The organism is Nitratireductor aquibiodomus NL21 = JCM 21793, from assembly GCF_000615975.1.
GTDB classification, from domain to species: domain Bacteria; phylum Pseudomonadota; class Alphaproteobacteria; order Rhizobiales; family Rhizobiaceae; genus Nitratireductor; species Nitratireductor aquibiodomus.
Window position 1 is genome coordinate 1 of the sequence record NZ_BAMP01000028.1, and the last position, 46309, is coordinate 46309.

Sequence of the window (46309 nt, forward strand, 5' to 3'; positions counted from 1 at the left end):
TCCGCTCGCTGAGGATGGTGCCAAGCGCCTTTGCCACGGCCAAGGGGCCGGGCAGGATCGCGGGCAGGCTTTCGCGCGCGGCAAAGGCCCAGAGCGCGACCAGCCCCGCAAGACCCGCCAGAAAGGCGAGGCGCCGCATCATCGTCCGTAGAAGTCCGGGCCGGGGAGTGCGCCGCCAATGGCGGCGGGCTCGATGCTCATTATCTCGGCAAAAAAGGCCGCCAGCACGTCCTGCCGTTCAGGCATGGGCAGGTCCAGCGCCTGATCCTCGAAAAGCCCGCCCTCGCGCGGTCCATATGCGGAAAATGCAGGGAAAGCAGGTCTGCGGCGTTGCCGGGGTTCGCTGCAAGGGCGTGGAAAGCGGCAAGATAGGCTCCCCGGATCTGCGGATTGTTCTTAAATGCGTCGTTCACGACGACCACGCCTGCGGGCGGGCAATCGGTCAACTCAGTCGCAGCGCGCCAGAGCGTGCAAAGGTCGGCCTTGCGGCCAAGGGCGGCATCCTGCGTCAGAGCAAGGGTCGCCATCGGCTCCGCGAGCAGCGCCGTATCGACACGCCCGGCGATGAGAAGCTGCATCCCGGCGACAGGGTTGCCGGTGTAATGCGGCTGCCAGCTCTCGGAGCCGGGTTGCGCGATGCGTCGCATCATCAAGTCGGGCAGATATCCCTTGAAGGGCAGGGCGAGGGAAGCGCCTTCCAGATCGCCGAGGCGGGCGACTGGCGCACCACGCCCGACGATGGAGATGCTGCCTTCGGTGACGGTGGCCGACATGACACGCAGTCCGATTCCGCTGGCGGCGAAGATCGCCGCCGTCGGCGATGGCGCAACCGCCATTGCCGGCTGGTCCGACATTATCGTCTTGCGCAGTTCCTCCGGGCTGCCCCATGGGCGGAAGGTGAAGGTAACGCCATCGACCGGCTGGCCTTCCGCAAGTGCGATCAGCGGCGCGCTTTCCCAGATGGGTGGGCCGGTGAGGACAATCTCCGCGGCCTGAACTTGCAGGGGCAAGAGCGCAACGATCAGGGCGAGAACGCGCATGTCAGGCCTCCTTGCGGGCAGCGTCGAGCCGGAAATGCCCGAATGGCGTGGAAAGGGTCTGCGATGTGGGCCTTGTCAGCCCGGCATCGGCCATGGCTCCGGCAATCTCGCCGTCGCAGAAAGACACATCGCCGTGGCGCAGCGCAGGCAGCAGGCGGCCGATCACATGCTCGGACGGACCGGTGCGGTTTCCAGTCAACGCTTCATGAAAACTGACCAGAACCCCGCCGGGAGCCAGACGCTCCACAAGGCGCGCGATCAGCGCGTTCAGGCCGCTATCGTGGAAATAGAGCGTCATCGAACACCAGATGATGTCGAAGCGGTTTTCCGGCAGGCTGTCATTGTAGTTGCCCGGCACGATGGAAATCGGCAGATCCGATGCTTCCTGCGCGATCCGTTCTGCAACCGGCGGCAGCTCAAAGAGCGTGACGGCAAGGTCCGGGCGCAGCGAGAGGAGCCGGCGCGCGAGAACGGCCGATCCCGGTCCGATCTCCAGGAAAGACCGGGCGTCGGGCCACTCCGGCAGAGCGGTGAGGGCAGGCTCCACCACATCGGCGGCAATCGCGCGATGAAAGGCTGCAAGCGACCGGTGGCTGGCATCCCAGTGCGCGTCGTCAAAGAGGCGCGGTCCAGCCGGTTGCGCCGTGCCGGCAATCAAGGCGTCGAGGTTTTCAAGACCCGCATGGCGCGTCTGCGCCATGCTGCGGAAAGTCTCGGTCATGGCATGCGGCCCCCCGGCTGTCACAAATGGCAGGATCGCAGGGGCCGTGCGATATTGCTTTTCTTCATGTTCCATCCACCCGGAAGCAACCAGCGCCCGCAGCGCCAGTGCGAGAGATTTCGGCGGAAGGTCCATCTTCTGAGCAAGGGTTTCCACCGTTATGGGGCTCTGGCAGAGATTGAAGACCTCGCTTTCAAGCGCCCATTTCAGAAGGGCAAAGCGGATCGGCCCTTCAAGCGTTTCCAGAAGCCGCCGCGCACCGGCCTGTTGTTCCGTCGTTACCATGTCGTCCGCCAGTTCACCCCGAACGTGCGGGGACTGCCATCTTCCACCACAACGCCGCGCATCGTGTTTGCCGCCGCGCTGTAGTATTCCTGATCGAGAAGGTTCTTCGCCCAGAGCGTCAGGTCTCCGCTGCCGAATTTCCGGGATATCTCGGCATCGACGGTGACGAAACCATCCTGCTTCACGCTGTTTGCCGGGTCGAACCAGTAGCTGCCGGAACCATGCAGGCTGACGCGGCCGCTCCAGACGTCGCCGCGATGCGCCAGCGCCAGCCCCCAGGTGATGTCGGGCGCCATCGGCAGGGCGTTGCCCGACCAGTCTACGGGCACCAGTGTTCCGGCCGAAGGGTTCATCGAGGTGGTGCGGAAGGCTGTCGCCCGCGCCCTCTGCCAGCCGGCATTCGCGGCGATTTCCCACCCATGTCCCAGAGGTGCGACCAACTCGGCTTCAATGCCGTAGCTTTTCGCTTCGCCGGCATTCGAGATGAACTGGGCTGCACCGGGAATGGTCTCGGTGATCTGCTTGTCCTTCACACTGGTGTGGAAGGCGGCGAGGTTCAGAACCGCACCATTGGCAAACTCATGCTTCAGTCCCAGCTCCGCGTTCCAGCTGTATTCGGCATCGTAGCTCAGGCTGGCCGCACTGTTTGCGAAACCGTAATTGTAGCCGGCGGGCATATAGCCGCGCGCATAGCTTGCGTGGATCGTCGTCGCGTCGGAAAGGTCATAGGCTGCGGTGAATTTCGGCAGAAGGGCGGTCGATGTGTCGCTGCCCGCATAATGCAGGTTTGCCATTGGCGAGGTGAAACGCTGCCACGCATCCGAGGCTATGTGATCCACCCTGAGGCCCGCGCCGACGCGGAAGCGCTCGTTGAGGGCGTATTCGGAAAAACCATAGAGTGCCGCGCCCTTCTGGTCGATTTCCGTGTGGCGGTCGGTCGACATGGCGCCGAGGTTGAAATCGGCCTTCGTGCTCTGGCTGAACACGTTGACGCCCAGTGTCCATTTCAGCGGGCCTTCACCGGTCGAGGTCAGACGGATTTCCTGCGAAACGGTTCGGTCGCGAACATCCATCTCCGTCACGCCGAGCGGCAGGGGGGAGGCGTCGAAGTCCAGCTCGAACTCCCGGTCGAACGTGGTGAAGCCGGTGATTGCCTTCAGGTCGAAACCATCGAAGCTGTGGCCGTATTCGAGCGCATTGATGCTGCTGCGCCGGGTTTCCCAGGATGGATCGGAATAAACGCTTTCATAGCGCCCTGTCGCAAACGGTCCGGAAACATAGCGGAACTGCTCCTTGTTGAGCTTCTGGTCCTCGCCCACGGTGGTCAGCTTGAGATAGCCGCTGTCGCCCACATCCCACTGGACACCGAGGAAGCCGGTGGCGCGCTGGTTTCTGCCACCATCGTCCGCGCCCGTCACCGGGTTCCGGATCACGCCGGGGTCGCGGGCGAACTCCAGACCGAGTGAAATTGCCGGGCCGCGTTCTGCCTGCCCCGACCAGATGACCGAGCCGTTGCCACCAAAAGGCGATGCTCCCGCATCCGAGCCGAACAGACCGAGATTGACTTCTCCACCTTCGCGGCTGCCGGGGGCGATTGTGTCGAATGTCAGCAGGCCGGCTTCCGAGTTGCGCCCGAATGTGGTGCCCTGCGGCCCTTTGAGAAGCGTCACGTTCCCGGCACCGAAAAAGTGCGGTAGCTGGATTGTGCCCATGGGCAGGGGAACGCCGTTCACCATATAGCCGACCGGGTCGGACAGCGCGTTGTCGAAGGCCGACATGCCGCGAACGACCAGTCGCTTCTGGGAGTTGGCGCGCTGGAAAACCGTGTTGGCGGAGCGGGCGGCCATCGCATCGAGGTCGGGAGACACCGGCGCTGCAAGCACATCTTCGGGCAGCACCGTTGCCGTTGCGGGCGCTTTGCGCGCAAGTTCTTCCCAGTGGTTCGCGAAAATGGTGATCTCGCCCAGATGGGTCGTGCCGTCCTCGGCTCCTGCATGAACCGGCAGCAGAATGCCAGTCAGAGCCGTTGACAGGCTGAAAAGCACGGCGCGTGAAATGTGAATGCGGGACATTGATGGCCTCCTTTGCCGGAAGCCGTGCCACGAACCGCTTGGGAAAACTTGTAACCGCCGAAAACACGCTTGCGTTTTGTGAAGGGTCAGCCGTTTTTGTTGCCTCGGCGACGCCATTCGCTCGCTGTCGCGCCGAAGCGTTTGCGAAACGCGTTGGAGAGATGGCTGGCATCGGCAAATCCGCATGTCGCTGCGATATCCGTGAAGCTGCGATCGGTGTAGCGTATCATCTGCTCGGCGGTTTCGATCCGCAGCATTCGCAAGCGCTCGAAAACCGTCATGCCGGTCTCCGCCCGGAAAACATGGTTCAGCGTTACGTGGCTCATGCCGGCGGCCCGCTCCAGCTCCGGCATCGTTATCGTGTCCGCCATCCGTTCGGACAGGAGCGCGGTGATCCGGCTGACCAGAAGGGTGCGATGATCGGCCACGACACTTGAGCCGGGACAGGCTGAAAGCTCTTCGAGCGCGTGGCCGACAAGAGCGAGGCACTGACCCTCCTTGCGCAAAAGCGCGGCCGGGCCGCAGCGCTCGTCCAGCAGCATGTCCAGTTCGGCCCGTCCCGGCACGGGAAGGCGCAGACGCCGCAGCGGGCGCGTGGCGGGCAGCGCCTTTTCAAACTGATCGGAAAGGGCGGGGTCGAGGCGGGACATTGCGAGGGCTATGACGATGTTCGAGCAGCCTTCGCCTTTCTCCACGATCCGTTGCAGAGGCTTTCCGCCGGTCCGGATGATCCAGGCCTGACCACCGCCGATCTCATGCGCCGTGCCGTTGTGGCCGACAAGCTGCATCCGGCCCGAGAGATTGAAGGTCAAAAGCAGGTCGCCCGCCGGGCGGCGGACAATGTCGTCCTGCCGCATGTCCTTTGAGAAGTGGCTGCACGCCAGCACGAGCCCGGCCGTGATCCGCCGTACATCGACATGGGTTTTGCGGGGCAGGCTCGGCAGAGTGACGGTCGCCGTCGTTCCCGCCTCGACGGGTGTAAAGCGATGCGGCTCAATCAGGTTCATGCAAACATCCAGCGCAATCATCGGAACAGTCCGCGGGAACGGAAAGGTCCGAAAGCGGCGGGCCGGTGCTCCAACTGTCAAGGTGCTCTAACTGTTACAGAGCGGGCTGGCAAATCAGGCTGGCTTGCCAAGTCTGAGCAATTTCTTCCTGAGTTGCAAGGCTGTTGACTGGCAGCGGCCTGTCTGGACCGCCCCTTGATGCAATGCGGCTTGGCGGGAGGGGAAACCATCGGAGGCGGATGGCAACGAGCCCCGTCTGTCTTTCGGGGTGGGGGAGAACCGTTTCCGGTTCTCCTGAAACTCCTTTAGAAACTCACCTTCATGCCAATTCCAATCTCCCGCGGCGCGATTATCGATGCCGAAGGCTTGTTTGCCATTCTGTCGAAAGATTTCTGGATCGGCGCGCGATTGTCGAAGATGTTGTTCGCGAAGGCGAATATCTCGTAGTTCTCGGTGGGCTTGTACGACATGCGGACATTCGCGATGTAGTAAGAGCCGACGCGATAATCGATCTCGTTGATGTCGTTCGAGAAATAATCGTCCGTGAATCGCAGGTCGCCGCTCACGCGGAACGTATCGGTCACGTCCCAGTCGGCGCCCACATTGAACATGTATCCCGGAGCTTGGCGAACTCCTTGCCCTCGAACGCATTGCCACGGTAGTCGGCAAACCGTGTGATGTCGGTGCGCAGAAGACCAAGACCGCCGCGCAGTCGCAGATTATCGAGCACCTGATAATCGGCGCTCAGTTCCAGTCCGTAGGCGTCGGCGCGGTCGGCATTGATGATGATCGAGCCAAAGGGGCGCCCGTCAGGAAGATAATCCGTGACCGAGCGCTGCGAGCCCTTGTAGCGGGTGTAGAACAGATTGCCCGTGATCGACAGGCGGTTGTCGAGAAGATTGGCGCGCGCGAAAAGCTCGTAGTTCCAGGCGGTTTCCTCATCGAACGTGTAATATTCTCCGCCATGGAAGTTCACGCCCGTACCGCCGGGAAGATAGCCACGGCTTATCAGACCGCCGACGGTGAAATCGTCGGTCACGTCATAAGCCAGGGAGATGCTGGGCAGGATGGCGTCAAACGTCTTTTCGTAGTCATGCCGCACGCCGGGGACATAACTCGAAACCCCGTCATGCCCGATACGGTCGTTCTGGTAGCGAAGACCGCCGGTCAGCGCCCAGCGTTCCGCAAGACGCCAGTTCACCTCCGAGAAGATGCCGACGCTCTGATGCGTCAGGTCGGCATCGGCTGAGCCGAGAACATTGTTGAATTTGTTGTGCGCCCTGTCATTGGAATAGTAGATGCCGGCAACGCCACTCCAGACGGAATCCTCATTGCCGAAATTGACGCGAAACTCGTTCGAGAGATTTTCGTAGTCGCGGCTTGCCAGACCGGAGAACGGTTCGGCAAAGGTGAAATCATAGGTTCCGTCCGAATATTGAAGCTGGTTCCTCAGGACCACATCGTTGCCGAAATCATATTTCAGATCGAAGATGCCTGTGTCGGTTCGGGTTCTGACGCTGTCGACATAGACGGTCTCGTTTTCGAGATTGTCGTAGGGATAGGTCGCGGCCTCGTCGGATGGGCGTTTGATCTGCGTGCGCGAATAGGTGAGCTTTGCCTGCAATCCGGGTATTTCGCCTGGCTCCCACAGAAGCTTCATGCGCGCATTGATGTCCCGAAAGTCCTGGTCCATGTCGCGTGCGGTGAAGGCCGGATTTGTGTAATCGATGAAGGTCTCGCGACCGCTGTAATCGAACGCGAAGCGCGCTGCGAGATCCTGCATGATCGGCCCGTTGGCCATGAAGGAAACACGCTTCTTCTCATAACTGCCATAGAGAACCTGGCCGGCCAGTTCCTGCGTGAAGGTCGGATCTTTCGTGTTGACGATGACCGCGCCCGCCATGCTGTGTGCGCCCTGCGTTGTGGTCTGCGGCCCGCGGAAAACCTCAATGGAATCGACGTCCCACATGGACGCCGCTCCGTAGTCCAGTTCGGACGGGTTGAGATAGCGGCCATCGACACTGATCGTCGCGCGCGGGATCGGCTTGGCGAGATAGGCATTCCCCTTCACGATAGGGCCTTTGGTGTCGATGCCACGAATGATCGGCGCATCGACATTGTTCGTGAACAACACGTTGGGAATGCCCTGAAGCATGTCCGCAACGGTTCCCGCGTCGGGCTTCTGCTCAATATCGTCTGCCGTTACCACGGAAACCGAAACGGCAGTGTCCTGCAGAGAACGATCCATTTTCTGCCCGGTCACGGTTATGGCTGGCAGGGTCGTTGTCTCGGCATAGCCGTTTTGCTCCTGCGCAACTGCCACTCCCTGCAGGGCGCCCGTCGAACATGCGGTGAGTGCGGTGGTTAGCAACAAGCGGCGGCAATCAGCAATTCTTCCGGCCCGAATGCGGTCCCCAAGGCTCATTTCTGAGTTCCTTTCCAGCGTTTTTGGATTTTCTTGATTTTCCGGAACTGGCTGGGGTGTTTCGCTTGAAAAAACCGTTGCTTGTTCGGGATTGAAGCTTAGTCCCGTATGTGTTTCGCCTCTCCTCGAAGCCGCATGCCGGACGCTTGAACCTGGACCCGCAAACGGCTGCTGCATGCGCGAACGGATGTCTTCACGTACAAACTCTGAGGATGAGGGAGCATTGCCCCCGTGCGTGGAATCGATATTAGTTTATATATACTAAACTAAAATGTGATACCGGTCAATGTGAAGGCTGGAGATCCCGCCAATCGGCATAGCGAAGCGCAGCATTGCTTGAGGCGCGGATTGTGTCGCCCTATGGTCCCGCATTGTCAGTGGTCCGGGTCAGCAGTCCGGGTCAGTAATCTGGCGCGTACGGCTTGCCACCGAAGAAAGAAGCGCATGAACAGTGAAGAAACACCGCCTGCGCGGGGGCGCCCGCGGACCATTACCCGCGAACGCCTTGCAGATGCGGGTATCGAAATGGGTCTGCCCGATCTCACCATCGTAGGCGTTGCCAAACGCCTCGGTGTGAGCCAGATGGCGCTCTACAAGCGGATCGAGAATCTTGCTGCACTCAAGTGCCTGGTCGCAGAGGAAATCTTCGAGCGATGGCCGCTTCCGGAGACGCATGGCAAAGGCTGTGAGAATCTGGAGGGCTACCTTGCCGCGTTCAGCGAATCCATGTGGCGGCTCATCGGCGCCCATCCCGGACTCGCGCCCTTTCTGCTCCGCCGCGACACGATAACACCGCCCATGATGGCAAAGATCGATGCCCATCAGGTGCATGTGGCGAACGCTTATGGAATCTCCAGATCGCGGTCGCACTGGCTGCTTTTCACCATAGCCTATCACTGCGTCGCATTGGCCGATACCGTGCGCGAGGATGCGCAGAGCATCACCGCTCTTTCAGGCGACAAGCTCGCCGGGACAAAGGGACTGGATGCGATAGACGCCGAACATGCGCTCGGCGTCCGTGCCTCATCACGGGGGCACTGAAGCTCCTCGAACAGGCCGACATACCATTGATTGACGATATGCGGTGACGCCGGGTCTGCTTCAGACATCATGACCGGTCATTCACCATAGCCCCTGATGACATCGTCGATCATCAGTTCCAGGGAAGTCACACTGGCGGCCGTCACATACCAGGCCTCCGCATCCACGAAGATCACGCGCCCGTTCTTCCAGGCTTCGGTCTGACGCAGCAGCGGGTTGCCCATGGTTTCGGCATTCAGGGTTGGGCGCTGTTCCATCACCGCCGTCCGGTCGATGATAAACAGAATGTCCGGGTTGGTTTCCTGAATGAACTCGCTGGAGATCGGCTGTCCGTGAAGACCGGTTTCAGCTTTCTCGCTCGCCGGTTTCACGCCGAACGCATCGAACACGAAGCCATAGCGCGATTGCACGCCAAACGAGCTGAAGGCACCATTGTTGTGCATCACGATCAATGCCTTTTCGGGGCGATCCTTCGTGACCTGTTTTACGTCTTCCAGCTTTTTGTCGAGGGAAGCCGCTTTCTCATCCGCGATCTTCTCTTTGCCGAACACCTGCCCCAAAGTCGCGAGATGCTCTTTCACCACCTCCACATGACCGTTGGCGCTGTTGCGGTAGTCCACATCGAAATGAATGGTCGGAGCAATGCTGCTCAGTTCCTCATAATGCTGCGCCTGTAGCGGCGAAATCAGAATGAGGTCGGGCTTCAGTGCATGAACGCTTTCCAGATTGGGTTTGACGATGAAGCCCAGATCGGCCACCGCCTCATCGTCCTTGTACTTCTTGAGAAAGTGCGGAACGAAATCCTTCACCGTTCCGGCAACCGGCACGCCGAGCTGGTCGAGGAAATCGACCTCGTTCATGTCCAGTGCGGCGACACGTTCGGGCCGCTGCCCGATCACCGTCTCGCCCAGCCCGTGCGTGACCGTGATCGGCGCGAATGCACTCGCGGCCTGCTCGTCTGCGGCAGGTTGCGCCGGGGCTTCGGCCGCCTTGTTGTCGCAACCCTGAAGGCCCAGAACCGCAGCAAGCAGAAGGGCGGAAGCCCAGCGCCCGCGTTTAATGTCCAACATCATCGTATGTCTCCTGTCGGGGTGGGGTGTTTTGTGGTCGTCATGCCGTGCCTCTCCTGCGCATCACCAGCGCGAGGAAATAGGCTCCGCAGACGAAATTGATGAGGATGCCGACCGTGGTCTTGTGATCGAAGACATGCTCCACCAGAAGCTGCGCGAGGATAAAAACGGCCATTGCCGTCGCACAGCCCAACGACAGCGTGATGCGGTGCTTCATGGTTCCGGCCAGCGCATAGGCGATGTTGGCCACGAAAATGCCCATGAAAGCGGTGGGGCCGAGAAGGCTGGTGGAGACGGCCACGAGAATGGCGATCAGGGCGAGCAGGAATGTCACCCGCCGCTGATAATCCACGCCCAGCGAGATGGCGTGATCCCTGCCGAGCGCGAGAACGTCGAGCGTCGGCAGCGTCCTGTAGACGAGGATGCACACGAGCCCCACAAGCGGCACGGCATAGACCAGTTGCGCGGCGCGCACCCGGTCGAAGGACGCCTGGCTGAAACCCTGAAAGATGGCGAACTCGCCGGGGCTGATCTTGAGTTGCACGAATTGTGTGAAGGTGCTGATGACCATGGTCAGCACCAGCCCTAGAAGAAGCAGGAAATAGACATTGTTCCTGCCATCCCTGAAAAGCCAGCGGTGGATACTCCAGGAATAGGCGAGCATGAGCAGGATCGAGATGGCGATGTTGCCGTGTTGGCCGAGAAGCGCCAGGCTCTGTGTGCCCAGAAGCAGGATCAGGAGGGCCTGAAGAAAAAGATAGACCGCCTCATAGCCCATCACGGCCGGCGTCAATATGCGATTGCCGGCAATGGTCTGGAACAGGATCGAAGAGACAGCCACGCAGATGCCGCCAAGGCCGATGGCCGCCAGCCGAACCAGCCGCCTCGGGATCACATAGTTGAAATCGTAGCCGGACCGCAGAAGAACCAGCGTCAGCGCCAGAACGATCACGGCGGACCAGAGGGCAAAGGGACGCGCCAGCCTCTTCATCGGTTTTTCCTGATGATGAGCGCGAGGAACACGATGCCGCCTACGCTGCCCGCCGTAAGGCCGATGGGCACCTCATAGGGGTAGATGAGCAGCCGCCCGAGAATGTCGCAGGCAAGCAGAAGCGATGCGCCGCCCAGCGCCACGAGCGGCAGGGTTCGGCCAAGATTGTCACCCCGGTAAAGCGCCACCAGATTGGGAACCACGAGGCCGACGAACGGGATCGTTCCGACCGTGATGACCGTTGCCGAAACGGTGATGGCGACCAGAAGCAGGCCGAGCGTCACCGTTGCCGAATAGCTGAGGCCAAGGCTTGTGGCCATGCCTTCGCCCATGCCCAAAATCGTGAAGCGATGGGCAAAGAGATAGGTAACGGCGACAATCGGCAGAACAAGATAGACGATCTCGTAATTGCCCTGAACGATCTTTGAAAAGTCGCCGAGGAGCCACCCCTGCATGCTCTGCAATATGTTGTTCCGGTATGCGTAGAACTCGGCAATGGCGCTCAATACGCTGCCATACATGAGACCGACGACGGGAACGAGCACCGTGTTGCGGAACTGGATCCGGCGGATGATCGCGACATAAATCAGGCTCGCGCCGAAACAGAAGACCAGCGCAAGCAGCATCCGTGTCGTGGCACCGGAAGCGGGAAAAGTGATCAGCGCCACCAGAATGCCAAGCTTGGCGGCATCAAGCCCGCCGGAGGTTGCCGGCTCGACAAATCTGTTGCGCACGATCTGCTGAAGGATGACGCCGCAGATCGAAAGCCCGACGCCGGTCAGGACCAGCGCCGCAAGGCGCGGGAAACGGCTTGCCGTCAGCGTAAGCCAGGCATCGTCGTCGAGTGCGAGAACGTCGCTCCACGCAACCTGCTTCACGCCGACCAGAAGGGAGGCAAGGCAAAGGCTGAGGAACAGGAGAGGGAAGGCCGCGCGTGTCATGGTCCGCCTGGGGTCATACGAATGGGGCCTGATCCTAAGGTGTGGCGGCGATATGCCAGCCCTTCGCCGCCTGCCGCTGTTTCAGAAAGCGGGCATAAAGCCCGTCCTGAGCGCGCAGTCCATCGTGCGACCCTTCTTCACGGATTTGTCCGGCATCGAGCACCACGATCCGGTCGGCCATGGCGACGGTTGAAAGCTGGTGCGCGATCACGATCAGGGTGCGCTTGCCGCGCAGGCGCGACAGCGTTTCGGCGATTGCCGCCTGATTTTCCGCATCGAGTGCAGCCGTGGCTTCGTCGATCAGAAGGATCGGCGCATCCTTGATGAGCGCACGGGCAATCGAAATGCGCTGGCGCTCGCCGCCGGAGAGACGCGCGCCGCCTTCGCCCACGACCGTCTCCAGCCCATCCGGCATGCGCGCGACAATTCTCTCCACGCCGGCCTGCCTGATCGCCTCCGCCAATTCGGCATCGCTTGCATCCGGCCTGCCGATGCGGATGTTCTCGGCAATCGTTCCCTGAAAAAGATAGGTGTCCTGGAAAATCTGGCTGATCTGGCCGGCAAGCCGCTCGCCTGTCATGTGGCGCACATCCACCCCGCCCACCAGAACACTGCCGCTCTCCACATCGAAGAAACGTGCAACCAGCCGCATGAGCGTTGTTTTGCCCGAACCGGACGCGCCCACCAGCGCGACCATGCTGCCCGGCTCAACCTTCAGATCGATGCCCTGCAACAGAGGAGGCTGATCGGCGGCATAGCGGAAGGTGACGTTGCGCAGCTCGACGGAGGCGTTTTTCGGCTCGCGGGGCGCTTCCGGCTCGGCGAGGGGGCTGATTGCCAGTATCTCGCGCACCGCCTCAAGCTGGTTGCGCGCGCCGCGCAGCGCCTCGCCATAGCCCGCCACGTCCAGAAGCGGTTCCACAAAACGATTGGACAGAAGCAGGGCCACCACCAGCCCGATCACCGGGCCGGCTTCCAGCCCTGCGCCCAGGCGCGCCTGAATGTCCACCACAGCAACCATGAGCAAAGCCGCCAACACGGCCTGCACCACCCATGAATTGAGCACGACGGAAGCGGTCGACAGCAGGATCAGCTCTCTGCCGGACCGGCGTTGCCGGTCGATGGCCTGTTCGAGGAAACGGGTGCCGCCGCCTTCACCGTTGAAGGCTCGCAACACCGATTGCGCCTGTGCGAACTCGATCATGCGCTGGCTCGTCCGGGCGGCATTGCGATGATAGGTCTCGTCTGCACGTCTTCCGAAACGCGCCGCGATCACGAACACGGCGGAAAACACGGGAAGCGCCAGAAGTGCGATCAGCCCCATCTGCCATTGCAGCGCAAACAGCACCACCACGATGACGACCGGCGTCACCGCGCCGCTGAAAACAGGCGTGAAGACATGGGCGGGCAGTTGCGCGATCTCCATCATGCCGTTGGAAACCGCATGATTGAGGCGGGCGGTGTTTTCCGGGGTAAACCAGCCGATCGGGAGGCGCGCGACGTGATCGCCGATGCGATGCCGCGCGCCCTGCAATACGACGATGCCCACTCCGATGCCGGCCTTCTCCACCTGCCGCCGCCATGCCCAGCAGGCAACGACGCCGACAAGGAGCACGCACAGCCAGAGCGCCGATCCATGCGCGTCACCGGCCAGAAGCCGCGTCAGAACCGGCACCAGAGCCGCAATGGTGAGGCCGCTCAGAAGCCCGTAGAGCACCGCCATCCATACATAGCGGCGGAAAATGGGCGCATCTTCTCCAAGAAGCTGGATAAAGGTTCTCATCATGGCGCCACCGCCTCTTGCACGGCATCGGCATAGCCGCCCGATTGCCAGAGCCGGGCATAGGCTCCGCCGGCGGATAGCAGTTGCGCGTGGGTGCCTTGTTCGCGGATCGCGCCGTCTTCCATCACGACAATCCGGTCCGCGTGCCTGATGGTGTCGAGCCGATGCGCGACGACAAGCAGCGTGCGCCCGCGCGCCATGCGGGAAAGGGCCTTTTGTATTGCCGCCTCGTTTTCGGCATCGGCGGCGGATGTCGCCTCGTCGAGCACCATAACGGGCGGATCCAGCAAAACGGCGCGGGCGATGCAGATGCGTTGCTCCTCGCCGCCGGAGAGTTTTGCGTCCTCGCCAATGACCGAGTCGTAGCCGCGCGGCAAAGCCAGAATGCGCTCGTGAATGCTGGCCGCTTGTGCCGCCGCCTCCACCTGCTGCCGGCTGGCGGAAGGCCGGCCGAGCGCAATGTTGTCGTAAACGCTCGCGTTAACAAGCCGCACGTCCTGCAGAACGAAACCGATGGACCGGTAGAGCTGCGAGGTTTCGATCAGACGCAGATCCGCACCGCCGAGCAGAATGCGCCCTTCCGTTGGATCGAAAAACCGCAGAAGCAGACGCGCGAGCGTCGATTTGCCCGCCCCCGATGCACCCACAACCGCAGTGACGGTGCCGGGCGCAAGTGTGAGATCGATGCTGGAAAGCACCGCATTCTGCCCGTCATAGGCATAGCCGACATTCTCGAAACGAACCTCCGTTCCGGCGGGAACCTGTAGCGTTCCCGGAGCGGGTTGTTCCAGACGTTCGGTTTCAAGCAGCGCCTGCACGCGCTGCGCGGCAGCCGTGCCATCGGCAACGCCATGCGAAATGAAACCGAGCAGCATCAACGGCCCGGAAATGCCGGGTGCGATCAGCGCGAAGGGCAGCACATCGACCGGCGCTATCCAGCCGAGGCTCACGAAAAGAGTGCCGAATGCCAGCACGACACCAAGGACCGTCACCGGCGCGATGATCGCATTGGCGTTGGCCAGTGGCGCGACAAGAGGCTGGGTGAAGCTCAGAAACGCTTTCGTAAAGGCGTCCACCGCCTCGCGATATGCGCCATGCGCCTTGCCGCTGACGCCGAAAGCCTTGACGACCGGAATGCCGTTTACGAACTCGATCACCGCATTGTTGATCCGCGCCTGGCCGGTGACGAATTGTGTCATGCGCTCTTCGCTGATCGCCTTCTTCGCCGCGCCGAAGATCAGATAGTAGAAAGGGAAGGGAAGCAGCGAGGCGATCGCCATGCGCCAGTCCACGACAAGCATGTAGACGACGGAGAACAGGATCGCGCCCCCGGCGCGCCCGAGCGTGGTGTAGTAATGCGCGGTCAGTTCGTGCAGCGTGCCGATGTCGTCCTGCATCGCCTGTTTGACTTCGCCCGACGCTCGGCTGCTGAACCAGCCGAGAGGCACACGGGAAAGCCGCTCCACCAGCGCACGCCGCAGACCGTGGGTCAGGCGGTTGTCAGCCAAATGCGCGGCCAGTTCGCCAGCGGCGATCAGCGCCAGTCCAAGGAAGAGGCAGGCGAAACTTGCCAGCGCGATGAGCCAGATACCGCCTTGCGCACCCTCGGCTCCGGCCCCGTTAATGGCGATCTTTGCGATTTGCGCCATTCCCGCCAACGGTGCCAGCGTGAGCATCGAGCCCAAGCCCGTCAACGCGACAGCAACAATCAAACGACCACGAACTGGGCGCAGCAATTCGCGGATGGGACTTGAGCCTTGGAGTTTCACTGGGTTCGTACGTTCAGCATTGTTTTTGTGTGCAGCCCTGAACAAAACCACCGGACCGACCGGGTGCAGGCGGCGGAAAAGAACTCTCTGCTGTTGGCTGTGCGCAGGAAAAACTGCGGGTGGCTTGCCTCACGTCAAGCGCGAGCAGCGTAATTTGTTTATATAGAATAAACTAAAAAAATATCAGGGTCAACGGATCGTTCATCCGCCCCTCGCCAATTGAGCAAAGCCTTATCCAGTGGCTTTTGGTGATTTTTGATCGACGTTCATGGCTGCGAGACCGAGATGGGCGCAGTGTGGAACAATGAGGCAGGCCAGACCAAAGATGATGCCCGACACCGGGCGATCATGCTGACGGCGCTGACTGCATTGGCTGGCGGCGCGCTTCTGCAGCCGGATCGCTCTTCTGCGCAAGGGGCGTCTCGTTGCCAGGGGCCATGGCATCACATGCTAAATGGGTGCGTTTTCCAGAACTTCACCATGTATGTTTGCTCTGTCTTTGGGGCTGGCTGCCGTGTAATGCCTGATGCGAAACGCGATGCAATTTAGTCTGTTATCAACAAACGAGTGCTTGTCGCTGATCAATGGTTGTTGAAGGTGGGTGTCTGATTTTTATGGCGGCAAACATATTGCGTATGGGATGCGCCCTTCGGACTCCAATGGCGGAAAAATAAAGATGACAATAAAAGTCATATTAAATACAATGCACAATTTCAGGGTGGCATTTTCGAGGGCGGCACTTGCCGGAAGCTTTGCAGGGTTTGATCAGACGGGATATCGCGTCGGATAGCGCGAGTGGATATGTCTTGACCCGACAGATCAGGGCGGGTCTGCAGGCCAGTTTCTGTGATGTCACTTACACGCGTGATACTATCTTGCGAGCGGATGTCCCGCCGTCTGTTTTCATTGGTGTCCTGGTTGGTCGCGATGCGTCAAACCTTCGTGTTTCGGGGACCGGAACAGTAGACATCCTCCCACATATCCCGCTTGTGGCCCGCCTTCCCACTGAGCGGGAATGTATAGGTATGCATAAGTCCGGCGCGCGCTGTCTGAATGTGGGTCTGTCGCTTTCGCACGAATGCATTCAATCCATGCTGGAAGACTATGGCGAAGAGAGCATGGGCGCGATCGCGCGGTTTCCGGAGGTACTGGGGATCTGCGCACTTTGCACAGGTCGGGTGAATTGGCGTCGTATCTCAACGGCATGGTCGCACCCGCCCAACACCATGGCCGCCTCAGCGCATTACAGTTCGAAGGTGGCGCTCTGGCCCTTCTTGCCGCGATCAATCGCATCGCGGGGGAGAATGACAGAATGGTCGCCTCGATGGGGCGCCGAGAGCGGGATAGGGTCCATGCGGTGCGGGAGTTGCTCGAAGCAAACATCGACACGCCGCCAACGCTTGCCGAATTGAGCCGGAGAGTGGGGGTGAACGTGACCACGCTCTCGCAACAGTTTCGCCAGGCCTTTGGGTACACCATTTTCGGCTATCTGCGTGTGCGGAGGCTGGAGCACGCGCAGCAGCTTCTCCGTGAAACCGACCTACCGGTTTCGCAGGTCGCCTACAGGGTCGGGTTCAGCAATCCCGGTGCTTTTGCGACGGCGTATAGGCGCCATTTTGGACACGTTCCGCGAGATGAGCCGCGCCCCATTGCGGCCGACGGAGGCTGTTCGCCGATCCATTGAGGCGAACGCCCTGAATTTCTTGATTGCGCAAACGCATTTCGTGATTGCGCAAAACTACCTCCGTGGACCCGATTATTATGATGTGAAAAGTCTTCTTTTGCGTGAGGCTTTGCTTCGCGCGATCCTTCACCAAATGCAGAGACGTTCAGTGAATTCTTCTTCCACCAGTGCCGGTAGTCTCGTCGCCCGCAGGGTCTTCGGTAAAAAGCTCGTCCTTGCACCGATAATCCTCATGGGCTCGTTCAGCCTGTTACAGGGAGTGCCCAGCTATTTCTTCACGCTTGGCTTGCCGGCAGTTCTCAGGGAGAGCGGCGCAACGCTCGATCTCATCGGTTTCACTTATGTTGTGTGGCTGCCGTTTGCGTTCAAATGGCTATGGGCTCCCTGGTTTGACCGCAGCACCGTCCGACCGTTCGGAGGCCGTTTGGCGTGGCTCAGGTTTCTCGCATTCCTTCTGGCAGGATTTTTCCTTCTGGTGGCGCTCTTCAGACCTGAAACGTCACCCTGGGTGTTGATTGCTCTCTCGCTGCTGTGTGCCTGTGTCGGGGCAACGATACAGTTGATCCTTGCGTCCTGGCTGATCGAGAATGCAGATGTGAAAAGCCGGGCTGTAGCCAATGCTGCCGGCGTGGCTGCATGGTGCTTGGTGCGATGGTCGGCTCCGGTTTTGTGCTACGCCTCAACGACCTTTTCAGTTGGGAAATGAGCATCGTCGCGGTTTCGCTGACGGTGCTCGTGTTTTCTCTGCCGGCCTGGGTGCTGAAACAGGATCATCCCGTAACGGTAAAGAGTACGGGAACCACGGTCGTTGAAAGGCCGGGTGTGGCCGCATGGCGCCGGTTCCTTGGCCACGATCGAATTGGTCCGATGGTGTTGGCCATAGTCTGTTTCGGAATGGCAGCCGGTGCTGACGTGCTGGTTCCCGCGCTGTTGATCGACAGGGGGTATTCCGCTTCCGAGGCGGGTTGGTTGCTGGGTACGGTTGCGACCGGCTCCGTTATACCCGCCAGCTTTGCGATGGGTTACCTGCTGAGGCGTTTCGGGGTGATTGCCGTCATGGGGCTGCTCTATGTGGCAAAGGCGGGTGTGTTGTTCGCCCTGATCTGGGCTGTCCATTTTTCGCCTGCCACGGTCGCAGCGCTGGCAATTGGCGATTTCTGTCTCGCCGGGGCGCTGACAGTCGGTACCTGGCAGCTTTACATGAATTTTGCGAGCCGCGAGCACTCCGCCACGGACTATGGCCTGATGACATCGCTGGATGCATTTCTGCGTTTTCTCGGCGGGCTCAGTGCCGGGCAAGTGGCAGTCTATATCGGTTATGGCAGTGTGTTCGCCGGAGCGGCTCTCGGTGCCCTTGGTGCCTGCTTTTTCTGTTTCCTCCTTCGAGAGCGGCACTCCGCGGAGGCAGGTCGATGAAATCGATATTGCTTCAGGAACGAATGGCACTGGCGATATCGGCGGCATTGGCATTTCTGGCCAATCTCCTGGGCCTTGCTCCCTGTTATGCAGTATACCGGGTGGCGATACTTGTGAACGACGGTCGCCTTTCGCACGCGGCGTTGTGGACGTTCATTACACTCGCCTTTGCAGCAATCCTCGGCAGGGCGGCCCTCTCTGCCGCATCCACCTCTCTCTCGCACAGGGCTGCCTATCGGGCGCTTCATGATCTGCGTCTTGTGTTGATTGAGCGCCTGGACGGGGTCTCGCTTGGCTTTTTCGCCAAGCGTTCAACAGCGGAACTCAAGAAGATCATATCGGAGGATGTGGAGCAGGTGGAAGAAGTGCTCGCGCACGCCGTTCCCGATATTGTCTCAGCAACCGCTGTGCCGCTGACGGTTGGTCTCTTCCTTGCGTTCTTCGACTGGCGACTGGCGCTTGCAGCGCTGGCCATGTTCCCGCTGATCGTTGGCCTGTACCCGCTTTCGCTGATCATGGCGAGGAACGAGGTCGCCGGGTATTTTGCGGGTAGTGTTGCGCTGCGGGCGGCCGTTGTGGAGTTTCTGCGCGGCATGAAGGTGATACGCAGCTTTGTCGGGGGGCAAGGAGCCTTCAGGCGCCTCGACGAGGCAATTGGCGGCATGGCAGATGCCACCTATCGAATGTCTGTTGCGGCGGCCCTACCCAGCGCGCTCATGATGGCGGCGTTGCGGGCGAATGTCCTTGTAGTGCTGCCAACGGGCGGGCTGCTTTATCTGAGCGGCGGTATCGACCTGCCGACACTGATCCTGTTTCTTCTGCTGGGATTGGGTGTGAATGCCTCCGTCTACAAGCTGCTCTACACAGCCGGAAGCTTTGCAATGCGCATGCAGACGGCGGGTGCCAACATTCGTTCCATACTCGATGCGGAACAGATGGAGGTGCAGGGCAGCGGCGTCGAGATTCCAACCCGTCACGACATTGCCTTTGACAATGTCTCATTTGCGTATGGAGAGAATGGACGCGGTGTCCGTGGCACAGACTTCCGGGTCGATGCCGGGGAATTGGTTGCCATTGTCGGTCCGTCGGGGAGTGGCAAGACAACCCTCGCACGTCTCGCTGGTCGGTTTTGGGACGTGGATGGGGGTGCCGTCGCTGTCGGCGGTGTCGACATTCGACGCATCGATCGGCAGTCGCTATCTGCAATGATGAGCTTCATTTTGCAGGATGCTTATCTGCTCAACGACACCATCGCGGGCAATATCCGTGCAGGGCGTCCAGACGCAAGCGATGCCGAGGTGGAAGACGCCGCCCGAAGGGCGCTCGTTCTCGACTTCGCGCTGGAGTTCGAAAGGGGGCTCGATACGCCCGTGGGAGAGGGTGGCCGGCTGTTGTCCGGTGGCCAGCGCCAGCGTGTGGCCATTGCCCGCGCCATTCTGCGCGCCGCACCCATTGTCATAATGGATGAAGCGACCTCCGCGCTGGACCCAGACAGCGAGGCGGAGGTGCTGGTGGCTTTGCGGGAACTCTCGAAGGGGCGTACGGTTATCGCCATCGCGCATCGGGTCGACACGATCCGGCATGCCGATCGCATCCTCTTCATGCGCGAGGGTGAGATTGTTGCTTCCGGCAAGCATGAAACGCTTCTGAAGGAGAGCCCGGACTACGCCAGGCTCTATGAACAATATGCCGCGGCCGACGGATGGTCGCTGGCGAAGGGTTGCGCGGCAGGCAGCCCGGAAATCGCCACGGAAGCGGAACAGAAGCCGTTTGTAGACACTGCCCAACCGGCGTTGGACCTTCCCGAGGAAGGTGGAACTCTGCGCACTGCACTGGCGCTTGCCGGCCCGATGCGGCGCGAATTGTTCGGCAGGGCCTTGCCGCTTCTGGTTCTGGAAGCGCTTATGATGGGCGCGCCCGTGATCGCCGTTCTGATGCTTATGCTGGATGTGATCTCCGGCGAGCTGACGCAACAACGCATATGGTTTTATGCTGCGGTTGTTCTGGGGCTTTTCACCCTTCAGGTGCTCTGCAATCTGGTGGCCAACCGCAGTCTCTGGAAGGTGCAGACCGGCGTGGTTGCTGCACTCCAGCGCCGCCTGGCCGACCAACTCGCTCACATTCCGCTCGGGCAGCTAACGCGCAGGGATACGGGAGCGCTCGAGACATTGCTGACGCAGCATACGACGGAGCTGAATTATGTAACGCCCGCGATGCAGCTTGTGCGCTCGCTTGTGGCTCCCGTCATCAGCCTGATCCTGATGGCGCTGCTCGACTGGCGCATGGCGCTGGCCATCGTAGCGACTGTGCCGATTTTCATGCTCGTGGTCGCTTGGTCGGATAGGGTGGCTGTTGGTGTATGGCAGCGCATGGTCCTCGCACGCGAGGATCTGAGCGCGCGCATTATGGATTATCTTCAGTCTATACCGACATTCCGCTCGCTGGGGCTCGAAGGGCGCGTCAGTGCTCCGTTGCGCGAGAGTCTGGCAGGGCACAGGGACATCAGCCTTTCCACTGTGACCCGTGTCGCGCCGACCGTGGGGCTCGGCCAGGCTGTTCTTGAAGCAGGTTTCTGCGTTCTGCTCGGCGTCGGCGGAACACTGGCGATCTCGGGCCGCATCGACCCCGCTGTTCTGTTGGTCTTCATGGTCATCGGATTGTTCTTCTACGGTCCGCTTGGCGATGCGTTCGAACTGACATTCTATCGGCGTCAACAGGAGCGCGCCTTTGTGCGCATCCGGGAAATTCTCGCCATGGAGCGGCTGAGCGAACCCCATGCTGTGGGCAAGCCGCATAACACGGGGATCGAGTTCGAGCGCGTGTCCTTTTCCTATGATCGCGCGTTACCGGCATTGCGCTTGGCGAGCTTCGTCCTGCCGGCAGGTGGCCTCTATGCCTGGTGGGGCCATCGGGATCGGGAAAGTCCACGGTGCTGAACCTATTGGCGCGCTTCTGGGATGTGGACGAAGGGGCGGTGCGCATTGGTGGTGTTGACTTGCGCGATATGAGCGAAGACCAGCGCGCTGGTATGTTTGCTACAGTCTTTCAGGACACATTCCTGTTTGACGACACGGTGGCCGGGAATTTGCGAATTGCCAAACCCGAGGCAACTGACAGCCAGCTCGAAGCTGCATGCAGGGCTGCCGCCTGCCACGACTTCATCGAGGCACTCGAACAGTGCTACGACACGCATATCGGCGAAAACGGACAGCTTTTGTCTGGAGGGCAGCGGCAGCGGCTGGCCATTGCGAGGGCGCTTCTCAAGGACGCACCGATCGTTCTCCTCGACGAGGCGACCGCATCGGTGGATCCGGAGAGTGAGTTCGAGATACGGACCGCGATCGCATCGCTTTGCGCAGGGCGTACGGTCATCGTCGTTGCCCACAAGCTGCGCTCGATCACCGGGTCCGATGCGATTCTCGTCTTTGAGAACGGCTCGATTGTCGCCGAAGGGCGGCACGAGAAACTGCTTTCCGATTGCGCTGTTTACCGGCGGCTCTGGAATGCGGAACGCGCTGCGCGGGAGGGTGCTGTCCCCGCTGGGCAGGGGGCTGAATATGACAAAACAATTTCTTGAGACCACGAAAGTGGAGTCTCTGGAGAAGTTTTTTTGCCTGTCCTATCCCCGGGGTGAATTGTCGGTTCAGTGGGCCGATCCAGAGTGAGGTGAGGTTTGTGATGGTTGGTAACAAAGGGACGCTCCTGGCATCCACGTTTCTTGGAGGGGCACTCCTGGGCGGGGCGGCGGGTTTTCCGGCTCATGCAGACGAGGACGCTGCCACAGTCTTGCCGGTTCTGACCGTCACCGCTCTGAAGCGGATCGAAGCGGCCCATGACCTTGCAGGCAGTGTAACCGTCGTTGAAGGTGACGATCCGGTTTCAAATGCTGTCGATCCGGGTGCGGCGCTGACGCGCTCTGCGCCAAACTTCTATTTCGGCGGTTTCGGCCAGCCTGGCCTCGATTTCGTGAACATGCGTGGCATCGGACCACTGGGACAGCCGGCGAACTCTCTCGATAACTCGGTTGGTTTTGCAACCAATGGTGCCGGCACGAGCGCCTTCGGTTTCCCGCCGTCGCTGCTTGACGTGGAGCGGATCGAAGTTCTTCGCGGTCCGCAGGGCACGCTCTTCGGGCGCAACGCAATGGGCGGTGCGGTCAATGTCGTGACACGCCCTGCCGATGGCGAACACGAAGTAAGGCTTACGGGCGAGGTCGGGACCGAGGGTTATGCGCTTGGCGAGGCGGTGATTGGCGGTTGGCTTCAGGAGGGGGTACTCGCCGGGCGTGGAGCACTCCGCTACCAGAAGCAGGACGGGGATGTTCCCAATGTTGTGATCGGTGGCGAGGAAGGCGATCTCGACATCGCGGCAGCACGCGGAACCCTGCGCTACACGCCCACCGACGATCTTTCGGTCAATCTGGTTCTGGGTTTCGACCGCGACGAGCGGCACAACAATTACAATATGTACCTTGAAGCGCCGGGCTTTCCGGTCAGCGGCTCCGACGTCATTCCCGAAAACCGCCGCACGCGTGCGGAAGCGACACTTGAGATTGAAAAAGAGTTCGAAGCCTTCAGGCTGACATCGATCTCCAATTACCAGAACATCAGACTCAATGGTCTTGTGGACGTGACTGACGCCGTTCTTTTCGATGGTGCCTATGGTTACGTACCGACGCCGGGGCAGGACAATTCGCACTCGGATGAACGCGAGCAGATATTCAGCCAGGAGTTACGTCTGAACTCTTCGGAAGATGCGGAGATTTCATGGGTTGCCGGCGTCCACTATTTCTTTTCCGACTATGCGTCGGATCGCAATCAGGACAGCACCTACAGCCCATATTCGAGCGGCATCTTCAATACCGGGATCCGTTCGCAGACAGTCTCCGCATTTGGAGATGTGACCGTGCCCGTCACGGAAAGGCTGAAGGTTTCGGGTGGTCTCCGGCTCGCACATGATCGACAGAGACTCGATCTCGACTATACCGGCAAGGGTTTTCCCGGCACGGTCAGCGCATTCTCGCAGGATGGAGAAATCTCTGACACCTATCTCACGGGCCGTATGGCTGTGAGCTACGATTTCTCGCACGACTGGATGGGCTATGCCTCGGTCTCGCATGGCTACGCATCGGGCGGTTTCGAACGCTTTACGCTCAATGCACCGGTGGGGCGGCCCACCGTACCGTTCAGGCCGTCAAATGTGTGGAGCTACGAAGCCGGCCTGAAGGCTAGCCTTTTGGACGAGCGCCTCGATCTCTCCGTCAGCGCCTTCTACAACGATGTGCGTGACGGGCAGCTGGTCGCGTATGATACTTCGCAATTGCCCATCACGTTCTCCTTCGTCAACCAGGACTATGAGAGCTACGGAATGGAATTGCAGGGCAGGGCTGCAATCACCGATGCGCTGTCCGTGGGTGCCGGCCTCGGCTTTACGGTCTCTCGCATCAAGAATGTGGGTGCGGATGCCGTGCCGGGCACTTTCGATGGAAACCGCGTCCCCAACGCACCGAAATTCACCGCTTCGGCAGACATTGACTATCGGTTCTGGGAAGATTTCCATTTCAACGCCCAGTACCAGTATGTCGGCAAACGTTCCGTGGATATTCAGAATACGGCCGACCTCGACGACTACCATATGGTCAATATGAGACTTGGCTGGAGCCGCGACGGTCTCGACATATACGCCTTCGCCAACAATCTTCTTGACGAACGGCCGGTATATTTCGGTTCGTCCTATTCGCCCACTGTTCACACGGCCACAGTGGGACCCGGTCGCGTTGTCGGACTGGGAGTGAGCAAGACTTTTTAGAGCGCTGTGCGTCCATCTGTACGCAGAAAGGACACTCTATCAGTTTGCTCTCCGCATATATGCGGACGCCGGGTGATCTCACCTGACGCAAATGCCATAGCGAGGAGACGCGGGTGAGGGTACAATTTGTGGCCTCACCCGTTGTCCCGCCCAACCGTCTTCAGCCACTCCATGTATCGAGGTCCAGCGCCGGCGCGCCGAGGCGGGCCGATGTCATGCGTATCAGCGGCCGTGAAAGAAGAATGGGGAGGACCCAGGACTGTATGCGCATGCCCCGTTTGCTTTGCGGCACATAATGCCCGCCGATCTGACGCGAGACCGCCTGCATGCGCGTCACCAGCGGACGGAGGCGGTTTTCATAAGCGGAAAAAGCTTCGCCAAAAGGTTTGCGGGCAAGTTCGGAGGCGAGAATATAGGCACCGGCCATCGCGGTGGATGTGCCCTGACCGGCAAGAAATGTCAGGCACCAGGCGGCATCGCCAAGCAGGGCGACCCGGCCTTTTGACCAGTGCGGTACTTCAATCTGCGAAATTGTGTCGAAGAACGCCTGATCCCAGTCGATGGGCAGGCGCAGTGCTGAATGTATGGGGTCTGGCCAGTCGCCGAAGCGCTCCATGAGAACATTGAGGCGCTCCTTCGGGCCAAGCCGCCCGGTGTCTTTATCACGCCAGCAGAAGAGCGTCGCGGCTGTTCCATCGCCGACATTGTAGAGACCGCCCTGATGATCGACATCCATCATGCCGACGAAACTGGCCTCAAGCGGTTTTTCGATCTGCACGCGCCACGCGCTTGCCCGGTAACCGAGCGGTCTCAGAAACCGTTCAAACGGCCCGAATGTCATGGCGCGCAGATGGCTGCGATATCCATCCGCGCCGATCACAAGATCGAAGCGGTCCGAACGCCCGTCCGAGAATGTGACATCGACACCGTTCCCGTCATCGATCACGCTTTCAAGCGTGGTCCGGTAGCGTATATCGACGTCCCTTTCGATTTCCTGCGTCATGATGTGTTGAAAATCACTGCGCATGATTGCGAGCATGCGGCCATTCGCAGCTTTCGCCAGCGTCCGGTAATCATAGGAAAAGAGCTTCCGTCCCGTGCGGTCAAGTTGATGCGCGGGACCAAGCGGCATCGCCTTCGCGCGGAAGGCCTCGATCAGCCCAAGCCGCTCCGCTACGCTCCATCCATTGACGTGGAGGCCGATGGAATAACCTCCGGTGCGCCCCTTCTCGTTCTTCTCCATGACCGTGGCTTCGATGCCTCGGTCACGCAGGCAGGCGGCAAGGGTCAGGCCGGCTGGGCCGCCGCCGGCAATGAGGACACGCATGACCCGTCCCCTAAAATGTCAGGTTGATGCGGCCGCCGATCGTGCGGCCCTGACCAACCTGATAGACATTGCCGTAGGGCGAACCGGCATTGAAGCCGTAGGTGGTATAGGCCTTGTCGAAGAGGTTGGTGACGAAGGCCTCGGCGGCCACCTTCTCGTTGACCTCCCATTTCATGCCAAGGTCGACGAGCGCATAGCCATCCTGTCCAATCGTGTTGGTTTCGTCGAAGTAGATGTCACTCACATAGCTGACGGCGGCATAGGGGATGAGTGCGCCATAGTCGCCTGCAAGATCGAACCGGTAATCGACCAGGAGATTGGCCGTCAGTTCAGGGGCGTAGGGCACCCTATTTCCGGTGTAATCGATGCCGGGCGTGAAAGGATTGTCGTACTTGGTGAAACGGGTGTGATTGTAGCCGATGCCGGCGGTTATGCCGAACCTGTCGGTAGGCATGGCGCGCACTTTCAGGTCGACGCCTTTCGATGTGACTTCGCCCACATTCTGGAGATACTGGACCGGCTGAACGCCGACAAACATCTGGTAGTCGCGTGTGACATTGTAGTAGGCGGAGAGCTGTGCTTCCAGCGTGCCCGCATCGTTGCGATACTTGACGCCTACTTCGCCATTGTAGGTGTTTTGTGGATCGTAGGTGAAGGCAATGTTGGCAGGCGTCACATTGCGGGTGAAGCCACCGGCTTTGAACCCGGTGCTAAACAGGCCGTAGACCAGCCATTCGTCCGAAAGGCGATAGCTTGCGCCCAGTTTGGGTGAAAGGGCGGAGAAGCTGTTTTCGCCGTCGAGCGTGACGCCGCCCGTGGCGGTTGCGGTGGCCTTCTCATGATCGAAGCGCAGGCCGGGGCTGATGTCGAGACGGTCGGTTGCATGCCAGGCGAGATCGGCAAAGAGCGCGTAGGAATTGATCTTCTGATTGGAGACCTGACCGGCCACCGGCACTTTGCGTGTGAAATCGAGGTTCTGATAATAACCGCCGATCACATAATCGATCGGATTGCCCTCATCCGGGTTGGAAGCGATGCGAAGTTCCTGGCTGAAGGTGCTCTGCCATTCCGGCGTGTAGCTGCCGAAAATCGTCCGGTCGAGCGTGCTGTCCTGATAGCCGGTGAGCGCGGTTAGCGTCGCGAATCCCAGATCGTAGCTGGCGTTCAGCCCTAAATTCCACGTGTCGAGATCGTAGCTGGAAGGCACTGGGAGCGCGATCCTATCCTTCAGCATGGATTCCATGATGAAGTATTCCTCCGTCGAGGTCACCCGGCCGCGCCCGGCTGTCAGCATCACGTCAAACGGGCTGCCCTCTGGTGCGTAGCGTAGCCGAACCTGACCGTGAACGTCGTCGGTGCCGCCCACATCCTCGCCCGTCATCGTCGTGTAGCTGTCCTTATCGCGCAGGGCGGAGAAGGTCGCGTCCGCGAACAATGCCCCATCGATGAGAGGAAGGTTGACGTGAAGCGAGCTCCTGGCGCTTTTTGTGGTGATCGCGCCATCCAACCCGAAGCGGAATTCATCGTCGGGTTTACGGGTCGTGATGTTGATGACGCCGCCAATGGCACCGCGGCCGTATAGCGTGCCCTGCGGGCCATAGAGAAGCTCGACGCTATCCAGATTGCCGGGCAGGGCGCGGGCGAGATTGAAGCTGTCTTGCGGCAGCCCGTCGATATAGACCTGTGTGCTCGGATTGTAGAAGTCCAGCGATGCCTGCCCGCGAATGGTGAAGTTCGCATAGGTGCGGCCGGAACGTGTGCGGATGTTGACGTCGGGAAAAACCCGGTCGAGGTCCGCCACATTGTCGATGTTGCGCCGCTCAAGCGCGTCGGGCTGGGCGATGTCGATCGTCGCCGGCAATGCGAAGTAATCCTGATTGCGCTTTGTTGCGGTGATGGTCAGGCGTTCAAGCAGTGTGGAGTCGGAGTAATCCTGTGCAGACGCACCCTGTAACGAAAGACCGGTGACAAGGGCGAGAAGGGAAACGTCCCGAAGGAGCTTGTGTTTCATTTTTGCAGAACCTCTTCAGGGAGTTGTGAATGTGACGGTTTCGGACCTGCTCCAGCCAGAAGGCGCGGCGCGATGAACAGCGCGCCTGCGATCAGGAAAGCGGCAAAACAGAAGATCCAGCCATAGCCGAAGGTCTGGCCAAGCACGCCAGCGACCGAGGCGGCGGCAATCGCAAGCACGGCGTCGATGCTTTGCAATACGGCAAAGTCCGTGGCTGCCTGGTGCGGGTTGCACCAGTTCATCATCGCCGCGTAGACGGCGACGAAAGACATAGCCACGGCTGCACTCTGGACGATAAGCAGGACAATGGCGGTCGTGGTCGACACGCGTCCTGACATCTCCAATCCCGCGAGAAGAAGCAGCACACCGGCGTTGAGGGCCGCAAGCAGGGTGATCGAACGGACGATGCCGGCCTTCTGTACCAGGACGGCCCCGAACACTGCCGCGAGGAAGCCGGCAGCCGCGCCGCCGGCACCGCGGATGATGCCGATCAGGTCGAGCGAGACACCCTTGTCGACCAGATAGGGCCCGGTCATGGAGGAACCCGCGCGCAGCCCCAGCTGATAGACAAGCAGAAAGATCAGTCCGCGCATCAAGCGCGGTTCGAAAGCGTGTTGCGCAGGCGGGCTTTCGGCAGGGCTTCACCGTATTCGGCAGGGTGTCCGGTGCGCTGTTTTGCAAGCGCGATAGGCAGGCTCAGCGCGACAACGAACGCGGCCATGGCAAGCATTGACACAGCCCAGCCGGCATAGTTGTAGACGATCAGCCATATGCCGCCACCAATGAGAAAGCCAAGATAGGCGCCTGCGGTGGACGCACCGCTTGCCGCGCCCCGCGTCTCGGGCGTTGTCGCGTGAACGGCCAGCTTGTCGGTTGCGACGTCCTGTGTCGCGGCCAGAAAGCCCATCATCAGAAGAACACCGGCGAGCGCGGGCATATGATCCTGGGGCGGCAGGTTGGCAGCAGCGATGAAGCAAAGCGTGACCCCCGTCTGACAGAGAAGGATCCATGTGCGCTCGTTCAGGAACCGGTCGATCAACGGCGCCCAGAGAAACTTCAGCGCCCATGGCAGGAAAAGCACGGACAGATAGCCGATGCTGTCGAGCGGCATGCCAATGTCGCGCAGTACAACCGGTAGTGCCGTCTGCACCATGCTTCCCGTGACCGATTGCGCGGCGTAAAGCCCTGCGAGCCAGCCGAGTATGACCCAGCCGGCGGAACGCGCCATCACGTAATGAACGATCTTCACCATGCCCCCTCGGTCTCGAAACCGGGGCCTTCATAAGATGGTGCGAAAAACTTGACTATCATTATCAGGTTCAATGATAGTGCGATCAGGTCCATAATTTGCGGCAAGCGGGAACGGATGCGCAATTCGTGGGGGCATGGCTTTGAGTTTACATATCGAGCAAAGAACGCTGGCGCAGTCCGAACAGCGCGAAGTGGTGGTTCTTGGACCGAGTCCAGCGGAGAAAGTGACCGCTCCACCGAGCACCGATGGCGCCTACAAGGTTCTGGGGGTGCGCAACGGCCTCACTCTGACTGTCTTCGATATCGTCGTCGGCGGGGATTTCGTAGGCCGCTATCAAACGGAGCCCTGCGTCGCCATTGATTGTCTTTTTTGCGCTTCGGGGCAGGGCTGGATACTCGGTTCCGAAGGGGAACGCGCCGCCGTGGTGCCCTATCGACCGGGCCGCGCTTATGTGATGGCAGCGCCACGTGGTGCGCACGGCTATTATGACGTGCCGCTTGGCTCTCGCTTCAAGGGGATCGACATCCGCGTTGACATGGAGTTCTGGGGAAGGCTCGGTGCCGGCGATCTTCTCAATACGTTGACGGACGGGCATCCGCTTCACTCGGCTTCGAGCGAGGAGACATGGGTCGGTGTCCTGCCGGTCCCACCAGAGCTCCTGGCGCACGCAAAAGCGCTTTTCGATAGCGCGATGTCCGACAGCGGAGACCTTGTGCTGGAGGCGCGGGCGCTGGACATCATCGACATGGCAATAAGCGAGCTGCGCGAGGCTCAACCCGCCACGCTGGCCGCGCCGCGCGACCGCCGTCAGCTAAAACAGGCACGCGATGCGATGACCAGCGACCTCGGTCGTGCGTGGACGATCGAAGCACTTGCACGTGAAGTCGGGCTCAGCCAGAAGCGGCTGAAGTCGGGATTTCGCAACATGTATGGCACAGCGGTCTATGCGTATCTGCAGGAGCAGCGTCTTATGGAAGCGCAGCGGATGTTGCAGACAGGTGAAATGAGCGTCACCGAGATCGCGTATTCCGTCGGTTATAACAGCGCAAGCCACTTTTCGCGGCTGTTCGTTCGTCGTTTCGGCGTTCAACCATCGAAAGTACGGTGTTTGGTTGTCCAGGAAGCGGGAAGCCTTTGAGAGCGGTTAAAACGGCTCCCGGGTGCATTCATGACGAATGCAGCCATACCCGCGACCGGACTTGGATCGATATCAATACTGTTTCGCAAACTCTTTTGGCGAACAACCGACACGCCGCCTGAACATGGCTGAAAAAGCGCTGGGGCTTACGTAACCGAGATCCATGGCGACGGTCGTAACTGGGTCACCGGCAGCAAGGCGCGCAAGGGCGTTCAGAATCAAAGCCTGCTGACACCATTCTGAGTAGGTCATCTTCAGCTCTGTCTGAAAAAGCCTTGTCATGGTCCGGTGGCTGACATTGCCGATGCGAGCAAGCTCATCCTTGCCACGCAGAACGGTCGGTTCACGCAATATGGCATTGCAGATGCGCGCCAGTCTCCTGTCCCGCGGCATTGGCATCGACATATCCAGACGACTGGCCATTCCGATCTCGTCGCGGATCAGGGTGACGATTGCGTCAAACGTCGAACTTGATAACGCCCCCTTTTCCTCGACTTCGATCATCCGCTGCATCAGGCATTCGAACAGATCCGAGGCGTGGAACACTTCGGAGCTGCCGGGGAGGTCCGGCCACAAACCATGGTCGACATAGATGCTCATCATGCACATACCATCCTGCGCCTGTGCCTGATGGTACATGTTCGGTGGAATCCAGATGAAATGACCGGGCGGAACGATAATCGTCCCCTCGTCCGTCATCACCAGCATCATTCCGCTTTTGCAATAGCTGATCTGCCCGCGACCATGCTTGTGGCGGCTGGACAAAAACCCCTGCGCATAATGCGATTGCAAAGCGACCGCCGTGTTGGTGCAGTGCTCCAGATCAGCGACGATTGCGCATGTATCCGACATCGATTCGGTGACAAAGCCACCCTGGAACCCCTGACGTGGCTGCGACCGTACAGGCTGCGTTTGCATATCCATCATCACGGTGTTCCTGCGCTCCCCAATCTCGTCAGCAGCGTGTCATGAAGGATTCCACCTGACAAGCCACGGGAAGCACGCCATCGCCTCAATGCAGCGGCTCAATTGGCGGGACCGTACCGCCAAACCGTTCCATGGCGTCGGCGGCCGCAAGAAGGCGCCCGTCATGGAAGCGGTTGGCAATAAGCTGAACGCCGAGAGGCCCCGCACCATCGATGGAGATCGGGACGGAAAGTCCCGGCAGACCAAGGATCGGTGGCATCGTGGTCGGCGAGAGTTCTGTAAAGAAACGGTCGAACCAGGTCTTGTTCGTCTGGTCCGTGCCCACACGATACGGCTTGCGCCAGCAGACAGCCGTGAGCACGAGTGGATGCGTTTCAAAAAGCAACTGCCAGTCGCGCAAAAGCGTGCTTCGCTCGCCAGGGCCTGTAGGAAACCCGTCCGGTCCAGTTCTGGAACGCCTTCGCAAAACGCTTCCGCCGCATAGCGAATTGCAGCATCGCCGTTCTTTTCGATCTGGGTGAGAAGCCCACTGCGCATTTCGTTTATCATCACCATACGCCACAGATGAGCAGCCTCCGAGATCGACGGTATCGGCACCTCCTCCACCTGATAGCCAGCTTCACGCAATCGCTCCGCAGCCAGAAGGATCGCTTGCGCAACTTCCGGATCAACAGCACATTCCTCCGGGTCGGTAAACAATGCCACGCGGCAGGGTTTCTGCATTTCCGGTGAGGTCAAGTTCGGTGCCGGAACCTGCCAGACATCGCGTGGATCGTGACGGGACAGGGCCTCGATACCGAGAGACAAATCACTCGCCGAGCGCGCAAGCGGACCCTGAACCGCCATCATTTGCGATGCGATCATGCGCTCGGAAAGCTGAGAGGGGTTGTAGGAAGGCAGCAGACCCGATGACGGACGCAATCCATAGACGCCGCAACAATAGGCCGGATAGCGTATTGACCCGCCAATGTCGTTGCCGTGGGCAATCGTGCCGATACCGGCTGCCGCTGCCGAACCGGCTCCACCCGATGACCCACCGGGCGTTATGTCCTTGTCGTGCGGGTTGAGTGTGGCGCCATGCAAGGCGTTGTCTGTGAACCAGCGCATGGAGTAGCAGGGCGTGTTCGTCCGCCCGATAACAATCGCACCTGCGGCGCGCAGGTTGCGCACAACAGAACCGTCCTCCGGGGCGATGAGGTCAGCCTGGCTACGGACACCATTGGTCGTTGCCCTGCCTGCATAATCGACATTTATCTTAACGGTGACGGGGACCCCATGCAGAATGCCCGGAGCGTCGCCACGCGCGAGTGCATTATCAGCGGCGCGGGCCTCGGAGAGCGCGGCCTCAGGCAACGGATCCACTACGGCATTCAAATGCGGGTTTACGGCCTCCATCCGTGCAACCGCACTTTCTACGGCCTCTCTGGAGCTGACCCGCCTTTCCCTGATCGCCTTGGCAAGATCGCTGGCATTCCATGACCACAATTCATCATGCATCGTCGTCCTCCCCTTGCGATCTCGCCCCCAGACGCTCCATGAAATCTGCGCTGGGTGCCGTGGCTACGTCCCTTGCCAGCGCAGCCCTCACGCCCTTCCTGTCGGCTTCGGATTTGTCCTGATTGAACTTCAGTTTGCCTTCGATGCGATCGATCTCGATCTCCAGCCCGACAATGGCACGCAGTCTCGGCGCAATCATTTCCTCGGGCATGGTCTCGAACGACCAATCGCCATCCTGCGGACGCTCGTATCTGGCTATGGTTTTCTCAAGGATCTTCCGATTGATCTCGGGATCCTGATTCAGGCGCACTTTTCCGTAAACATGGATCGCTCCGTAGTTCCATGTGGGAAACGTACGCTGCATGTCGTACCAGTTGACGGAGACGAAAGCATTTGGCCCCTGAAAGATGATGAGCGCTTCGCCGCCAGCCTCGAAATGCCGCCATTGCGCGTTGTTCCTGGCAATATGGCTGGTCAGTATTCCGAGGTCTTTATGCCCGCCCGGCGCAAGCAGGAAGGGCAAGTGCGTAGCCAGCAAACCATCCTGACCGTGCGAAACGATCGTGGCGAAACTCCATTCACGCATCAAATCGTGCAGGAAGGCGGTGTCCTGCTCGCGATAGGAGGCAGGCGTATACATCAGCCGATCCTTTCGCGCAGCCAGTCTGCCGTTTCACCGATCGCCCGGCGGCTGACGGCCGCGATCGACATCGCTTCCAGAAAGCTGTGAACGGTGCCCGGATAGATGTTGTCGCAAACCTCGACACCGGCCTCGCGTAACGCCTTGGCCATGGCGACATTGTCATCATAAAGGACATCGTGGTCGGCGATCGCCATGAAGGCAGGCGGCAGGCCGGCCTTCTCGCCGCGTAAAGGGCTGGCTAGAGGGTCCAGCATGTCATCCGGCGTGCGGATATAGTTCATGGTGAACCACAGCATCATGTGTGTGCCAAGCACGTAGGCCCCATTGCCGAACTTCACGACGGAGTCCTTGGCAAACCCCAGATCGAAGGATCCATAGTTGAGAAGCATCGCGGCAGGCAGACGTTTGCCTGTATCGCGCCGTTTCATGCAGGTGGCGACTGTGAGATTGCCGCCGGCACTGTCTCCACCCATTGCCAGTTTGTCGAATGAAAAACCGAAGGTGGCGTCGTTTTGCTCCAGCCAGTCAAGCACCGCGTCGAGTTCGTGTATCGCTTGCGGAAACTTCGCCTCCGGTGCCCGCGAATAATCGATGCCCAGAACCGTGATGCCCGCAGCCTGAGCGTACTCGCGCATCAGCCGGTCATGGGTATCCACGCTGAACAACGTCCAGCCGCCGCCCGGAAGATAAAGCAACGCCCCATCACCCGACCGGTTCTTCGGATGATAGATGCGAAGCCTTAACGCCTCATAGGGTGTGGGAACCGCGAACTCTTCGACGGACGCCATGGTTGGCCCACCTTCAACCCATTGCGAACGCACAATTTCGGCCACTTTACGGGCCTCCGGCGGCGACATGCTTTCGCGCGGTGGAAATTTCTGGGATGCCGCTACGCCACGGCGGATGAATTCGGCGACCTCAGGGTCGAGAAGCGAAAGGGGATCGGTTGCAGACTTGATGCCCGGCTCGGTCGTCATGCGTGTATTCCTGTTCCTGTCGCGGTGATGTCCTGATCGGCAAAAAATTTGCGCCCCGGCACCGCAGCCAAAAGGCTGCGCGTGTAGTCTTCTGTCGGAGAGGAGAACAATGTCTCTGCAGGTGCATCCTCGACGATGCACCCGTTGCGCATCACGACAATCCTGTCCGCGATTTCGCGGGCAACGCGCAGGTCGTGCGTGATGAACAGCATCGTCAGACCCATTTGCGCTTTGAGATCCGACAGCAGTCTGAGCACCTGCGCCTGAACCGAAACGTCGAGCGCAGAAACGGCCTCGTCCGCGATCAGGAACTCAGGATCGAGAGCGAGGGCTCGGGCAATGCAAATCCGTTGGCGCTGGCCGCCTGAAAATTCATGCGGAAAACGATCAAACGCACTCGCATCCAGTCCAACGCGTTCAAGCCATTTCCTTGCCGTGGCCTCCGCCTCCCTGCGCGAGCTTCCGAACGCTATGGGACCACGGGCTATGCTGTCACCTACACGCAGTCGAGGGTCCAGAGACGCGTAGGGGTCCTGAAAAACGATCTGCGCGCGGCGGCGGTATTCCCGCAAAGCCACGCGCCCCATGCCTCGGACATCCTCTCCATTGAACAGAACCTGCCCGCTGTCTGCATCGATCAGCCGAAGTATCATCCGCGCGAGTGTCGATTTTCCAGAACCGCTCTCCCCGACCACGGCAAGGGTTTCCCCCTTGCTGATCGACAGCTCAAGCCCGGCAGCAGCATCGACGCGGCGATACTTGGCAAAAAGCCCCTGCTTCACGACGAATGTCTTGCGCAGGTCACTGATCTGCAGAAGCGCTGTTTTTTTCCCACCGCCTGCGCGCACATGACCACGACCGGGAACGGCATCCATGAGTTGGCGTGTGTAGGCATCACGCGGATTGTTCAGAATTTCACTCGCCGTACCCTGTTCGACCACTTTGCCGTGGCGTAGCACCACCACGCGATGCGCTATGTCGGCAACAACACCGATGTCATGGGTGATGAACAGAACACCCATGCCACGCTCAGCCTGCAGCGAACGAATGAGATCCAGAATCTGCCGCTGCGTGGTGACATCAAGGGCCGTTGTCGGTTCGTCGGCGATCAGAAGAGCCGGGTCGTTTGCCAGCGCCATGGCAATCATGACACGCTGCCGCTGGCCGCCCGAAAGCTGGAACGGAAAAGCGGATACCGCCGCTGCGGGATCGGGCAAACCGACCTGTGAGAAAAGCTCGATCACCCGCTGCGAAATGCTCTTTGCCGAAACATCGCTGCGGTGCGTGTAGATCGCTTCAGCCACCTGCTCGCCCACGCGCCGTAGCGGATTGAGAGCGGTCAACGGCTCCTGAAAGATCATGGCGAGGTCGGAGCCCCGAAGTCGTCTGATTTCGCCTGCGGGAGCCTGTGTCAGCTTCTTTCCATTGAAGACGATATCGCCATCCAGATACCGCACCTTGCGCGGCAGAAGGTCGAGGATCGCATGCGCGATCATCGACTTTCCCGAACCGCTTTCGCCCACCAGGCAGACAATCTCGTTGGGCCTGACATCGAGGCTGACAGCGTCCAGCGCCTTCTTTCGGTCTGCGCCTTCGGGCAAGGCCAGAGAAAGGCTCTGAATGGAAAGCAGTCCGCCGCTCATGATCTTGAAATCCTCGGATTGAGTGCGTCGTTAAGCGCTTCTCCGACCAGATTGATGGCGACCACCGTCACCAGAATGGCAATCCCCGGGAAGAAACTCATCCACCAGGCCTGACGGATAACCGTACGACCCGCCCCAATCATGTACCCCCATGACATGTGGTTGGGATCGCCAAGTCCCATGAAAGAAAGAGCCGCTTCGATCAGAATGGCCGATGCCACCGTCAGGGATCCGGTGACGATGATCGGCGAAATCGCATTCGGCAGAACATGGCGGAACATCACGGATAGTGGCGATTGCCCCTGGCAGCGTGCTGCCTGCACAAACTCTCGCTGGGTGACCGACATCACCTGCGCGCGCGCCAGGCGCGCAAGCGGCGGCCAACTGACAAGTGCAATCGCCACGATGATCGTGCCAAGCGAGGGCGACAGAATGGCCACGAAGAGGATCGCCAGAACAAAGCTCGGTATTGTCTGGAAAATTTCGGTGAACCGGACAATGACCGTATCGACGGTACCACCCGCATACCCAGCGACACATCCCAGCAACACGCCCACAAACAGCGCTGCAAGCGTGGAGACAATGCCGATAAGCAGAGAGACGCGGGCACCATGCATGACACCGCTGGCGATATCCCGACCGAGAGTGTCCGTTCCAAGAAGCATCCCGTTCTCACCGGGCGCGCTAAACGGAATGCCCGACATTTCCCACGGCGAAGCGGGATACAGAATCGGCGCGGAAACGGCCATCAGACAGCTGATTGCCAGCAAAAGCAGTCCTGCAATTCCCGTCGGGCGGCCAAGGAAAGTTTTCACAACATCCTTCATATCTGCCTGCCTTTACTGAGTCGCAATACGAGGATCGACCAAGCGATAGATGAGATCGGTGAGGAGATTGACGGCGATCACGAGGATGGACATGACGAGGAACAATCCCAGCAGCACCGGGTAGTCGCGCTGGGTCACGGCGTCGAACGTCAACCGGCCAAGTCCCGGCCATGAAAACACGGTCTCGACCACCACGGCGCCACCGATCAGCGCACCAACCTGCATCCCGGCCATCGTAACGACTGGCAACGCCGCATTGCGCAACATGTGCCTGCGCAGGATGGCGCCTTCCGCAACCCCCTTGGCGCGCGCTGTCTTCACGTGATCTTCCTGTGACACCTCGATGAGGGAAGAGCGCATGAGCCGGGTGTAGACCGCCATGTAAATGGCAGACAGTGTAACGGCCGGCAGGATCAGGTGACGCGCCACATCCAGAGCGTAGTTCCACGCCGAAAATCCGGAGGCGCGTATGTCGACATAACCAAACGCGGGCAACCACTCAAACTGGATGGAGAAGACGAGCACAAGCATCAGCCCCAGCCAGAAAACCGGCGTCGCATAGAGCAGCAGTGCCACCATCGAAATTGCCACATCCGACCATTTGCCGTGACGCCGCCCCGCAAGCGCTCCAAAAAAAACACCCCCGATCAATGAGAGAAAAAATGCGCTCAATGTCAGAACGAGGGTTGGGCCGAGCCGCTCAAGGATAAGATCTGAAACCTCCTGGCGTTGACGAAACGAATAGCCGAGATCGAATTGCGCGACCTTCAGCAGGTAGGTTCCGAGTTGCACGGGCCAGGGTTTGTCCAGGCCGTACTCCGCACGAATCTGCTTCAGAAAGGTTTCGTCCGCGGCACCGGATTGTCCGGCCATCACGGCAGCGGGGTCTCCCGGTGCCGCGTTGACCAGTGTGAAATTGATGACCGCGATGAGAAATATCGTCAGGACAATCCCGGCTATGCGGAATCCGATACGGAGTAAGATTTCCAACCTGCTTTACTCCGCATAGCGCGCGGCGGCGAAATTTCCGTTGACGCCGGTCGAAGTGGTGATGAGATTTTCGATCCGGGCGTCGTAAATGGTCGGATAGCGTTGCTCGGTGAGCCACAGCAGCGGCGCGTCCTCTACCAGAATCCGTTGAGCTTCGGAGTACAGTTCCTGACGCCTTGCATCCGAGGTCTCGACCGCCGCCTCGTCGAACAGCCTGTCGATATCGGGATTGGAATAGCCGGACGTGTTGGAGAACATCACCCCTTTGCGGATGTTGGAGGAGATGTAGGTGCGCGCGACACCAAGCGCAGGGTCGCCATACTGGTAAAGCATGTTGGTGGTGAGGTCGAAATCCCAATTCGAGATGGCCGACGCCCAGCCGCCAATATCATAACTGTCGAGAATCACCTCGATCCCGGCTGGCGCCACGGCCTGACGGAAATACTCCGCCGTGCGAACCCACATCTCGCCATAAGGCGCCACGGCAAAGCGCAGCGTGATGCGCTTTCCATCGCTGTCAGGCTTCAGACCGATCTCGTCCAGCAGGGCTGTCGCCTTCTCAACCGACAATTCATACTGTTTGACATCGCTTTCAAAGAAACGCGTCGTGGAGGCGATCGGACCCGTCGCCGGTTTCGCAAGCCCAAACATGATCCGTTCGGCAACGAATTTCTTGTCCGTCAGATGCATGAGCGCCTGCCGGAAGCGCTTGTCATTCATGGGCTCACGGCGGTTGTTGATCTCGATCCACAAGACAGGCGAGAACAACTCGTAGCCCTTGGTCGTCATCGTCAGATGGTCGAGCGCGGCGAGACGCTCCACGTCGAACGTCTCGATATCCATCCACTGCGCCAGCTGCGCCTCACCGGTTTCCATGGCAACCGCACGCGAAGCGGCATCCGGCACGATGCGATAGTAGATCTCGGTCAGATGCGGCTTTCCTTCCTGATAGTAGTCGGGGAAGGCCGTGAGATGAATATGCGAGCCACGCACCCATTCGCTGAATTTGAATGGGCCCGTGCCGACAGGCTTGTTGTTATAGGGGCTGTTCCGATAGTCCTGCCCTTCATAAAGATGCTTCGGCAAGATCGGCGCTGAAGAGGCCTCAAAGGCCAGAATAAAAGGCGCAAACGGCTCCTTCAGAGTGAAAACAACCGTGTGGTCGTCACGCGCCTTGATGCTCTCGCACCGATCGAAATTTGCGCGCGCTCTCGGATGGACCTCCATGAGAAGATTGGCGCAGGAGAACACAACATCGGCGGCCGTAAAAGGCTCGCCATCGTGCCACTTGGCATTCTTCACAAGCCTGAAGGTATAGGTTTTCCCGTCTTCGGAGATCTCCCAGCTTTCGGCCAGTTGCGGCATTGGCTGAAGATCGAAATCGTAGCTGAGAAGGCTTTCAAATATTTTGCCGCCGACGACACCTGTCGGCGTCTGCTGGTTCAGGGCGAGATTGAGAATTGGCGGTTCCGGCTGGAGGATTGCTGTCAGCCCGCCGTCGCGGTGCTGGGCAAGCGCACGCGGCGCGGGCGAAACGCCAAAGGCCGCCAGTGCCCCACACGCCAAGAGCATTTTATTGAAGTCGCGCCGTTCCATTCCACCCCTCCACTTTGTGTTTCTTGTACCCTGCATGTCCCGCTGGCTCGCCAGCGGCGAGAACACCTGCCTCCCGGCACATATCTGCAGCGTCCGATCATAGTGTTGTCGTGCTGATAAATTTTCTCGCGCGAACAGGCCAACCATTGCCGAGAATGGGCCAGAGAGGGCAGGTTGGCCTGATTGCGATAGTCATTTGCCCGCATGAGAGAGGCAAGGGCGCTCCTCTTTGCCAAAAGAGCCCCGTTGGGGTTTGCGCGCATTGAGGGTATGTCTTTATGGATATTGCGATAGTGTCCCGCCTTGGGAAGCTGGAGTTTATGGCGCAGGCCTTGTCAGAAGCTCTGCCGGAAGCGCGGTTCTTTCATTGGCCCGAACCCGAAGCACTGAGTGCCGATATCGCCCTGTGCTGGGCTCCCGAACCGGGTGTTCTGGCACGCATGCCAAACCTCAGACTGATCCACTCGATCGGCGCTGGTGTGGACAGCATTCTCGCAGACCCGCATCTTCCGCCCGTACCCATCTGCCGCATTCGTGATGAGGGACTGGCCCGTGCGATGGCGGATTACGTTCTTTGGAGCGTTCTTTATTTCCACCGGCAGTTCGACCGCGTTATCGTCAATGCCGGGCAGCATATCTGGCATCGTTACGAACAAAGGGCCCGGGAAAAAATGCGTGTCGGCATCATGGGCCTGGGCAGCATTGGTTCTGAAGTGGCCAGTGTGCTGAGCCAGCACGGTTATCCGGTATCAGGGTGGGCACGTTCCAGGAAGGATATGCTGGTGTTGACGTCTATGCCGGCGATGCGGAACTGCCGAATTTCCTCGAAAGTGCAAATGTGCTGGTCTGCCTGCTTCCGCTGACGGCTGAAACTGAGGGCATCCTGAATCACAGGCACCTCTCAATGCTGCCTGAAGACGCTTCGCTCATCCTTTGCAGCCGCGGCGAACACCTTGTGGTCGAAGACCTTCTGGAGCTTGTAAAGTCAGGGCACGTGCGCGGCGCTATTCTCGATGTCTTCACCAGCGAACCCCTGCCAGCCTGTTCGCCGCTCTGGAGTACGCCCGGCATACTTGTTACTCCGCACATGTCCGGCCTCGCAAAACCGCGCGATATTGCCTCCCAGATAGCTGAAAACATCGCCCGGCTTGAGCGTGGGGAAACGCCGCACAGCGTCATCGATCCTTCCGTGGGGTATTGATGGTTGTTGTGTGGTGAAGGCGACCTTGCGGCAAAACCAAGTTTTGATGGCATCCGTTTGGCAAAGCTCGTTTCTTGAAGTACTGAACCGGGCCGGTTTCGCTGGAGGTCATTTGGTTTAAGCTGTGCGGCCACGATCGCTTGATCCAGCGTGGCGTAATACTGTTCCTCCGCTTCGGCCGGAGGGATGTTTCCCGTGGGCTCCTGGTCACGCCGGTGGTTGGACCGGTCGGCCCGTTCGAGTGTTGCGAACTCGACGGCTTCGAAGTTGTGTCGATAGCAGTCAGTGGTTGTATTTTTCGGCAGACTGGCGCGGTTCATGACTTATTTTTAACCGACTATCTAATCGGAATTGCAGATGATGGAGATGCATATACCTTTAGCCTGATTCCAGCGGCAGGGAGCGAAGACGAAGGATATGGGCAGGGGTGTTGTGGGAAACGGTTGTCTCGACAGCAGCCGCCAGCGATCTGGCAATTGTGTCTTCGAAGAGTTTCCGCAGATCACGGGGCCGCGTCTGGCGACGCGTCTGGGCGGCGTCACTCATGTTTCCCGCCCGCCCGGTTCACTGGTCATCCCCAGAAGCAGGCACAATCTCATCAGCGTCCATCTTGGGCCTGTGCCTGGGATGCAGGTCGCGGTCGGATCCGACAGGCTGATGGTGTTTGACGCAGTTCCCGGCACAATCCTGATTGCGCCGGCAGGGGCGAGTGTCAGAAGCTCCTGGCCCTGTGCAAGGGAAAGCATCACGGTGATTTTGCCGGAAGCCGGTGTTGCGGAACTGCTCGCTGAGGAAGCAGGTCGTGGTATCGCCGGTTTCTCTCCACTGCCGCTTGGAACGACGGACGGATGGGTGCTGACCATTGCCGAGCAGCTTCGGACCGAGCTCGCAGATGCTCGGCAACCGAACGAACTCCTGGTTGAATCATTGATCGCGGTTCTCGGCGTTCATCTGCTGCGAAATCAAAGTGGCAACAACAGGACGACCTGCACCGCAAACGGCGGGCTTTCGAAAAAGCAGATAAAGCTGGTGACGGATTATCTAGAAGATAATTTTGCCAGCAAAATATCTGTTGCGGACCTGGCTGCAATTGCCGGATTATCCCGGCACTATTTCATTCAGGCCTTCGCGCGGAGTTTTGGGAAAACGCCACATGGTTACGTTATCGATCGTCGGCTAAATTTTGCCGAAGAACTGATATTAAAAGGCGATCATTCCATCGCAAATATTGCTTATCTGAGCGGTTTTTCCAGCCAAAGTCATTTGACGGCAACAATGCGTAAGAATCGCAACAGAACGCCGATGCAACTACGGGGGTCTCGTTAAGGCCATATTCACCTAGAGATTTTGTCTCCCTATCCATGAAAGCTATTTCCTGAAAAGAAACACAGTTTTTTGAAAGACAAGGCGGCTAATATTGATGCCCACTGCCGGCGCGATTTGTTCGGGTTGGTCAGCTCTTTCTGAAACTGCGGCGCTAGATTTTCGTTACAGGAAACGCGACCAGGGCCCGAACCACAACGTTCGAGGGGCCCCGACCATGCGAAAGCTGTCTTCGCCGACGGTGGAATTGCGCGCATTCTACTTGCGTGGCGATTTGCTTTTAAACAAATTGCATGGCTGCTTGATCGCAGCATTTCTGGTTGTGTTTGCGTGGGCCTTCATGGGGAGCACCGACGCGCAGGCTCAATCACAGCCGGCATTTCCGGGGTGTACCGCCGATACTTATCTGGCGCAGTATTCCAACACCAGGCTGTTCAGCTTCGATACCTCGGTCAATCCGTTCATCGTCAACCCGATCGGCCCCGCCTCGGGGATGACGTATAACGCAATCGGCTTCAATCCTGCCGATAACTACATTTATGCGCTTAGATCTACAAACCTTCTCAGGATCGGCAGTGATGGCAGTGTACGGGATTTAGGTCCGATTTCCGGACTCCCTTCAGGCTCGATCGCCGGTGAGTTTGGTCCTGGCGGGGCATATTACGTCGCCCAAGCTTGGAGAATTTATAGGATCAACGTCAATACAAGGACAGCGACATATAAGACGCTGACACAGCGTGTCGTTGCACACGATCTTGCTTGGCATAATGGGCTTCTTTACACCGCCGCGAACAACAACGGTCCCTTACGCTCCATAGACCCCAACACCGGTACTGTGACCGATATCGGCAACACAGGCGTTTCCAACAGTGGCTTCGGCGGCATGTTCGGCGCACCAAATGGTGTTTTCGGTGCCAGCAATGACGGTGGGTTTTATCAGTTCAACCTGAACACGGGTAAAGCCACACTGATTTCCGACCTGCAGGGCTCCGGCAACAATGACGGCGCCAAGTGCCCCACAGCTCCTTTTGCATATGCTGCAGATCTCGAAATCACCAAAGATAATGGGCGGACAGTCTACACATCAGGAGACACGACCTACACGATTACGGTGACCAACAAGGGGCCGTTCGGCGTACAGGATGCCGTTGTGCGCGATCCACTGCCTTCCGGCATCACCGTTGCCAACTGGACCTGCACCGCGAACGGAAGCGCGACATGCGATGCTGCGTCCGGTGCGGTCGCAAACGGCAACGCCATCGATGATGCTCTGGTGAGCATCCCGGCTGGTGACAGCGTTGTCTTTTCGCTCACGCTCAACGTTCCCGCCTCCCAGAGAGGCGATCTGACCAACACCGTTACCGTCATCAGTCCTTCGGCTTCCCCGGACCCTGATCCGAGCAACAACACGGCTTCCGACACGGACATTTCCCGTCCGGTCCTGACACTTGAAAAGAATGTCGTGAACGACGATGGCGGAACGCTCAGCGCTTCGGACTTCACGCTTAACGCTAGCGGTCCATCGAATATTTCCGGCCGAAGTGGCGATGCAACCGTGACGAATGTGCCGGTCACTGCCGGCACCTACACGCTCGGTGAAGTGGCCGTACCAGGCTATTCGGCCAGCGATTACAGCTGTGTGATCAACAGCGCGGCGCCTGTCTCGGGCAACACGATAACGCTCGCCAATGGCGACGCAGCGATCTGCACGATCACGAATGACGACGATGCGGCGACCCTCACACTGCGCAAGACCGTGGTGAACAATGACGGCGGAACGAGCGGTATCGCGGACTTTACGCTGACGGCTTCGGGCCCGACCAACATTTCAGGCGTGACCGGAGATCCGTCTGTCACGGCGTCCTCCGTTCCGGCCGGCACCTATACGCTGGGTGAACTCGCAGTGGCCGGTTATTCCGCCGGCACCTATCGCTGTTCGATCAACGGTGCGGCAACGGTGGTGAGCAACAGTCTGACGCTTGCCAGTGGCGCCGCCGCGATTTGTACCATCACCAATGACGATATCCCGCCGGCGGTGACGATTGGAAAGGCGCTTGTGGGGGAAACCGGGGCGCAGCCCGGCACGCCGGAACCCGGTGAGACACTGACCTATGAGATCACGCTGACCAACACGGGAGGTCAAGCCTCCAACTATGACGTTGTCGACGTTCTGGACAGCAAGGTCACCTTCTCGTCCGCGGATAACGGTGGTGCGCTTGTCGGCAGTGAGGTCCGCTGGGCCGGACTGACGGTGCCGGCGCAGGACGCAGGCACACCCGGCGTGCTGGTGTTGACAGTCAGTGTTGTCGTCAATGCTCTTTCGCTGGGCGATCAGGTCGCCAATCTTGCAAAGCGGCCCGGCGATCCGGATCCTGCCTGTCCGTCGGCGCAGTGCGTGGTCATCCCGCCTCCGCCCCATATCGAGATTGAGAAAACGCTGGTCGGCGAAAGTGGCAGTTTTGACGGTGTGGCGGAGCCATCCGAGCAACTGACCTATCAGATAATGCTGACCAATCAGGCAGTGCCACATCGACCTATGCGCTTCGTGACCGTCTTGACGTCAACACGACATTCGTCTCTGCCACCAATGGCGGGTTGCATTCTGGCGGCAGCCCGAACGGGGGGCAGGTGGACTGGACCAATCTCGCCGTTCCTGGCGCCAGCGGCGGCGTGCCCGGCACACTCGCGCTGCAGGTCGTGGTCGATGTCGCAGCGTCGCTGCCGGTGGGTACGACGCGCATCACCAACATCGCCTTCGATCCGGGCGAGCCGGAGCCGGCCTGTCCGTCGCTGCAATGTGCCACTGTGCCGACCGCAGGTGATGTTTCCGTTGCCAAATCGCTCGCCGGCGAGAACGGAACGCAGCCGAACGTCGCCGAGCCCGGCGAGCAGCTGACCTATGAGATCACCCTCACCAACAGCGGTGGCGCTCCCGTCAATTATTCTGTCGACGATGTGCTCAGCCCGCACACCAGTTTCGTCAGCGCCTCGCCCGTGGGCGCTCTCAATGGCGGCACCTACACGTGGTCAGGCCTGACAGTGCCGGCGCATGATGGCACGAATGCCGGCGAACTTGTCCTGTCCATCACGGTCGAAGTCGCGGATCCACTGCCGGACGGCACCGTGTCCTTGACCAACATTGCCAAGGAGACGGGAACCCCGGACCCAGCCTGCCCCTCCGATCAGTGCGTCACATTGCCGGCGGCACCAAACGTTTCCATGAGCAAGACCCTGACGGGTGAAAGTGGCAGTCTGCCAGGCACCGTGGAAGCGGGTGAACGTCTCACTTACACGATCACCCTGACCAATCAGGGCGGCGAGGCGTCCAATTTTGCGGTCGAGGATTATTTCGATCCGAACACGATCTTCGTCAATGCGAGCAATGGCGGCCAGCTATCTGGCGACCACATTGCCTGGTCGGGCCTGACGGTTCCCGCGCACGATGGCGTCAACCCCGGTCAACTGGTGTTGACCGTGCAGGTGGATGTCGCCGACCCGCTGCCAAACGGTGTCCCCAGTGTCTCCAACATCATCAAGGAACCTGGCGCTCCTGATCCCGTCTGTCCGTCCGCACAGTGCGTGGTGACGCCGACCGAGGGGGCCGTCACCATTATGAAGGAACTCGTGGGCGAAACCGGTTCCCAGGTCGGCGTGGCGGAACCCGGCGAGACGCTGACCTATAACATCACACTGACAAACACCGGCGGTGAAGCGACAGGCTATGCCGTGCAGGACGTACTTGATCCCAATACGACTTTCGGTTCCGCTTCGAATGGTGGCGTCGACAACGGGACGACGATTGACTGGAGCGGGCTGACGGTTCCAGCCTATTCGGGAGGAGCGCCTGGAACGCTCGTGCTGACGGTGGCGGTCCGGGTGGTGGACCCGTTACCGGCCGGTGTCTCGCAGGTTTCCAATATTGCAAAGAAGCCAGGGGACCCTGATCCCGTCTGCCCCTCCAGCCAGTGCGTGATTACGCCGTCTGCGAACGTTGTGACGATTGCCAAGCGCTCGTCGGTGAGGGCGGGGCTCTAGCCGGCATGGCCGAGCCCGGTGAGACGCTCACCTATGAAATCACCCTGTCGAATGACGGAGGCGCGGCAAACAATTACGCGCTTCAGGATGTGCTCGATCCCAACACGGTCTTTGTCTCGGCCACCAATGGCGGGGTCGACAACACCACGACGATCGACTGGAGCGGGCTCACCGTGCCTGCCCATGATGGTGCAAATCCCGGTACGCTAGTTCTCACGGCTGAAGTTCGTGTTGCAGACCCGCTGCCGACGGGTGTCACCGAGCTGCGCAACATTGCCAAGCAACCGGGGGATCCAGACCCCTCCTGTCCCTCGAACCAGTGTGTTGTGACACCGGCACAGGACGCAAGGCTGGTGCTTGCGAAGACCGGTGCCTATGAGGACAGCAATGGCGATGGTGTCGCAAGCGTTGGTGATCTGATCCGCTACACTTTCACTGTTCGAAACGACGGCAATGTCGAACTTCAGGATGTTGCGCCGGTCGACAACGGGCCGACATTCGGCGGTAAGGCCGGCGCTGGCACCCTTTCGAGCTATACGCCGAACAGGGCGACACTGACGCCGGGCGGCGAGCAGGTCTTTACCGCCACCTATGCCCTGACACGGCCGGATATCGATCTGGCTGCGGGGTTGACCGATGCGGTGGAGAACAAGGCGGTTGCCCGCGGTTATGCCAACGGCAGTGTTGTGAGCGGTCAGCCAGTGGATTCCAATGAGAGTGCGTCTCTGCTGGCGCTGCCGGCGGCCACCAGCACGGTGTCGGTGGAAAAAGTCGCGCTGCTGCATAGCATACGCCGCGGCGAGCAGGCCCCGTTCGTAATCCGGCTCACCAATCACTCCGGTTCAGTCGTCACCGGTCTCACAGTCACA

37 protein-coding genes and 2 pseudogenes are annotated in these 46309 nt (G+C 59.7%); 15 read left to right on the top strand and 24 right to left on the bottom strand.

The window, feature by feature from the left end; genetic code table 11:
* Positions 1-200 precede the first annotated feature (200 nt).
* From JCM21793_RS25165 to JCM21793_RS25170, 6 genes are all read right to left on the bottom strand, one after another.
* On the bottom strand, positions 201-1040 hold the full coding sequence (locus JCM21793_RS25165) for an ABC transporter substrate-binding protein (protein ID WP_202901414.1): 840 nt from the start codon (positions 1038-1040) through the stop codon (positions 201-203).
* 1 nt (position 1041) lies between these two features.
* The gene (locus JCM21793_RS09960; RefSeq protein WP_025030258.1) at positions 1042-2046 is read right to left on the bottom strand and encodes a class I SAM-dependent methyltransferase; all 1005 of its coding nucleotides are present in this window, start codon (positions 2044-2046) and stop codon (positions 1042-1044) included.
* On the bottom strand, positions 2040-4118 hold the full coding sequence (locus JCM21793_RS09965) for a TonB-dependent receptor (protein WP_025030259.1): 2079 nt from the start codon (positions 4116-4118) through the stop codon (positions 2040-2042). Before JCM21793_RS09965 ends, JCM21793_RS09960 begins: the two co-directional genes overlap by 7 nt.
* Before the next feature lie 86 nt (positions 4119-4204).
* Positions 4205-5125 carry a helix-turn-helix domain-containing protein gene (locus JCM21793_RS09970; RefSeq protein ID WP_244439714.1) on the bottom strand — a complete coding sequence of 307 codons (921 nt, stop codon included), beginning with the start codon at positions 5123-5125 and terminating at the stop codon, positions 4205-4207.
* 305 nt (positions 5126-5430) lie between these two features.
* The gene (locus tag JCM21793_RS30215) at positions 5431-5736 is read right to left on the bottom strand and encodes a TonB-dependent receptor (RefSeq protein ID WP_051556156.1); all 306 of its coding nucleotides are present in this window, start codon (positions 5734-5736) and stop codon (positions 5431-5433) included.
* Positions 5706-7448: a TonB-dependent receptor gene (locus JCM21793_RS25170; RefSeq protein WP_051556157.1), complete on the bottom strand. Its 1743-nt coding sequence runs from the start codon at positions 7446-7448 to the stop codon at positions 5706-5708. Before JCM21793_RS25170 ends, JCM21793_RS30215 begins: the two co-directional genes overlap by 31 nt.
* A gap of 546 nt (positions 7449-7994) precedes the next feature.
* Here JCM21793_RS25170 and JCM21793_RS25175 point away from each other — a divergent pair.
* Entirely contained in the window at positions 7995-8591 is a 597-nt protein-coding gene (locus tag JCM21793_RS25175) for a TetR/AcrR family transcriptional regulator (protein WP_036540077.1), read from the top strand.
* A gap of 77 nt (positions 8592-8668) precedes the next feature.
* Here JCM21793_RS25175 and JCM21793_RS09985 read toward each other — a convergent pair whose 3' ends face one another.
* Genes JCM21793_RS09985 through JCM21793_RS10005 form a run of 5 tightly spaced genes read right to left on the bottom strand, consistent with a single transcriptional unit; the run spans position 8669 to position 15025 of the window.
* Complete coding sequence (locus JCM21793_RS09985) at positions 8669-9664, bottom strand: siderophore ABC transporter substrate-binding protein (protein WP_025030261.1); 996 nt, start codon at positions 9662-9664, stop codon at positions 8669-8671.
* Between the two features lie 37 nt (positions 9665-9701).
* The gene (locus JCM21793_RS09990) at positions 9702-10652 is read right to left on the bottom strand and encodes an iron chelate uptake ABC transporter family permease subunit (RefSeq protein ID WP_025030262.1); all 951 of its coding nucleotides are present in this window, start codon (positions 10650-10652) and stop codon (positions 9702-9704) included.
* Positions 10649-11593 (bottom strand): ABC transporter permease, encoded by a 945-nt coding sequence (locus JCM21793_RS09995; protein WP_025030263.1) that lies wholly within the window; start codon positions 11591-11593, stop codon positions 10649-10651. Before JCM21793_RS09995 ends, JCM21793_RS09990 begins: the two co-directional genes overlap by 4 nt.
* 34 nt (positions 11594-11627) lie before the next feature.
* Positions 11628-13379, bottom strand: coding sequence for an ABC transporter ATP-binding protein (locus JCM21793_RS10000; RefSeq protein ID WP_025030264.1), 1752 nt, complete (start codon positions 13377-13379; stop codon positions 11628-11630).
* Positions 13376-15025 carry an ABC transporter ATP-binding protein gene (locus JCM21793_RS10005; RefSeq protein ID WP_202901415.1) on the bottom strand — a complete coding sequence of 550 codons (1650 nt, stop codon included), beginning with the start codon at positions 15023-15025 and terminating at the stop codon, positions 13376-13378. The genes JCM21793_RS10000 and JCM21793_RS10005 overlap by 4 nt, the downstream gene beginning before the upstream one ends.
* Before the next feature lie 926 nt (positions 15026-15951).
* Here JCM21793_RS10005 and JCM21793_RS31710 point away from each other — a divergent pair.
* The 7 genes and pseudogenes from JCM21793_RS31710 to JCM21793_RS10035 form a co-directional block, all read left to right on the top strand.
* Positions 15952-16272, top strand: a pseudogene (locus tag JCM21793_RS31710) (hypothetical protein); the annotation flags it as partial.
* A gap of 56 nt (positions 16273-16328) precedes the next feature.
* Positions 16329-16829, top strand: coding sequence for a helix-turn-helix transcriptional regulator (locus tag JCM21793_RS28215; RefSeq protein ID WP_162175219.1), 501 nt, complete (start codon positions 16329-16331; stop codon positions 16827-16829).
* Positions 16780-17535: an MFS transporter gene (locus JCM21793_RS10015; protein WP_025030267.1), complete on the top strand. Its 756-nt coding sequence runs from the start codon at positions 16780-16782 to the stop codon at positions 17533-17535. The genes JCM21793_RS28215 and JCM21793_RS10015 overlap by 50 nt, the downstream gene beginning before the upstream one ends.
* Positions 17466-18245, top strand: a complete 780-nt coding sequence (locus JCM21793_RS10020) for an MFS transporter (RefSeq protein ID WP_081784677.1) — start codon at positions 17466-17468, stop codon at positions 18243-18245. Before JCM21793_RS10015 ends, JCM21793_RS10020 begins: the two co-directional genes overlap by 70 nt.
* A complete protein-coding gene (locus JCM21793_RS28220; protein ID WP_081784678.1) occupies positions 18242-21181 on the top strand; it encodes an ABC transporter transmembrane domain-containing protein in 2940 nt (979 codons plus the stop codon). Before JCM21793_RS10020 ends, JCM21793_RS28220 begins: the two co-directional genes overlap by 4 nt.
* Positions 21175-21822 (top strand): ABC transporter ATP-binding protein, encoded by a 648-nt coding sequence (locus JCM21793_RS25185; protein ID WP_025030270.1) that lies wholly within the window; start codon positions 21175-21177, stop codon positions 21820-21822. The genes JCM21793_RS28220 and JCM21793_RS25185 overlap by 7 nt, the downstream gene beginning before the upstream one ends.
* 101 nt (positions 21823-21923) lie before the next feature.
* A complete protein-coding gene (locus JCM21793_RS10035) occupies positions 21924-24053 on the top strand; it encodes a TonB-dependent receptor (protein ID WP_025030271.1) in 2130 nt (709 codons plus the stop codon).
* Between the two features lie 160 nt (positions 24054-24213).
* Here the strand turns inward: JCM21793_RS10035 and JCM21793_RS10040 are convergent, their stop codons facing one another.
* The 4 genes from JCM21793_RS10040 to JCM21793_RS30225 are packed head-to-tail and all read right to left on the bottom strand — an operon-like array spanning position 24214 to position 28643.
* A complete protein-coding gene (locus JCM21793_RS10040; protein WP_025030272.1) occupies positions 24214-25380 on the bottom strand; it encodes an FAD-dependent monooxygenase in 1167 nt (388 codons plus the stop codon).
* A gap of 10 nt (positions 25381-25390) precedes the next feature.
* The gene (locus JCM21793_RS10045) at positions 25391-27391 is read right to left on the bottom strand and encodes a TonB-dependent receptor (RefSeq protein ID WP_025030273.1); all 2001 of its coding nucleotides are present in this window, start codon (positions 27389-27391) and stop codon (positions 25391-25393) included.
* On the bottom strand, positions 27388-27984 hold the full coding sequence (locus JCM21793_RS30220; RefSeq protein ID WP_244439715.1) for an MFS transporter: 597 nt from the start codon (positions 27982-27984) through the stop codon (positions 27388-27390). Before JCM21793_RS30220 ends, JCM21793_RS10045 begins: the two co-directional genes overlap by 4 nt.
* Complete coding sequence (locus JCM21793_RS30225; protein WP_244439716.1) at positions 27984-28643, bottom strand: MFS transporter; 660 nt, start codon at positions 28641-28643, stop codon at positions 27984-27986. Before JCM21793_RS30225 ends, JCM21793_RS30220 begins: the two co-directional genes overlap by 1 nt.
* Before the next feature lie 133 nt (positions 28644-28776).
* Between JCM21793_RS30225 and JCM21793_RS10055 the strand changes: the two genes are divergently transcribed.
* The gene (locus tag JCM21793_RS10055) at positions 28777-29781 is read left to right on the top strand and encodes a helix-turn-helix transcriptional regulator (RefSeq protein ID WP_244439717.1); all 1005 of its coding nucleotides are present in this window, start codon (positions 28777-28779) and stop codon (positions 29779-29781) included.
* A 72-nt stretch (positions 29782-29853) separates the two neighbouring features.
* Here JCM21793_RS10055 and JCM21793_RS10060 read toward each other — a convergent pair whose 3' ends face one another.
* Genes JCM21793_RS10060 through JCM21793_RS10100 form a run of 8 tightly spaced genes read right to left on the bottom strand, consistent with a single transcriptional unit; the run spans position 29854 to position 38881 of the window.
* Positions 29854-30708: an AraC family transcriptional regulator gene (locus tag JCM21793_RS10060; RefSeq protein ID WP_025030275.1), complete on the bottom strand. Its 855-nt coding sequence runs from the start codon at positions 30706-30708 to the stop codon at positions 29854-29856.
* A gap of 39 nt (positions 30709-30747) precedes the next feature.
* Positions 30748-32205 (bottom strand): amidase, encoded by a 1458-nt coding sequence (locus JCM21793_RS25195; protein WP_244439718.1) that lies wholly within the window; start codon positions 32203-32205, stop codon positions 30748-30750.
* On the bottom strand, positions 32198-32845 hold the full coding sequence (locus JCM21793_RS10075) for an FMN-binding negative transcriptional regulator (RefSeq protein ID WP_025030278.1): 648 nt from the start codon (positions 32843-32845) through the stop codon (positions 32198-32200). The genes JCM21793_RS25195 and JCM21793_RS10075 overlap by 8 nt, the downstream gene beginning before the upstream one ends.
* Entirely contained in the window at positions 32845-33825 is a 981-nt protein-coding gene (locus JCM21793_RS10080) for an alpha/beta hydrolase (RefSeq protein WP_081784680.1), read from the bottom strand. The genes JCM21793_RS10075 and JCM21793_RS10080 overlap by 1 nt, the downstream gene beginning before the upstream one ends.
* Positions 33822-35468 (bottom strand): ABC transporter ATP-binding protein, encoded by a 1647-nt coding sequence (locus JCM21793_RS10085; RefSeq protein WP_025030280.1) that lies wholly within the window; start codon positions 35466-35468, stop codon positions 33822-33824. Before JCM21793_RS10085 ends, JCM21793_RS10080 begins: the two co-directional genes overlap by 4 nt.
* Positions 35465-36295, bottom strand: coding sequence for an ABC transporter permease (locus JCM21793_RS10090; RefSeq protein WP_025030281.1), 831 nt, complete (start codon positions 36293-36295; stop codon positions 35465-35467). The genes JCM21793_RS10085 and JCM21793_RS10090 overlap by 4 nt, the downstream gene beginning before the upstream one ends.
* 12 nt (positions 36296-36307) lie before the next feature.
* A complete protein-coding gene (locus JCM21793_RS10095; RefSeq protein ID WP_025030282.1) occupies positions 36308-37285 on the bottom strand; it encodes an ABC transporter permease in 978 nt (325 codons plus the stop codon).
* 6 nt (positions 37286-37291) lie between these two features.
* Positions 37292-38881 (bottom strand): ABC transporter substrate-binding protein, encoded by a 1590-nt coding sequence (locus JCM21793_RS10100; RefSeq protein ID WP_025030283.1) that lies wholly within the window; start codon positions 38879-38881, stop codon positions 37292-37294.
* 320 nt (positions 38882-39201) lie between these two features.
* On the opposite strand from JCM21793_RS10100, the gene JCM21793_RS30915 reads away from it, so the two are divergent.
* Together JCM21793_RS30915 and JCM21793_RS30920 are read left to right on the top strand one after the other, a co-directional pair.
* Complete coding sequence (locus JCM21793_RS30915) at positions 39202-39744, top strand: NAD(P)-dependent oxidoreductase (RefSeq protein ID WP_280113506.1); 543 nt, start codon at positions 39202-39204, stop codon at positions 39742-39744.
* On the top strand, positions 39720-40082 hold the full coding sequence (locus JCM21793_RS30920) for an NAD(P)-dependent oxidoreductase (protein WP_280113507.1): 363 nt from the start codon (positions 39720-39722) through the stop codon (positions 40080-40082). The genes JCM21793_RS30915 and JCM21793_RS30920 overlap by 25 nt, the downstream gene beginning before the upstream one ends.
* Before the next feature lie 125 nt (positions 40083-40207).
* On the opposite strand, the pseudogene JCM21793_RS31455 reads toward JCM21793_RS30920, so the two are convergent.
* Positions 40208-40351 (bottom strand): annotated as a pseudogene (locus JCM21793_RS31455) (IS3 family transposase); the annotation flags it as partial.
* Positions 40352-40499: 148 nt separating this feature from the next.
* Between JCM21793_RS31455 and JCM21793_RS25205 the strand changes: the two are divergent.
* The 4 genes from JCM21793_RS25205 to JCM21793_RS25210 all read left to right on the top strand — a co-directional run.
* Positions 40500-41408: a helix-turn-helix transcriptional regulator gene (locus JCM21793_RS25205; RefSeq protein ID WP_025030284.1), complete on the top strand. Its 909-nt coding sequence runs from the start codon at positions 40500-40502 to the stop codon at positions 41406-41408.
* Positions 41409-41706: 298 nt separating this feature from the next.
* Positions 41707-44301, top strand: coding sequence for a DUF6923 family protein (locus JCM21793_RS10115; protein WP_162175220.1), 2595 nt, complete (start codon positions 41707-41709; stop codon positions 44299-44301).
* The gene (locus JCM21793_RS10120; RefSeq protein ID WP_025030286.1) at positions 44211-45440 is read left to right on the top strand and encodes a DUF11 domain-containing protein; all 1230 of its coding nucleotides are present in this window, start codon (positions 44211-44213) and stop codon (positions 45438-45440) included. Before JCM21793_RS10115 ends, JCM21793_RS10120 begins: the two co-directional genes overlap by 91 nt.
* Positions 45441-45445: 5 nt before the next feature.
* A partial coding sequence (locus JCM21793_RS25210) for a CLIPPER-2 domain-containing protein (protein WP_036540096.1) occupies positions 45446-46309 on the top strand: 864 nt, incomplete at its 3' end.

What these genes read in the sequence shown, in the direction of transcription:
- JCM21793_RS09990 (WP_025030262.1), bottom strand. Translation starts at nt 10,652, where the DNA reads ATGAAGAGGCTGGCGCGTCCCTTTGCCCTCTGGTCCGCCGTGATCGTT.
- JCM21793_RS10100 (WP_025030283.1), bottom strand. Translation starts at nt 38,881, where the DNA reads ATGGAACGGCGCGACTTCAATAAAATGCTCTTGGCGTGTGGGGCACTG.
- JCM21793_RS10075 (WP_025030278.1), bottom strand. Translation starts at nt 32,845, where the DNA reads ATGTATACGCCTGCCTCCTATCGCGAGCAGGACACCGCCTTCCTGCAC.
- JCM21793_RS10085 (WP_025030280.1), bottom strand. Translation starts at nt 35,468, where the DNA reads ATGAGCGGCGGACTGCTTTCCATTCAGAGCCTTTCTCTGGCCTTGCCC.
- JCM21793_RS30215 (WP_051556156.1), bottom strand. Translation starts at nt 5,736, where the DNA reads ATGTTCAATGTGGGCGCCGACTGGGACGTGACCGATACGTTCCGCGTG.
- JCM21793_RS10055 (WP_244439717.1), top strand. Translation starts at nt 28,777, where the DNA reads ATGGCTTTGAGTTTACATATCGAGCAAAGAACGCTGGCGCAGTCCGAA.
- JCM21793_RS25195 (WP_244439718.1), bottom strand. Translation starts at nt 32,205, where the DNA reads ATGCATGATGAATTGTGGTCATGGAATGCCAGCGATCTTGCCAAGGCG.
- JCM21793_RS10035 (WP_025030271.1), top strand. Translation starts at nt 21,924, where the DNA reads ATGGTTGGTAACAAAGGGACGCTCCTGGCATCCACGTTTCTTGGAGGG.
- JCM21793_RS10060 (WP_025030275.1), bottom strand. Translation starts at nt 30,708, where the DNA reads ATGATGGATATGCAAACGCAGCCTGTACGGTCGCAGCCACGTCAGGGG.
- JCM21793_RS25205 (WP_025030284.1), top strand. Translation starts at nt 40,500, where the DNA reads ATGGGCAGGGGTGTTGTGGGAAACGGTTGTCTCGACAGCAGCCGCCAG.
- JCM21793_RS25165 (WP_202901414.1), bottom strand. Translation starts at nt 1,040, where the DNA reads ATGCGCGTTCTCGCCCTGATCGTTGCGCTCTTGCCCCTGCAAGTTCAG.
- JCM21793_RS30915 (WP_280113506.1), top strand. Translation starts at nt 39,202, where the DNA reads ATGGCGCAGGCCTTGTCAGAAGCTCTGCCGGAAGCGCGGTTCTTTCAT.
- JCM21793_RS10080 (WP_081784680.1), bottom strand. Translation starts at nt 33,825, where the DNA reads ATGACGACCGAGCCGGGCATCAAGTCTGCAACCGATCCCCTTTCGCTT.
- JCM21793_RS10015 (WP_025030267.1), top strand. Translation starts at nt 16,780, where the DNA reads ATGAGCCGCGCCCCATTGCGGCCGACGGAGGCTGTTCGCCGATCCATT.
- JCM21793_RS10045 (WP_025030273.1), bottom strand. Translation starts at nt 27,391, where the DNA reads ATGAAACACAAGCTCCTTCGGGACGTTTCCCTTCTCGCCCTTGTCACC.
- JCM21793_RS10005 (WP_202901415.1), bottom strand. Translation starts at nt 15,025, where the DNA reads ATGGCGCAAATCGCAAAGATCGCCATTAACGGGGCCGGAGCCGAGGGT.
- JCM21793_RS09960 (WP_025030258.1), bottom strand. Translation starts at nt 2,046, where the DNA reads ATGGTAACGACGGAACAACAGGCCGGTGCGCGGCGGCTTCTGGAAACG.
- JCM21793_RS09965 (WP_025030259.1), bottom strand. Translation starts at nt 4,118, where the DNA reads ATGTCCCGCATTCACATTTCACGCGCCGTGCTTTTCAGCCTGTCAACG.
- JCM21793_RS09995 (WP_025030263.1), bottom strand. Translation starts at nt 11,593, where the DNA reads ATGACACGCGCGGCCTTCCCTCTCCTGTTCCTCAGCCTTTGCCTTGCC.
- JCM21793_RS10040 (WP_025030272.1), bottom strand. Translation starts at nt 25,380, where the DNA reads ATGCGTGTCCTCATTGCCGGCGGCGGCCCAGCCGGCCTGACCCTTGCC.
- JCM21793_RS28220 (WP_081784678.1), top strand. Translation starts at nt 18,242, where the DNA reads ATGAAATCGATATTGCTTCAGGAACGAATGGCACTGGCGATATCGGCG.
- JCM21793_RS10000 (WP_025030264.1), bottom strand. Translation starts at nt 13,379, where the DNA reads ATGATGAGAACCTTTATCCAGCTTCTTGGAGAAGATGCGCCCATTTTC.
- JCM21793_RS30225 (WP_244439716.1), bottom strand. Translation starts at nt 28,643, where the DNA reads ATGGTGAAGATCGTTCATTACGTGATGGCGCGTTCCGCCGGCTGGGTC.
- JCM21793_RS09985 (WP_025030261.1), bottom strand. Translation starts at nt 9,664, where the DNA reads ATGATGTTGGACATTAAACGCGGGCGCTGGGCTTCCGCCCTTCTGCTT.
- JCM21793_RS25175 (WP_036540077.1), top strand. Translation starts at nt 7,995, where the DNA reads ATGAACAGTGAAGAAACACCGCCTGCGCGGGGGCGCCCGCGGACCATT.
- JCM21793_RS10020 (WP_081784677.1), top strand. Translation starts at nt 17,466, where the DNA reads ATGGTGCTTGGTGCGATGGTCGGCTCCGGTTTTGTGCTACGCCTCAAC.
- JCM21793_RS09970 (WP_244439714.1), bottom strand. Translation starts at nt 5,125, where the DNA reads ATGAACCTGATTGAGCCGCATCGCTTTACACCCGTCGAGGCGGGAACG.
- JCM21793_RS10090 (WP_025030281.1), bottom strand. Translation starts at nt 36,295, where the DNA reads ATGAAGGATGTTGTGAAAACTTTCCTTGGCCGCCCGACGGGAATTGCA.
- JCM21793_RS30220 (WP_244439715.1), bottom strand. Translation starts at nt 27,984, where the DNA reads ATGCGCGGACTGATCTTTCTGCTTGTCTATCAGCTGGGGCTGCGCGCG.